52 protein-coding genes, 1 tRNA gene and 1 pseudogene are annotated in these 55,518 nt (G+C 59.1%); 24 read left to right on the top strand and 30 right to left on the bottom strand.

All coding sequences use genetic code 11. The annotated features are described in order from the left end of the window. Positions 1-147 precede the first annotated feature (147 nt). The 6 genes and pseudogenes from NTD81_RS10475 to rpsU all read right to left on the bottom strand — a co-directional run bounded on the left by NTD81_RS10475 (position 148) and on the right by rpsU (position 5,515). A complete protein-coding gene (locus NTD81_RS10475; protein WP_262182218.1) occupies positions 148-459 on the bottom strand; it encodes a hypothetical protein in 312 nt (103 codons plus the stop codon). 4 nt (positions 460-463) lie between these two features. Then, positions 464-834, bottom strand: a pseudogene (locus tag NTD81_RS10470) (hypothetical protein); the annotation flags it as partial. Positions 835-939: 105 nt separating this feature from the next. Next, positions 940-1,016 (bottom strand) — tRNA-Ile (locus tag NTD81_RS10465). Positions 1,017-1,227: 211 nt separating this feature from the next. Next, a complete protein-coding gene (gene rpoD / locus NTD81_RS10460; RefSeq protein WP_262182217.1) occupies positions 1,228-3,075 on the bottom strand; it encodes an RNA polymerase sigma factor RpoD in 1,848 nt (615 codons plus the stop codon). 67 nt (positions 3,076-3,142) lie between these two features. After that, entirely contained in the window at positions 3,143-5,137 is a 1,995-nt protein-coding gene (gene dnaG, locus NTD81_RS10455; RefSeq protein ID WP_262182216.1) for a DNA primase, read from the bottom strand. 162 nt (positions 5,138-5,299) lie between these two features. Continuing rightward, positions 5,300-5,515 carry a 30S ribosomal protein S21 gene (rpsU, locus tag NTD81_RS10450; RefSeq protein WP_003290642.1) on the bottom strand — a complete coding sequence of 72 codons (216 nt, stop codon included), beginning with the start codon at positions 5,513-5,515 and terminating at the stop codon, positions 5,300-5,302. 205 nt (positions 5,516-5,720) lie between these two features. Between rpsU and tsaD the strand changes: the two genes are divergently transcribed. After that, positions 5,721-6,746, top strand: coding sequence for a tRNA (adenosine(37)-N6)-threonylcarbamoyltransferase complex transferase subunit TsaD (gene tsaD / locus NTD81_RS10445; protein ID WP_262182215.1), 1,026 nt, complete (start codon positions 5,721-5,723; stop codon positions 6,744-6,746). A gap of 19 nt (positions 6,747-6,765) precedes the next feature. On the opposite strand, the gene plsY is transcribed toward tsaD, so the two are convergent. Continuing rightward, a complete protein-coding gene (plsY, locus tag NTD81_RS10440; RefSeq protein ID WP_262182214.1) occupies positions 6,766-7,335 on the bottom strand; it encodes a glycerol-3-phosphate 1-O-acyltransferase PlsY in 570 nt (189 codons plus the stop codon). Between the two features lie 90 nt (positions 7,336-7,425). Here plsY and folB point away from each other — a divergent pair, with 90 nt between their 5' ends. Together folB and folK are read left to right on the top strand one after the other, a co-directional pair. After that, positions 7,426-7,782, top strand: coding sequence for a dihydroneopterin aldolase (gene folB / locus NTD81_RS10435; RefSeq protein WP_262182211.1), 357 nt, complete (start codon positions 7,426-7,428; stop codon positions 7,780-7,782). Then, entirely contained in the window at positions 7,773-8,312 is a 540-nt protein-coding gene (gene folK, locus NTD81_RS10430; RefSeq protein ID WP_262182210.1) for a 2-amino-4-hydroxy-6-hydroxymethyldihydropteridine diphosphokinase, read from the top strand. The genes folB and folK overlap by 10 nt, the downstream gene beginning before the upstream one ends. On the opposite strand, the gene NTD81_RS10425 is transcribed toward folK, so the two are convergent. The 14 genes from NTD81_RS10425 to NTD81_RS10360 form a co-directional block, all read right to left on the bottom strand. Beyond that, positions 8,309-8,791 (bottom strand): OmpA family protein, encoded by a 483-nt coding sequence (locus NTD81_RS10425; protein WP_262182285.1) that lies wholly within the window; start codon positions 8,789-8,791, stop codon positions 8,309-8,311. The two genes, folK and NTD81_RS10425, sit on opposite strands and share 4 nt — an antisense overlap. Positions 8,792-8,867: 76 nt before the next feature. After that, on the bottom strand, positions 8,868-10,127 hold the full coding sequence (locus tag NTD81_RS10420; protein ID WP_262182209.1) for a diguanylate cyclase domain-containing protein: 1,260 nt from the start codon (positions 10,125-10,127) through the stop codon (positions 8,868-8,870). After that, positions 10,124-10,612, bottom strand: coding sequence for a YfiR family protein (locus NTD81_RS10415; RefSeq protein ID WP_410017142.1), 489 nt, complete (start codon positions 10,610-10,612; stop codon positions 10,124-10,126). The genes NTD81_RS10420 and NTD81_RS10415 overlap by 4 nt, the downstream gene beginning before the upstream one ends. A 268-nt stretch (positions 10,613-10,880) precedes the next feature. Continuing rightward, positions 10,881-12,113: a multifunctional CCA addition/repair protein gene (locus NTD81_RS10410; protein WP_262182207.1), complete on the bottom strand. Its 1,233-nt coding sequence runs from the start codon at positions 12,111-12,113 to the stop codon at positions 10,881-10,883. Between the two features lie 52 nt (positions 12,114-12,165). Continuing rightward, positions 12,166-13,740, bottom strand: a complete 1,575-nt coding sequence (locus NTD81_RS10405; protein WP_262182206.1) for a SpoVR family protein — start codon at positions 13,738-13,740, stop codon at positions 12,166-12,168. Beyond that, positions 13,737-15,008 carry a YeaH/YhbH family protein gene (locus NTD81_RS10400; RefSeq protein WP_262182205.1) on the bottom strand — a complete coding sequence of 424 codons (1,272 nt, stop codon included), beginning with the start codon at positions 15,006-15,008 and terminating at the stop codon, positions 13,737-13,739. The genes NTD81_RS10405 and NTD81_RS10400 overlap by 4 nt, the downstream gene beginning before the upstream one ends. Positions 15,009-15,056: 48 nt before the next feature. Next, positions 15,057-16,979, bottom strand: a complete 1,923-nt coding sequence (locus NTD81_RS10395; RefSeq protein ID WP_262182203.1) for a PrkA family serine protein kinase — start codon at positions 16,977-16,979, stop codon at positions 15,057-15,059. Between the two features lie 271 nt (positions 16,980-17,250). Further along, complete coding sequence (gene glpE / locus NTD81_RS10390; RefSeq protein WP_262182202.1) at positions 17,251-17,580, bottom strand: thiosulfate sulfurtransferase GlpE; 330 nt, start codon at positions 17,578-17,580, stop codon at positions 17,251-17,253. Continuing rightward, entirely contained in the window at positions 17,577-18,398 is an 822-nt protein-coding gene (locus NTD81_RS10385) for a symmetrical bis(5'-nucleosyl)-tetraphosphatase (RefSeq protein WP_262182200.1), read from the bottom strand. The genes glpE and NTD81_RS10385 overlap by 4 nt, the downstream gene beginning before the upstream one ends. Further along, positions 18,398-18,778 (bottom strand): Co2+/Mg2+ efflux protein ApaG, encoded by a 381-nt coding sequence (gene apaG, locus NTD81_RS10380; protein ID WP_262182199.1) that lies wholly within the window; start codon positions 18,776-18,778, stop codon positions 18,398-18,400. The genes NTD81_RS10385 and apaG overlap by 1 nt, the downstream gene beginning before the upstream one ends. Positions 18,779-18,842: 64 nt before the next feature. Continuing rightward, the gene (rsmA, locus tag NTD81_RS10375) at positions 18,843-19,655 is read right to left on the bottom strand and encodes a 16S rRNA (adenine(1518)-N(6)/adenine(1519)-N(6))-dimethyltransferase RsmA (RefSeq protein ID WP_262182198.1); all 813 of its coding nucleotides are present in this window, start codon (positions 19,653-19,655) and stop codon (positions 18,843-18,845) included. 126 nt (positions 19,656-19,781) lie between these two features. Beyond that, positions 19,782-20,783 (bottom strand): 4-hydroxythreonine-4-phosphate dehydrogenase PdxA, encoded by a 1,002-nt coding sequence (pdxA, locus tag NTD81_RS10370; protein WP_262182197.1) that lies wholly within the window; start codon positions 20,781-20,783, stop codon positions 19,782-19,784. A 134-nt stretch (positions 20,784-20,917) separates the two neighbouring features. Continuing rightward, positions 20,918-22,210, bottom strand: a complete 1,293-nt coding sequence (locus NTD81_RS10365; RefSeq protein WP_262182196.1) for a peptidylprolyl isomerase — start codon at positions 22,208-22,210, stop codon at positions 20,918-20,920. Further along, a complete protein-coding gene (locus tag NTD81_RS10360; RefSeq protein ID WP_262182195.1) occupies positions 22,191-24,998 on the bottom strand; it encodes an LPS-assembly protein LptD in 2,808 nt (935 codons plus the stop codon). The genes NTD81_RS10365 and NTD81_RS10360 overlap by 20 nt, the downstream gene beginning before the upstream one ends. A gap of 126 nt (positions 24,999-25,124) precedes the next feature. Between NTD81_RS10360 and NTD81_RS10355 the strand changes: the two genes are divergently transcribed. The 3 genes from NTD81_RS10355 to NTD81_RS10345 are packed head-to-tail and all read left to right on the top strand — an operon-like array spanning position 25,125 to position 27,578. Further along, positions 25,125-26,147: an aminoglycoside phosphotransferase family protein gene (locus NTD81_RS10355; protein WP_262182194.1), complete on the top strand. Its 1,023-nt coding sequence runs from the start codon at positions 25,125-25,127 to the stop codon at positions 26,145-26,147. Then, positions 26,144-26,815 (top strand): N-acetylmuramate alpha-1-phosphate uridylyltransferase MurU, encoded by a 672-nt coding sequence (murU, locus tag NTD81_RS10350; protein ID WP_262182193.1) that lies wholly within the window; start codon positions 26,144-26,146, stop codon positions 26,813-26,815. Before NTD81_RS10355 ends, murU begins: the two co-directional genes overlap by 4 nt. Before the next feature lies 1 nt (position 26,816). Beyond that, the gene (locus tag NTD81_RS10345; protein WP_262182284.1) at positions 26,817-27,578 is read left to right on the top strand and encodes a DnaJ domain-containing protein; all 762 of its coding nucleotides are present in this window, start codon (positions 26,817-26,819) and stop codon (positions 27,576-27,578) included. A gap of 21 nt (positions 27,579-27,599) precedes the next feature. Here NTD81_RS10345 and NTD81_RS10340 read toward each other — a convergent pair whose 3' ends face one another. Continuing rightward, entirely contained in the window at positions 27,600-28,661 is a 1,062-nt protein-coding gene (locus NTD81_RS10340) for an alpha/beta hydrolase family protein (RefSeq protein WP_262182192.1), read from the bottom strand. A 136-nt stretch (positions 28,662-28,797) separates the two neighbouring features. Between NTD81_RS10340 and NTD81_RS10335 the strand changes: the two genes are divergently transcribed. From NTD81_RS10335 to trpC, 12 genes are all read left to right on the top strand, one after another. Continuing rightward, positions 28,798-31,173, top strand: a complete 2,376-nt coding sequence (locus NTD81_RS10335) for a PAS domain S-box protein (RefSeq protein WP_410017141.1) — start codon at positions 28,798-28,800, stop codon at positions 31,171-31,173. Beyond that, positions 31,151-31,795 carry a response regulator gene (locus NTD81_RS10330; RefSeq protein ID WP_410017140.1) on the top strand — a complete coding sequence of 215 codons (645 nt, stop codon included), beginning with the start codon at positions 31,151-31,153 and terminating at the stop codon, positions 31,793-31,795. Before NTD81_RS10335 ends, NTD81_RS10330 begins: the two co-directional genes overlap by 23 nt. Before the next feature lie 246 nt (positions 31,796-32,041). Further along, complete coding sequence (locus NTD81_RS10325) at positions 32,042-33,151, top strand: ABC transporter ATP-binding protein (RefSeq protein ID WP_262182189.1); 1,110 nt, start codon at positions 32,042-32,044, stop codon at positions 33,149-33,151. 42 nt (positions 33,152-33,193) lie between these two features. After that, positions 33,194-34,225 carry an ABC transporter substrate-binding protein gene (locus NTD81_RS10320; protein WP_262182188.1) on the top strand — a complete coding sequence of 344 codons (1,032 nt, stop codon included), beginning with the start codon at positions 33,194-33,196 and terminating at the stop codon, positions 34,223-34,225. A 130-nt stretch (positions 34,226-34,355) separates the two neighbouring features. Continuing rightward, on the top strand, positions 34,356-35,603 hold the full coding sequence (locus tag NTD81_RS10315; protein WP_262182186.1) for an ABC transporter permease: 1,248 nt from the start codon (positions 34,356-34,358) through the stop codon (positions 35,601-35,603). 68 nt (positions 35,604-35,671) lie between these two features. Continuing rightward, positions 35,672-36,499 carry an ABC transporter permease gene (locus NTD81_RS10310; protein ID WP_262182185.1) on the top strand — a complete coding sequence of 276 codons (828 nt, stop codon included), beginning with the start codon at positions 35,672-35,674 and terminating at the stop codon, positions 36,497-36,499. A 112-nt stretch (positions 36,500-36,611) separates the two neighbouring features. Continuing rightward, a complete protein-coding gene (rpe, locus tag NTD81_RS10305; protein WP_262182184.1) occupies positions 36,612-37,286 on the top strand; it encodes a ribulose-phosphate 3-epimerase in 675 nt (224 codons plus the stop codon). Continuing rightward, positions 37,283-37,975, top strand: a complete 693-nt coding sequence (locus NTD81_RS10300; RefSeq protein WP_262182183.1) for a phosphoglycolate phosphatase — start codon at positions 37,283-37,285, stop codon at positions 37,973-37,975. The genes rpe and NTD81_RS10300 overlap by 4 nt, the downstream gene beginning before the upstream one ends. A gap of 254 nt (positions 37,976-38,229) precedes the next feature. After that, on the top strand, positions 38,230-39,711 hold the full coding sequence (trpE, locus tag NTD81_RS10295) for an anthranilate synthase component I (protein WP_262182182.1): 1,482 nt from the start codon (positions 38,230-38,232) through the stop codon (positions 39,709-39,711). 471 nt (positions 39,712-40,182) lie between these two features. After that, positions 40,183-40,776 carry an aminodeoxychorismate/anthranilate synthase component II gene (locus NTD81_RS10290; protein WP_262182181.1) on the top strand — a complete coding sequence of 198 codons (594 nt, stop codon included), beginning with the start codon at positions 40,183-40,185 and terminating at the stop codon, positions 40,774-40,776. After that, entirely contained in the window at positions 40,776-41,825 is a 1,050-nt protein-coding gene (gene trpD / locus NTD81_RS10285; protein WP_262182179.1) for an anthranilate phosphoribosyltransferase, read from the top strand. Before NTD81_RS10290 ends, trpD begins: the two co-directional genes overlap by 1 nt. Further along, a complete protein-coding gene (gene trpC / locus NTD81_RS10280; RefSeq protein WP_262182178.1) occupies positions 41,822-42,658 on the top strand; it encodes an indole-3-glycerol phosphate synthase TrpC in 837 nt (278 codons plus the stop codon). Before trpD ends, trpC begins: the two co-directional genes overlap by 4 nt. 60 nt (positions 42,659-42,718) lie before the next feature. On the opposite strand, the gene crp is transcribed toward trpC, so the two are convergent. Continuing rightward, positions 42,719-43,363 (bottom strand): cAMP-activated global transcriptional regulator CRP, encoded by a 645-nt coding sequence (gene crp, locus NTD81_RS10275; protein ID WP_262182177.1) that lies wholly within the window; start codon positions 43,361-43,363, stop codon positions 42,719-42,721. Positions 43,364-43,561: 198 nt separating this feature from the next. On the opposite strand from crp, the gene NTD81_RS10270 reads away from it, so the two are divergent. Further along, complete coding sequence (locus tag NTD81_RS10270) at positions 43,562-43,987, top strand: OsmC family protein (protein ID WP_262182175.1); 426 nt, start codon at positions 43,562-43,564, stop codon at positions 43,985-43,987. 96 nt (positions 43,988-44,083) lie between these two features. Here the strand turns inward: NTD81_RS10270 and coq7 are convergent, their stop codons facing one another. The 5 genes from coq7 to hemJ form a co-directional block, all read right to left on the bottom strand. Further along, positions 44,084-44,731 (bottom strand): 2-polyprenyl-3-methyl-6-methoxy-1,4-benzoquinone monooxygenase, encoded by a 648-nt coding sequence (gene coq7 / locus NTD81_RS10265; protein ID WP_262182174.1) that lies wholly within the window; start codon positions 44,729-44,731, stop codon positions 44,084-44,086. 92 nt (positions 44,732-44,823) lie between these two features. Beyond that, positions 44,824-45,627 (bottom strand): SDR family NAD(P)-dependent oxidoreductase, encoded by an 804-nt coding sequence (locus tag NTD81_RS10260; RefSeq protein ID WP_262182173.1) that lies wholly within the window; start codon positions 45,625-45,627, stop codon positions 44,824-44,826. A gap of 136 nt (positions 45,628-45,763) precedes the next feature. Next, positions 45,764-46,699: a DUF805 domain-containing protein gene (locus NTD81_RS10255; protein WP_262182171.1), complete on the bottom strand. Its 936-nt coding sequence runs from the start codon at positions 46,697-46,699 to the stop codon at positions 45,764-45,766. 146 nt (positions 46,700-46,845) lie between these two features. Continuing rightward, positions 46,846-47,808: an NAD(P)H-dependent flavin oxidoreductase gene (locus tag NTD81_RS10250; protein WP_262182170.1), complete on the bottom strand. Its 963-nt coding sequence runs from the start codon at positions 47,806-47,808 to the stop codon at positions 46,846-46,848. A 39-nt stretch (positions 47,809-47,847) separates the two neighbouring features. Continuing rightward, positions 47,848-48,276: a protoporphyrinogen oxidase HemJ gene (gene hemJ / locus NTD81_RS10245; protein WP_262182168.1), complete on the bottom strand. Its 429-nt coding sequence runs from the start codon at positions 48,274-48,276 to the stop codon at positions 47,848-47,850. A 237-nt stretch (positions 48,277-48,513) separates the two neighbouring features. On the opposite strand from hemJ, the gene argC reads away from it, so the two are divergent. From argC to erpA, 4 genes are all read left to right on the top strand, one after another. Then, complete coding sequence (argC, locus tag NTD81_RS10240) at positions 48,514-49,548, top strand: N-acetyl-gamma-glutamyl-phosphate reductase (protein ID WP_262182167.1); 1,035 nt, start codon at positions 48,514-48,516, stop codon at positions 49,546-49,548. Further along, positions 49,548-50,282, top strand: coding sequence for a DUF6776 family protein (locus NTD81_RS10235; RefSeq protein ID WP_262182166.1), 735 nt, complete (start codon positions 49,548-49,550; stop codon positions 50,280-50,282). Before argC ends, NTD81_RS10235 begins: the two co-directional genes overlap by 1 nt. A gap of 9 nt (positions 50,283-50,291) precedes the next feature. Further along, complete coding sequence (locus tag NTD81_RS10230) at positions 50,292-50,702, top strand: polymer-forming cytoskeletal protein (RefSeq protein WP_262182165.1); 411 nt, start codon at positions 50,292-50,294, stop codon at positions 50,700-50,702. A gap of 75 nt (positions 50,703-50,777) precedes the next feature. Then, positions 50,778-51,128 (top strand): iron-sulfur cluster insertion protein ErpA, encoded by a 351-nt coding sequence (erpA, locus tag NTD81_RS10225; protein WP_262182163.1) that lies wholly within the window; start codon positions 50,778-50,780, stop codon positions 51,126-51,128. A 73-nt stretch (positions 51,129-51,201) separates the two neighbouring features. Here erpA and NTD81_RS10220 read toward each other — a convergent pair whose 3' ends face one another. Both NTD81_RS10220 and NTD81_RS10215 read right to left on the bottom strand, forming a co-directional pair. Further along, positions 51,202-52,293 (bottom strand): anhydro-N-acetylmuramic acid kinase, encoded by a 1,092-nt coding sequence (locus NTD81_RS10220; protein WP_262182161.1) that lies wholly within the window; start codon positions 52,291-52,293, stop codon positions 51,202-51,204. Between the two features lie 3 nt (positions 52,294-52,296). Then, on the bottom strand, positions 52,297-53,703 hold the full coding sequence (locus NTD81_RS10215) for a peptidoglycan DD-metalloendopeptidase family protein (RefSeq protein WP_262182159.1): 1,407 nt from the start codon (positions 53,701-53,703) through the stop codon (positions 52,297-52,299). Between the two features lie 218 nt (positions 53,704-53,921). On the opposite strand from NTD81_RS10215, the gene tyrS reads away from it, so the two are divergent. Beyond that, positions 53,922-55,121: a tyrosine--tRNA ligase gene (tyrS, locus tag NTD81_RS10210; RefSeq protein WP_262182158.1), complete on the top strand. Its 1,200-nt coding sequence runs from the start codon at positions 53,922-53,924 to the stop codon at positions 55,119-55,121. Positions 55,122-55,518 lie beyond the last annotated feature (397 nt).

Genomic DNA, 55,518 nt, shown 5'->3' with positions numbered 1-55,518 from the left:
CTGCAATGCAAGAATAAAAGCACAAGGCCCGGATTCACCAGGCCTTGTGCTTAGTAGGAAAGCTGCTTGAGGCTATTGAGCGTAGCTCTGCGCGAAGGCAGCGATTTTCTGGGTGCCCTGATAGTCGACCAGCTGCAGGCCGCGTTCCTAGATGCTGTCCTTAGCTATCTGCATCGCTTTGCGGTGACGGGGCGAATCGTTCTCTGCCACCGGTATGAGCACGTTTTTCAGCTGAATAACCCCTTCCCGCTCTGCACTCACGAACTTCATAAGCCACTGATCACAGTGGTCAAGGATTCCGCTTGGTTCGGCCTGGTCAAAATCTAAAGGCTTGATGGCGGCAACGACTTCATTACGGTGAACCAGAGGTAGGTGCAGCTTGGTCAGATCATCGGTTAGGGTGTCATCGCGGAAGCTGCGGATAGAAGCTTCCGTAAACAGGGTGCGAATTTCACGCACCATGACTTCCGCGGGCTGCGGGCTGAGACAGTCGCTTGTCTCGGTAGGCTGCGATGATTTCGCTGGAGAGGGCTGCAAGGGAGTATTTACCTAGATCGGTAGTGAGCTTTTTGCCTTGCTTGCTTCGCCATTCTGAGTAGAAGACTTTGTGGTAGGGGTGACCTCCGACAGATAACGCTTCAGCGCCGCTTCTAGGGTCATCCGCTTTGATCCGCTGCGCTGGATGTAGACACCTCTGACCATCTTGTCTTCGGTTCGACGTGGCCAATCCTCAGTATCGCGTTTGGTGCGAAACGTTTTGGAAGCTGTCGGCCATCCAACTTTTTAGATGACCGCTTTCCACGTTCCTGATGGGGTTTTGACGAGAGTTGCCATGCTGTTCTCCGAAGACATCGGCATGGACTGTGCCGAAACTGTACCTCGGAGGCATTCCCAAACCCCCTCTCGAAACTGCAGCATTGCTGCAGCCCTTGGTTTATATGGTGGGCCCACACGGACTCGAACCGTGGACCAAAGGATTATGAGTCCTCTGCTCTAACCAACTGAGCTATAGGCCCTAAATGCCGGGCGAGTATAACCAGTGCCACGTTTAGCGCCAAGCTAAAGCGTTGATCGGGTTGGAGTTCTGGCTGTTTGCTGAGTGGTTTATGGGCTCACTGAAGCCGATTTTGACTGCCTGGCTGTGGCGGGAGGGTGAGGGGAGTGCGGGAGGGGGGGTAAGTCGATTGCCTTAAAGCAAAACCCCCGGCAGGGCCGGGGGGTTTGGTATTACTCGTCGAGGAAGGAACGTAGGTGCTCGCTGCGCGTTGGGTGGCGCAGCTTACGCAGGGCTTTGGCCTCGATCTGACGGATCCGCTCGCGGGTTACGTCAAATTGCTTACCGACTTCCTCAAGGGTGTGGTCGGTGTTCATATCGATGCCGAAGCGCATGCGCAGTACTTTGGCTTCACGGGCAGTGAGGCCGGACAGCACTTCGCGAGTGGCTTCCTTGAGGCTTTCCACGGTCGCCACGTCGATTGGCGATTGCATGGTGGAGTCCTCGATAAAGTCGCCCAGATGGGAGTCTTCATCGTCGCCGATTGGGGTTTCCATGGAGATCGGCTCTTTGGCGATCTTCAATACCTTACGGATTTTGTCCTCAGGCATTTCCATGCGCTCACCCAGTTCTTCCGGGGTTGGCTCACGGCCCATTTCCTGCAGCATTTGGCGGGAAATGCGGTTGAGCTTGTTGATCGTTTCGATCATGTGCACCGGAATACGGATGGTGCGCGCCTGGTCGGCGATGGAGCGGGTAATCGCCTGACGAATCCACCAGGTGGCGTAGGTCGAGAACTTGTAACCGCGACGGTATTCGAACTTGTCCACGGCCTTCATCAGGCCGATGTTGCCTTCTTGGATCAGGTCGAGGAACTGCAGGCCACGGTTGGTGTACTTCTTGGCGATGGAGATCACCAGACGCAGGTTGGCCTCAACCATTTCTTTCTTGGCGCGACGAGCTTTGGCTTCACCAATCGACATGCGACGGTTGATGTCTTTGATTTCCGCCAGGCTCAGTTCGGTTTCAGCTTCGAGGTCGATCAGCTTTTGCTGGCAACGCTTAACGTCGTCAACCAGGTTGCCCAGGGCTTCGGCGTATTTAGCTTTGCCTTTGGCCAGGCCAGCGGCCCAATTCATGTCGATTTCGTTGCCTGGGAACAGGCGCAGGAAGTCGGCACGTGGCATACGAGCATCGCGCACGCACAGTTGCATGATCGCGCGCTCTTGCCCACGCAGGCGCTCCAGAGCGCTACGCACGTGGGTCACCAGCGCGTCGTACTGTTTAGGTACCAGCTTGATCGGCATAAACAGCTCAGCCAGTTCAAGCAGAGCCGCAGTGGCTTGCTTGCTGCTGCGACCGTGTTTCTTCAGCGCTTTTTTCGCCGCATCGAGGGCTTCGTTGACCGCGGTGAAGCGGCGCAGGGCCTCTTCTGGATCCGGGCCGCCGTCACCTTCTTCTTCCTCTTCATCGCTGGCGGCTTCTTCTTCCTCGTCTTCGGCGTCATCAGCGGCGTCGTCGGCGGTGGCAGGAACCGGTGCAGCGGCTTCGGCAGGAACGGTGCCGTCGTCTGGGTCGATGTAACCGCTGAGCACTTCTACCAGGCGACCGCCTTCGGTAGTGACGCGGTTGTATTCACCGAGAATGCTGTCGACAGTGCCGGGGAAGTGGGCGATAGCACCCATTACTTCACGGATGCCTTCTTCGATGCGTTTGGCGATTTCAATTTCGCCTTCGCGGGTCAGCAATTCCACAGTACCCATTTCACGCATGTACATGCGCACTGGGTCGGTGGTGCGACCGATATCAGTTTCAACGGCAGCGAGGGCGGCCGCAGCTTCTTCAGCTGCAGCTTCGTCGGTGTCGGCATCCGCCAACATGAGGGCGTCCGCATCCGGAGCAACCTCGTGTACGGGGATGCCCATGTCGTTGATCATGCGAATGATATCTTCCACCTGTTCCGGGTCGGAAATATCCTCCGGCAAGTGGTCATTGACCTCCGCGTAAGTCAGATACTTCTGCTCACGACCTAGAATGATCAACTCTTTGATACGAGACTGCTGTTGCGCTTTTCCGGACATAACACCCTATCCACTGAAGGTCTTGGCGGGCAAAAAACAAGCCGCGGATTATACCCTAGATATACTCCTAAGCGCCAGTTGGGCTCGGGATTTCCGGCGCGGTCGTTCGGCTTAGTAGGCTTCGCAGTTGATCTTTCTCTTCTGCGCTTAGCTCACTTTGACGGGCTTTGAGCAGCAAATGTTCCAGGCTGCGTTCGCGTTGGCGGGCGACAAGACTATTTATAGTGTCGAAAAACTGTTGTTCAAGGTTATCCGCCGAAATCAGCCATTCTTTTTCCGCCAACGCTTTTAATAGGCGGCCTTGTTCGGTGCCGTGCCAGCGGGCGATCAATTGCAGGGAGCGCAGCTTGGGATTCTTTTGCAGAGCGCCAAGCAGGGCGACCAGTAGCTGGGCGTAGGTGTCGTCTTCACCGGCGAAATGGCTGACATCCTCGACCTTCTGCGCCAATTGTGGGTGATGCAGTAGGGTGCGCAGGGCGCTTAAGTGGGGCGACTCAACGCTAACGGCGGTGCGCGGTTGGCGGGGGCTGAAGTCGCCTTGGCCTTTCTTGCGCCAGTTTTTGCCGTCTTTCTTCCAGGCGCCTTTTTCGGCTTTACCACCGCTGGGCTGAAAATACGCCTCGGGCGCCGGATTGAGGTGTTCGTAGTCGTGGGGTACGGGTTCTGCGTCGTAATAGGCGCTGTCCGGGATGTCGCTGTAGTCCGGGTAATCGCTGCCCGGTGCCTGGTTGCTTGGGCTGGCCGGGGTGCTGCGTGGCGGATTGGGCGGCGGGCTTAAGCTCTCGCTATTCAGGCCGGTGATCTCGCTTAGGCGCTGGCGCATCAGGGTGCGTAGGTTGTTGCCGGGGATCTTGTCGATCAGCGGTGCGGCCAGGGTCATCAGGTGCGCTTTGCCTTCCAGTGAGCGCGGGTCGGCCTCTTCGCTCAGTTGCTGGAAGAAATAATCAGCCAGCGGTTGCGCGCGCTGGTTGATGCGGGCGCGGAAGGCTTCGGTGCCTTCGCTGCGTACAAGGGTGTCCGGGTCTTCGCCGTCGGGCAGGAACAAAAAGCGCGCGCGGCGGCCGTCTTGCAGGTTCGGCAGGGTCGCCTCAAGGGCGCGCCAGGCGGCGTTGCGCCCAGCGGTGTCGCCGTCGAAGCAGAACAGCACGCTCGGCACCAGGCGGAACAGGCGTTTAAGGTGTTCTTCACTGGTGGCGGTGCCGAGGGTGGCGACGGCGTTGCGCAAGCCTTGTTGGGCCAGGGCGATAACGTCCATATAGCCCTCCACCACCATGATTTCATCCAGGTTGCGGTTGTGCTTACGCGCCTCGAACAGCCCGTAGAGTTCCTGGCCCTTATGAAACACCGGGGTTTCCGGCGAGTTGAGGTATTTGGGCTTTTCGTCGCCCAGCACTCGTCCGCCAAAGGCGATGACTCGCCCGCGACTGTCGCGGATGGGGAACATGATGCGGTCGCGGAAGCGGTCGTAGCGCTTGCCGCTCTCGGCGTTTTCCACCAGCAGGCCGGCATCGATCATGGCTTTTTGCTGCAGGCTGTCGCTGCCCAGGTGCTTGTGCAGGTTGTCCCAGCCTGGTGGGGCGAAGCCCATGCTGAAGTCGCGGGCGATTTCCCCGGACAGGCCGCGACCCTTGAGGTAGTCCACGGCGGCTTTGCGCTGGGGGTGGCTCTTTAGGGCTTGCTTGTAGTACTCGGCGGCGGCGTTGAGCAGCGGATACAGCGGTGAGTCGGTGGGCTGGCGCGGTTTGTTGTTGCGCCCGCCTTCTTCGCGCGGCACTTCCATGCCGGCGCGCTTGGCTAAGTCCTCGACCGCCTGGGGGAAGTCCAGTTGGTCGTGGTCCATCACGAAGCCCAGGGCGTTACCGCCGGCGCCGCAACCAAAGCAGTAATAGAACTGTTTGTCGGGGCTGACGCTAAACGATGGGGTCTTTTCTTTATGGAAGGGGCAGCAGGCGGTGTAGTTCTTGCCAGCTTTTTTCAGCTGGATGCGCGAGGCCACCACGTCGACGATGTCGGTGCGGTTGAGCAAGTCATCGATAAAAGACTGTGGGATCAGGCCGGCCATAGCGCCTCAGGATACTGTTATGCGCGCAGGCAGAACAGGGATCAGCAAAAACTAAAAGACTCCGATCATCACCCGAGGGTGACGCGGAGTCTAAAAGCGAAACCCGGCCGGAGCCGGGTTCAAGCGTTGCATGTAGCTAATCGAGCAGGCTAAGGCCCGTGATTAGTACAGGCGCACGCTGCGGCGCTGCTCGCGCTGCACTTTCTTAGCGTGACGCTTAACTGCAGCAGCAGCTTTACGCTTACGCTCAGCAGTTGGCTTCTCGTAGAATTCACGGCTGCGAACTTCAGCCAGAACACCGGCTTTTTCGCAGGAGCGCTTGAAACGACGCAGAGCTACGTCGAAGGGTTCGTTCTCTTTAACTTTGACGGCTGGCATCCAGGGCGTACCTTTTTCTTGACCGGGGGTAACGTTACTCCTGGCAAATGGCGCTGGAGAACGTAGGTTTTTAAGGGTTGCGGATGTTACCGCCTCGCGGCGAGGAATGCAAAGCCTGTGATCGAAAAGCGCTGGCCGGGCACTGCCAGCGGCCATTATCATGCGCGCCTTTGCTGATGCACACACTATTACGAAGGCACTGCCCATGCTGGTTCTGGGATTAGAAACCTCTTGCGACGAGACCGGTGTCGCGCTTTATGACAGCGAGCGCGGCCTGTTGGCTGACGCGCTGTTTAGCCAGATTGATCTGCACCGCGTGTATGGCGGTGTGGTGCCGGAGCTGGCCTCGCGGGATCACGTTAAACGCATGTTGCCGCTGATTCGCCAGGTTTTGGCCGAAGCTCACTGCACCCCGGCCGACATCGATGCCCTGGCCTATACCGCCGGTCCCGGTCTGGTCGGTGCGTTGTTGGTTGGCGCTTCTTGCGCCCAGGCTCTGGCCCTGGCCTGGGATATTCCAGCCCTTGGCGTACACCACATGGAAGGCCACCTACTGGCGCCGATGCTGGAAGAGCAGCCGCCGGCGTTTCCGTTTGTCGCCTTGCTCGTGTCCGGCGGCCATACCCAGTTGGTGCGGGTCGATGGGATTGGACAATACCAGTTGCTGGGCGAGTCGTTGGACGACGCCGCTGGTGAGGCCTTCGACAAGACCGCCAAACTCATGGGCTTGCAGTATCCAGGCGGCCCGGAGATTGCGCGACTGGCGCAGCAGGGGACGCCAGGGCGATTTAAATTCCCGCGGCCGATGACTGATCGTCCGGGGTTGGAGTTCAGTTTCAGCGGCTTGAAAACTTTCACCCTCAATACCTGGCAGGCCTGTCAGGCGGCAGGCGATAACAGCGAGCAAACCCGCTGCGATATCGCCCTGGCGTTCCAGCAGGCGGTGGTCGACACGCTGACCATCAAGTGTCGCCGTGCCCTGAAACAAACCGGGCTGAACAGTCTGGTGATTGCCGGTGGGGTCAGTGCCAATCAGGCGTTGCGCCAGTCTCTGGAACACATGCTCGGTGAGTTTAAGGGCCAGGTGTTTTATGCCCGTCCGGCGTTTTGTACCGATAATGGCGCGATGATCGCTTATGCCGGTTGTCAGCGTTTACTAGCCGGTCAGCATGATGATCTGGCGATTAAGGTGCAGGCGCGCTGGCCGATGGAGCAGTTGCCGGCGCTATAGCGCGGCTCAGGCCGGGGATTCAGAAATGTCGCTCACGACCGGCAAACAGATCGCGTAAATTGCCGCGATGACGCCAGACGATCAGCCCCGTCAGTACGCACACCGGCAGCAAGGCCGCCGGTTGTTGCCAGGCCAGCAGCGGTAAGGTCAGTGGCGTGGCGATTAGGGCGGCGAGGGAGCTGGTGCGGGTCAGGACAAAGGTCAGCAGCCAGCTGCTCAGGGCCAGGAGTGCCGCCGGTGGATACAAGCCCAGCAGCATGCCGGCCGCCGTCGCCACGCCCTTGCCGCCGCGGAAGTTAAAGTACAGCGGGTAGAGGTGTCCGATTACCGCCGCGAGGCCAACCCAGGCTTGTTGTTGCAGGGTTAAGCCAAGCAGTTTGGCGATGAAAATCGGCACTACGCCTTTGAGCAAGTCGCCCAACAGGGTGAGAATGGCCAGACGTTTGCCGGCGACCCTGAGCATATTGGTCGCACCGGGATTGCCGGAACCCGTGGCGCGTGGATCGGGGCCGCCGACCCAACGGCTGAGGACGATGGCAAAGGACAGTGAGCCGAGCAGGTAGGCGAGCAGTACCAGCAGCCAAAACATGGTTCCATCCCGGGCAAGGGAGCCCGTTACGGGCAGATGGCCCAGATTCTAACTAGGTACGACAGCCTTGTCGTGCCACGGAGAGCATGCTTGGACACAGTTTTTATCGAAGGTCTGGAAGTCGATACGGTGATTGGTGCCTACGACTGGGAGCGGACCATTCGCCAATGTTTGCGCCTGGACCTGGCCTTCGGCTGGGATAACCGCCCGGCAGCGGCCACGGATGACCTGGCCAAAGCGCTGGATTACGCCGCCGTGTCGCAACGCATTCAGGCTTTTGCCAGTGATGCGCAGTTTATTTTGGTGGAAACCTTCGCCGAGCGCTTGGTCGAGCTGTTGATGGCTGAGTTCAATATCCCTTGGGTACGCCTTAAGTTGACCAAGCCCGGCGCGGTTGCGGCTGCGAGCGGCGGGGTTGGCGTGGAGATTGAGCGCGGATGTCGCTAACACCTGTAGTGCTGGGCCTGGGCAGCAATATCGAGCGCGAGCAGCACCTGTGCGCGGGGCTTGATGCGCTGGCTGAATTGCTCAGCGATATGCGCTGCTCGGCGGTCTTTGAAAGCTTGCCGGTCGGTATCAAGAGCGGGCCGTTTTTCAACCTGGTGGTGGCCGGATTTACCCAATTGCCCTTGGGCGAGCTGGACCGCCGCTTGAAGTTTATCGAGGCGGATAACGGCCGTTATGCCCCGCAGCGTAAGGGCTTGCCCCTGGATATCGATGTGTTGCTGTATGGCGATCTGGTCGGCAACTTCGATGGGCTGATTCTGCCGCGGGCGGAAATTCTCAAGAACGCCTTTGTCCTCTGGCCGCTGTCGCTGCTGTTGCCGCAGCAGGTGCATCCTGGCGTCCAGCAGTCTTTTGCAAAACTCTGGAGCGAGACGCAAATCGATCAGCAACTATGGCCAGTGAGCTTCAGTTGGGCGGGTCAGCAACTAACCAGCGCCCAGCTGTTAGCGGCTTATCCGGTTACGGGCTAGTGCTCGGTACTGATGATAATCGCCACCCGGCGGTTTTCACTGCGGCCCTCGGGGGTGTTGTTGCTGAAGATAGGTTTGCTTGAGCCGGCGCCACGGGTGGCAATCAGGTCGCGCTGCATGCCGGCGCTAACCATCACGTCGGCCACGCTATTGGCCCGCTGTAGCGACAGTTGTTCGTTATAGGACTCGCTGCCGCTGCTGTCTGTGTGGCCTTCGAGCAGGACCCCAACTATCCCGACATTGAGCAGTGCTTGGGTGATCTGGGTGATCTGGCTGGTGATCTCACTGTTGAGTTGTGGCGAGTCAAAGGCGAACAGCACCTTGGTCGACATGTTCAGCTCCCAGCCTTCATCGGTTAAATGAAAGCCATTGTTTTGCAACAGCTGCACCTGCTCTGCCGTCAGGGCTTTGGGGGGCGTGCTTTGACAGCCGCTCAGGAGCAGGATAGCCAGCAGGCTGGCCAGTAAGGTGTGGATCATGCTGCGCAAAATAAATCTCCCTATTTAGTGCTGCGTGTTTAGTCGTGCTGCGTGCGGGGACTGCTGCTGTGCTGGGTTACTCCGCGTCGGCGCAGCGGGTTTTGGCCATGGTCGGGCCGCAGTGGTTACGTTTCGCCTGGTACATCGCGACATCCGCCTCGTGGACAAGGGCGTCGGGGCTGTCGGCATGTTCGGGGTAGAGGGCAATGCCGATGCTCAGTGAGGTGATGATGTCGCTGCCATCCGGCAGAGTGATGGGGAGTTGCATGTTGTCGATGATTTTGTCGGCAATGCTCAATGCATCGCTCTCGCTGTAAATAGGCTTGAGCAACACGGCAAATTCGTCGCCGCCCAAGCGCGCGACGATGTCGTCCTCGCGCAGTTGTGCTTGCAGACGTTGGGCGATGGCGACCAGCACGGCATCGCCGGCGGCATGGCCTAAGCGGTCGTTAATGTCCTTGAACTTGTTGCTGTCCATATACAGTACGGCCAAGTGGCTGTTGCCGTCGCGGGCCTCACGCATGGCGCGCAATAGACGCGACTCAAAAAACGCCCGGTTAGGCAGGCCGGTGAGGCCGTCATGGCTGGCCTGGTGGGCGAGCGAAGCGTTCTCGTGCTGCAACTGATGCTGCCAGGCTTCGAGCTGATCGAGCAGGGCGTTGAAGTCGTAGGCCAGCTCGTGAAACTCGGCAATCTGCGGCGCCGGCACGCGTTGATTAAAGGTGCGATCCATCGAGATGTTGTGGGCCACTTGCGACAGGTCGCCGAGTGGCTGGGTAATCGCCCGTTGCATGCGCCGCGAGCCATAGATCACCCCAAGGCTGGTGAGGCCAAGGCTGGCCAGCAGCGCCAACAAGCCGCTCAGTAAGTAGCGCAGTAGAGTCCGCCCTTGTCCGCAGAGCTGCAGAGTGCCTAGCAGCTGACCGTTGTCGCTGATCGTGGCGATAAAGTCATTGGGCATTAAGGCATTGGCGATGAACTTTTCGACCTGCCCCATCAGATGCCGTTGATTGTTCTGCCGGCTGGCCAGCAGGGTGCCTTGGGCGTCGTACACGGCGACGCGGGCGATGTCTTCAGTGTGCAGCAAATGCTCAATGGCCTCGTGGATCGCTTCGCGGTCCTTGAACACCACGGCAGCCTCAAGGGCGTAAGCAGTGGAGCGGGCGGTCAGTTGCAGGTTCTGACTGGCGTAAGTGCTCAGCGCCAGCAGACTGATCAGCGCCAGCGGCAGGCTGGTCAGACCCATGGCCAAGAGCGCTAAGCGTAAGTGGGTACGCTGCAGCATGCCACGCAGGCTGGGTCGGCGTGAGGTGTGCGCGCTTTTGCGGCGATTCATGGCTGTGATCCTGCGCGCTGTCCCAGTTGCAGCACGTTAGGATGGATGCGCACGCCGCTGCGGGCGACGGCGTCTAGGTTGACTTTAAAGCCGACGTGCTCGTCGCGGATATTCAGGCAAAACAAGCTGCCTTCGTTACAGCCTTGGCTGGACTCACTGATGCTCAGAACCGGTTTGCCAATCAGTTGGCTGAATAGTAGCCGGCGTTGTTGTGGCTCCATCACGCCGATGTAAATAGCCTGGCATTCGCTTTCCAGCTTAGGGTTGTCTACCAGCAGGCGTTTGACGTGGATCTGGTAAGCCGAGGACATCTTCGGCTGTTGCCAGAGCAGGTCGGCGTACTCGGTCGGCGCGACGATGCACAGGTTGAGCGGTCGCGGCGTTTGTGGCCAGCGTGCATAGTTGAGGATGCCGTGCACCACGTTGGCGACATTGCTTTCCCGCTGTAAGGCACGGTTGTGTTCGGTGTCGGCAACCTGCGCCATGGCGCTACTGCACAAACCAGCGGCCAACAGAAGACTCACAAGGCGCTGTGCCAAGAAGCGTATGGGGGGCAAGGTAAGGTCTCCGTCGAGGCCGGTCATCATGGTCGATTCACATGCGCTGGCAGTCAGAGAGCCAGGTTCTTCTCTAATAAAAGCAGATTTAAAAAATTTCGGGAGCCCAGACGGGGGAATAGGATTTCTGGCGCCATAAATATGTTTGCTGCCAGTGCTTTAAGGGCTACAGCCTATCAGCACTGGATCAGATCAACTATGTGTCACGTTGTTCCTCACGGTAGTTCTCTAATGCCTGCAAGCGCAGTTTCTGCAAGCCCTGGCCGAGCTCGGCGCCGGTCAGTCCGCGCTCTAACAGAGGTTGTATGGTGACCCCCAGGGTGGCTTGCAGAGCGCCGCGCAGGTATTCGGCTTGGGGGTAGGCGCGCTGTTCAAAGCCCAAGCGGCCACGGGCATCCATTTCACAGCTGCTAATAAATTCGGCAAAGCGTTGTGGCCGGCGCCAGGCGTCAAAGGCTTGCAACAGCTTGAGCAGCGTTTGCGCTTTTAGCTCCAGGGCGCGGTGGCCATGGGTGTGGTATTCGCCAACCAAGAGCGCCAACTCTTGACAGTCTTTCGGTGCTTTAGTGCGCTGGTTGATTGCTTTGATTAGCGCCAGGCCCTTGTGCTCGTGGGCGATATGCTGCGGCCAGTGGTCTTGCGGGGTGAGGCCTTTGCCCACGTCATGCAGCAGGCAAGCCCAACGCACGGTCAAGGGTTGCTGATGCTCGGCGCATTGGCGCAGCACGCTGAGGACATGGGCGCCTGTGTCGATTTCCGGGTGGTGGGCTGCCGGCTGTGGCACGCCGAATAACTGATCGACTTCGGGTAGCAGCTGCTTGAGGGCTCCGCAGTCGCGCAGCACTTGGATAAACACATCCGGACGCGGCTCCAGCAGTGCCCGGGAGATTTCCTTCCAACTGCGCTCCGCAGTCAGGGCGTTTAGCTCGCCGGATTCACTTAACTGACGCATCAGCGCTAAGGTCTCCGGCGCCACGCTAAAGCCCAGCGGGGCATAGCGCGCAGCGAAGCGGGCGACGCGCAGCACCCGCAGTGGGTCTTCGGCAAAGGCCGGGGAGACATGGCGCAGCACGCGTGCGTCGAGGTCGGCGCGACCGCCATAGGGGTCGAAGATCTGCCCTTGGGCGTCTTCAGCCATGGCGTTGATGGTCAGGTCACGGCGGATCAGGTCGTCTTCCAGGGTCACTTCGGGGCTGGCGTAGAAGGTAAAGCCGCCATAGCCCTGGCCGCTTTTTCGCTCGGTGCGGGCCAGGGCGTATTCCTCACCAGTTTGCGGGTGCAGGAAAACCGGGAAGTCCACGCCTACCGGGCGATAGCCTTGGGCTAACAGTTGCTCGGCACTGGCCCCGACCACCACCCAGTCAACTTCCGTGACGGGCCGGTTTAATAAGCGATCACGTACTGCACCGCCGACTTGGTAAATCTGCATGACTAATCCTCCGTTGTGCCAAGCATAACGGCTGCAGGCAGTGCAGGCGCGATTAAATCGGTGGCAGCATGGGGGCTAGGCGCAGTATGTCGCTGCTGAGGTAATGCTCGGCCTGGGGCGGCTCATGCAAGCTGGCGACCTTTTGTTCACCTTGATAGATCTGCAGGTGGATATTAAAGCCCCACAGTCGGTGCAGGTGTTTGAGTACTTCGGCGGTGGAGTCGCCTAAGGGTTTACGGTCGTGCTGCTGGTGGCGCAGGGTCAGTGAGCGATCGCCACGGCGGTCAATGCTCCAGATCTGCACGTTGGGTTCGCGGTTGCCCAAGTTGTACTGCGCGGCCAAGGTTTCACGGATTTGCTGGTAGCCCGGTTCATCATGGATGGCGGGTACATACAGCTGCTCTTGGCGGTCATCGTCGACCACGCTGAACAGCTTGAGGTCACGAATCACCTTGGGCGACAGGTACTGCAGGATAAAACTCTCGTCCTTGAAGCTCTTCATGGCGAATTTGAGGGTGCTCAGCCAGTCGCTGCCGGCGATATCCGGGAACCAGCGGCGGTCTTCCTCGGTGGGGTGCTCGCAGATACGGCGAATGTCGCTGTACATGGCAAAGCCCAGGGCATAGGGATTGATCCCGCTGTAGTAGGGGCTGTCGAACGGCGGCTGATAGATCACGCTGGTGTGCGACTGCAAGAACTCCAGCATAAAGCCTTCGCTGACCAGGCCTTGGTCGTACAGATCATTCATCAGGGTGTAGTGCCAGAAGGTGGCCCAGCCTTCGTTCATCACCTGGGTCTGGCGCTGTGGATAAAAGTACTGGGCGATCTTGCGCACGATGCGGATGATCTCCCGTTGCCAGGGCTCCAGCAGCGGCGCGTGCTTCTCAAGGAAATACAGAATGTTTTCCTGCGGCTCGGCGGGGAAGCGTTTGTCGTCCTTACCTGCGCCTTTTTGCGCGCTCTTGGGGATGGTGCGCCAGAGGTCGTTGATCTGTTTCTGCAGGTGCTCTTCACGCTCGTGCATACGCCGCCGCTCTTCTTCGGCGGAGATCGGGTAGGGCCGTTTGTAGCGGTCGACACCGTAGTTCATCAGGGCGTGGCAGGAGTCGAGCAGATTCTCCACCGCATCGATGCCATGGCGCTCTTCGCACTGGGTGATGTACTGCTTGGCGAACACCAGGTAGTCGATGATCGAGCTGGCATCAGTCCAGGTGCGGAACAGGTAGTTGCCCTTAAAAAAACTGTTGTGCCCATAGCAGGCATGGGCGATCACCAGTGCCTGCATGCACAGGGTGTTTTCTTCCATGAGGTAGGCGATGCACGGATCGGAATTGATCACGATCTCGTAAGCCAGGCCCATTTGCCCGCGTTGGTAGCCTTTTTCCGTGCTTAAGAAGTGCTTGCCGTAGGACCAGTGGTGATAGCCCAGGGGCATGCCGACCGAGGCGTAGGCGTCCATCATCTGCTCGGCGCTGATCACCTCAATCTGGTTGGGGTAGGTGTCCAGGCCATAGCCTTGGGCAATTCGGGCAATCTCTTGGTCGTATTGGCGGATCAGCTCGAAGGTCCACTCGGAGCTGGTGGAAATCGGTTGGCGGCGCTGGGTCGCTTGGTCATCACTGTTCATGAGGTAAGCCTGCGCTGGAACAGATCACGGAAGACCGGGTAGATATCCCCGGCGGACACTAACTGCTGCTGGGCGAAGGTATCGGCGAAGGCCTCGCCAACCTGCTGGTACTCATACCACAGGGCCTGATGCTCACGGGGGGTGATCTCGACGTAAGTGAAGTACTGCACGAAGGGCATGATCTGCTTGAGCAGAATGTCGCGGCACAGCGGCGAGTCGTCGTTCCAGTTATCGCCATCGCTGGCCTGGGCGGCGTAGATGTTCCACTCGTTGACCGGGTAGCGCGCGGCCATGATTTCCTGCATCAGCTTCAGGGCGCTGGAGACAATGGTGCCGCCGGTTTCGCGCGAGTAAAAAAACTCCTCTTCGTCCACTTCGCGGGCGCTGGTGTGGTGCCTGATAAACACCACTTCGATCTTCTCGTAACTGCGCTTCAAGAACATATACAGCAGGATAAAGAAGCGCTTGGCGATGTCCTTGGTGGCCTGGGTCATGGAGCCGGAGACGTCCATCAGGCAGAACATCACGGCCTTGCTGCTGGGGTTGGGTTGCTTGATCAGCAGGTTGTACTTGAGGTCGAAGGTGTCGAGAAACGGCACCCGTTTGATCCGCGCCCGCAGTTTTACCAACTCTTCTTCCAAGGCCAGGATGTCGCCTAGGTTATCCGGCTGTTCTAAACGTAACTGCTCAAGCTGCTGCTCGAGGCTTTTCAGCTTGTGCCGGCTGCTGCCCGACAGGGCAATGCGCCGTGCATGGGCGCTGCGCAGTGTGCGCACGATATTGATGCGTGACGGGTTGCCCTCACTGCTGACGCCGGCGCGCACGGTTTTAAAGGTGTCGGTACCGGTGAGGTGGCGTTTGATCAGGTTGGGCAGCTCCAGATCCTCGAACATAAAGTCGAGGAATTCCTCCTGGGTGATCTGGAAGACGAACTCATCAATGCCGTCTCCGGCGTTGCTCGCCTGCCCGGCGCCCTGGCCGCCACCACCGCCTTGCGGCCGGGCAATATGCTCGCCGGCGGTGAATTCGCGGTTACCCGGATGCACCGTGGTTTGCTTGCCGCCGCGACCGTGGTGGAGGATCGGCTCATCAATGTCGCGCCCGGCGATGCTGATCTGCTCGCCGTGCTCCATATCGGTGATGGAGCGCCGGCCCACAGCCTCTTCCACCGCTTTTTTGATGTGCTCACGGTAACGCCGTAAAAAGCGTTGGCGGTTAACCGTGCTCTTGTTCTTGCCGTTTAGACGTCGGTCGATCACATGGCTCATAACGGCTCCCCGTGCGCTGCCAATTTTGGCTACACACTGCTGACGGCCTTATTGCGATTTACGCACGCGCAGATACCATTCCGAGAGCAAGCGCACCTGCTTGTCGGTGTAGCCGCGTTCCACCATGCGGGTGACGAAGTCGTTGTGCTTCTGTTGATCTTCCTTGCTCGCCTTGGCGTTGAAGCTGATCACCGGCAGCAAGTCCTCGGTGTTGGAGAACATTTTCTTCTCGATCACCACCCGCAGTTTTTCGTAACTGAGCCAAGTGGGGTTCTTGCCGTTGTTATTGGCGCGGGCGCGCAGCACGAAGTTGACGATCTCATTGCGGAAGTCTTTCGGGTTGCTGATCCCGGCCGGCTTCTCGATCTTTTCCAGCTCTTCGTTAAGGGCGACGCGGTTGAGGATTTCCCCGGTTTCCGGATCGCGGTATTCCTGATCCTGAATCCAGAAGTCGGCGTACAGCACATAGCGGTCGAAGATGTTCTGCCCGTATTCGCTGTACGACTCGAGGTAGGCGGTTTGGATTTCCTTGCCGATAAACTCGACGTAACGCGGCGCCAGGTATTCCTTCAGGAAGCGCAGGTAGCGCTCACGCACCTCGGCGGGGAACTGCTCCTGTTCGATTTGCTGCTCCAGCACATAGAGCAAATGCACCGGGTTGGCGGCAATTTCGTTGGCGTCGAAGTTGAATACCTTGGACAGAATCTTGAAAGCGAAGCGGGTCGACAGGCCGTTCATGCCTTCATCCACCCCGGCGCTGTCGCGGTACTCCTGGATCGACTTGGCTTTGGGGTCGGTGTCTTTGAGGTTTTCACCGTCATAAACACGCATTTTCGAGTAGAGGTTGGAGTTCTCCGGCTCTTTCAGACGGCTCAGCACCGAGAACTGGGCCAGCATTTTCAGGGTGTCCGGTGCGCAGTGGGCATTGGCCAAGGAGCTGCTGGTGAGGAGTTTTTCGTAGATTTTGATCTCATCGGACATGCGCAGGCAGTAGGGCACCTTGACGATGTAAATCCGATCGATAAACGCCTCGTTGTTTTTGTTGTTACGGAAGCTGTGCCATTCCGACTCGTTGGAGTGGGCCAGGAGGATGCCGCTGTACGGGATCGCGCCCAAGCCTTCAGTGCTGTTGTAGTTGCCCTCTTGGGTGGCCGTGAGCAGGGGATGGAGGACCTTGATCGGGGCCTTGAACATCTCAACGAATTCCATCAAACCCTGGTTGGCGCGGCACAGGGCGCCAGAATAGCTGTAGGCGTCGGCATCGTTTTGCGGGAAGTCTTCGAGCTTGCGGATATCGACCTTGCCGACCAGGGCAGAGATGTCTTGGTTGTTCTCATCACCGGGCTCGGTCTTGGCGACGGCGATTTGGTTGAGGATCGAAGGGTAGAGTTTGACCACGCGGAACTGGCTGATATCGCCGCCAAACTCTTGCAGGCGCTTGGTCGCCCACGGCGACATGATGCTGCCCAGGTAGCGGCGCGGGATGCCGTAGTCTTCTTCCAGAATGGCGCCGTCTTCGGCATCGCTAAACAGGCCCAAGGGCGACTCGAATACCGGCGAGCCCTTGATGGCATAGAACGGCACCTTCTCGATCAGGTGCTTAAGCTTCTCGGCCAGCGAGGATTTACCGCCGCCCACCGGACCGAGCAAATAGAGGATTTGTTTCTTTTCTTCCAGACCCTGAGCCGCATGGCGGAAGTAGGCGACGATCTGGTCGATGCATTCTTCCATGCCATGGAAGTCGGCAAAGGCCGGATAGCGGCGGATTACTTTGTTGGAGAAGATCCGCGACAGGCGCGGGTCGCTGCTGGTGTCGAGCAATTCAGGCTCGCCGATGGCGAGCAATAATCGTTCGGCGGCGGAGGCGTAGGCACTGCGATCTTGCTTACACAGTTCGAGGTACTCTTGCAGGGATAGCTCTTCCTGCCGAGTGGCTTCGAAACGTTGTTGGAAGTGGCTGAATATGCTCATGACTTCACCTCGCTCGATGCTCAGAGCGCAAGCGGGTCGGCCGGATGCTTGGTAGCCCCGCTGCGAATGCAGACGGGATGATCTCCCCAGTACCCCAAAAAAAGACACACCGACGATCCGCTGCCTGATGGCCGCTCTACTTTGTGTTGGATGGCTACGGTTAAGGATAGTTCGGATTCGGCGAGGTCAAGTATGAAGGAAATATTCTGTAGCTGAACGGCGCCCGACAATAGGGCTAAGGCCGCGTTGGGCGCGGCCTGGAGGGGGTGAATTATTCTTCAGCAGCGTTGGCGGTATGCTCAGGGAACGTCGCGCGCCACAGTTCAAAACCGCCATCGAGGCTGTACACCTGGCTAAAACCCTGGCCGACCAAGTAGGCCGCGGCGCTTTGGCTGGAGTTGCCGTGGTAGCAGGTGACGATCAGTGGCGCATCCAAATCGGCCTGGGTGATAAAGCCGTGCAGCGAGTGATTGTCTAAATGTTGCGAACCGCTGATGTGGCCGGCGGCGAAGCTTTGCGGGTCGCGGATATCAACCACTACGGCGCCTTGCTCGCGTAGGCTCTGCGCTTGCTCAGGGGGGATGCGGGTAAATTCGCTCATGCTTGCTCCTTACAGTCGCAGCTGTGTTTCTCGCCGCTATCAATATTCATCAAGGTCATGCTGGCGCCCCACACGCAGCCGGTATCCAGGGCCGTGACGCGGGGTTCGGTGCATTTGCCTTCAAGGGCGGCCCAGTGGCCGAAAATAATCCCGTTGTCGCGGGTTTTCCGCTGTTTATGGCTAAACCACGGGGCGTAACCCGGTGGTGCGCTGTCGGCGCCTTCCTTGGTTTTAAGATCCAGGGTGCCATCGGCTTTGCAAAAACGCATGCGGGTGAAATAGTTGGTGATCACCCGCAGGCGCGTCACGCCTTTCAGATCGCCGTGCCATTTCGGCGGCTCATTGCCGTACATGCCATCGAGAAACAGCGGAAACAACGCCTCATCGCGCAGGGCGTGCTCCACTTCGGCCGCGCGCTTAAGCGCCTTGCTCATGTTCCACTGCGGGGGGATGCCAGCATGCACCAGAGCCAGATTGCGCTGCTCGTCATAGTGCAGCAGCTTTTGCTGGCGCAACCAGTCGAGCAGCACGTCGGCGTCCGGCGCGTCGATAATCTCGCGCAGGGTGTCGCCCTTTTTCAGGCGCTCAATCTTATTCGCCACAGCCAGCAGGTGCAGGTCGTGATTACCCAGCACACAGGTCAGGCTGCTGCGGATGCTGTAGAGAAAGCGTAGGGTCGCCAGCGACTCAGGGCCACGGTTGACCAAGTCGCCGACCAGCCACAGCTGATCTTTGGCCGGATCGAAGGCGACCCGTTGCAACAGGCATTGCAGTGGTTTTAAACAGCCTTGTAGATCGCCAACTGCATAAGTCGCCATCAGTGCAAGGCTCCAGGGACGACCAAGCGGAAGGGCGCGATGGTCGCGTCAAAGCGTTTGCCGTCTTCGGCGAGCATTTGATAGCTGCCCTGCATAAAGCCCACTTGGGTGGTCATCAACGTGCCGCTGCTATAGGTATGGCTGGCACCTGCTGCAATCAGCGGTTGTTGGCCGATCACTCCGGCGCCGCGCACTTCCTGGACCTGGCCGTCGCCGTTAGTGATCAACCAATGGCGCGACAACAGTTGCGCGGGCAACTGGCCGTTGTTGGTGATGGTCACGGTATAGGCGAAGGCATAGCGGTTCTGATCGGGTTGCGACTGCTCGGGGAGATAGCGGCTGACCACGCTGACATCAATCTGATAACGCTCATCGCTCATAGGGCTTTAACTCGCTGAGCGGCAGACGCCTGTGCTGCGTTTGCCGCTGCTACTCACTCAAGGGCTAAGGTTGGGTTGGTGCGCTGGGTTGCGCTGCCAGTTGATCGGCCAAGCGCACGAAGGCAGCCAGATCCAGTTGTTCAGGGCGCAGGCTGCCGTCCACTTCGGCGACCTCGATAGCCTGCGCCGGCAGCAATGCTTTAAGGGTGTTACGCAAGGTTTTCCGCCGCTGGTTAAAGGCTTCGCGGACCACGCGCTCAAGCAAGCGATGGTCTTTGGCCGGGTGTGGCAGCACTTCGTGGGGCACCAGGCGGACGATCGCGGAGTCGACTTTAGGCGGCGGATTGAAGGCGCCAGGGCCGACGTTGAACAGATGCTCAACGCGGCAGTGGTACTGCACCATGATCGACAAACGGCCCCAGTCACCACCGCCTGGTTCGGCCGCCAGACGCTCGACCACTTCTTTTTGCAGCATAAAGTGCATGTCGCGGATCAGGCCGGCGTTGTCCAGCAGATGGAAAATCAACGGCGTGGAAATGTTGTAGGGCAGGTTGCCGACCACGCGCAGGCTATGGGGCGCGGCTTGCAGTTGCTGGAAGTCGAACTTCAGGGCATCGCCTTGGTTGAGGCGAAAGCGCGGGTTGTGGCCAAACTGGTTTTGCAGAATCGGCACCAGATCGCGGTCCAGCTCGATCACGTCCAGCTGCGCACCGCTGTTGAGCAGCCCTTCGGTGAGGGCGCCCTGACCTGGGCCAATCTCCAGCATGTGCTCGCCTTCGCGGGCATGGATGGCACGCAGAATGCGGTGGATCACCCCGGCGTCGTGCAGAAAGTTTTGGCCAAAACGCTTACGCGCGCGGTGTTGGTACTCGGACATGCAGCAGCTCCAAGCTTCAAACCGGGGGCTTGAAGCGATTTAAAACGGGCCTAAACCCATCAAGAAAGCCCAGCAGTTTAACAGCATTGCAGCGCCAGGCCGCGACTGGCGCTGTGGCTCAAGCAATTAGCTGGCCGGCGTCTGACTGGCGGCCATGGCATAGGCGGTTTGCAGGGCGACGTTGAGGCTGCCGCTGTCGATCTGGCCGCTGCCGGCTAGGTCCAGCGCGGTGCCATGGTCGACCGAGGTGCGGATAATCGGCAGGCCCAGGGTGACATTGACCGCAGCGCCAAAGCCTTTGTATTTGAGCACTGGCAGACCTTGGTCGTGGTACATGCTCAGCACCGCGTCACAGTGTTCAAGATGCTTGTGGGTGAACAGGGTATCGGCGGGCAGGGGGCCGACCAGGTTGATGCCTTCGCTGCGCAGTTGCTCGAGGGTCGGCTCGATCACTTCGATTTCTTCGCGGCCCAGATGGCCACCTTCGCCTGCATGGGGGTTCAGGCCGCAGACCAGAATGCGCGGTGTGGCGATGCCGAACTTGGTGCGCAGGTCGTGGTGCAGAATCCGCGTTACCCGGCTTAAGCGCTCCGGGGTAATAGCGGCGGCTACGTCTTTGAGTGGCAGGTGAGTGGTCACCAGCGCCACGCGCAGGCCGTGGGTGGCGAGCATCATCACCACCTGTTCGGTGTGGGTCAGCTCGGCCAGAAACTCGGTGTGGCCGGAGAAGGCGATGCCGCCTTCGTTGATCACGCCTTTATGTACCGGCGCGGTGATCATACCGGCGAAGTGCCCGTCGAGGCAGCCTTGGCCGGCGCGGGTCAGGGTCTGCAGGACATAGTCAGCGTTGGCGGCATTCAGTTGGCCGGGCACCACTGGCACGGCTAAAGGTGTATCCCACACATACAGGCTGCCGGCGGCTGCCGGTTGCTGCGGCCAGTTGCCGGGGCCGACAGTCACCAAGTTGATGCTAAGGCCGAGCAGGGCGGCGCGTTCACTCAGCATCTGCACGTTGGCAATGGCGACTAAGGCTTGCGGTTGCGCTTCACGGGCCAACAGCAGGCATAAGTCAGGGCCGATGCCGGCAGGTTCGCCAGGGGTGAGGGCAAAAAGGCGGTTACTGCTCATCTGTCAGTTCTCAATACGGGCCTGGCTGGCAACTTAAGGCAGGCCAGCACGTAGGCGATTGGCGTAAAAAAGCCCGGCTTTGCGTAAGCATAAGCCGGGCTTGATCGGTGTGGGCTAATTCTGCCGAGCGCCGGTCAGAGTTTGATCTCGACGTAGGCTTCGTCGCGAATCTGCCGCAGCCAGGCTTGCAGCTCTTCGTCGTACTTGCGGTTACGCAGGACGGTCAGCGCTTGTTGCTCACGGAACTGCGCGCTGCTGTCGGTGGCGCGGCGGCCGAGGACTTCCAGCACGTGCCAGCCGTAAGGGCTCTTAAAGGGCTTGGACAGCTCACCGGCTGGGGTGCTGCTCATCACATCGCGGAACTCTGGCACCAGTACATTGGGGTCGATCCAATTCAGGCTGCCGCCGTTAAGCGCCGAACCTGGGTCTTCGGAGTACTTCTTGGCCAGGTCGGCAAAGTTTTCCCCGGCCAGGATGCGCTCATACAGACGTTCAACCAAGCGCTTAGCATCGGCTTCACTGCGGATTTCGCTGGGTTTGATCAGGATATGGCGAACGTTAACCTCGTCCCGCACCTGAGTCTCGCCGCCGCGTTTTTCTTCCAGCTTGAGCATGATAAAGCCGCCCGCAGTACGCACGGGCTCGGTGACTTGGCCGACCGACAGGGCGCTGAGCATGGCATCGAACGGTGGTGGTAACTGACCGGCTTTACGCCAGCCCATTTCACCGCCGTCCAGGGCGTTCTCACTGGCCGAGTTGGCCATGGCCAAACGACCGAAATCGCTGCCTTGCTGAGCCTGCTGGTAAATTTCTCGGGCGCGCTGCTCAGCCGTCTGGATATCCTGTGGCGAGGCAGCGTCGCTGACCGGAATCAGGATGTTAGCCAGGCGGTATTCTTCCGACAGCTGCATCTTGCCCATGTCCGAGGCGAGGAAGTTTTTCACTTCCTGCTCGCTGACCTGGATGCGCTCGGCCACACGGCGTTGACGCACGCGGCTGATGATCATCTCGCGGCGCACTTGTTCACGGGCATCGTTATAGGACAGGCCATCGCGGGCCAGAGCCTGCTGGAACTGTTCGACGCTCATGCCGTTACGCTCGGCGATGGTGCCGATGGCCTGATTGAGTTCTTCATCACCAATGCGCACCCCGGAGCGATCACCGATCTGCAGCTGGATGTTTTCCAGAATCAAGCGCTCCAGCACCTGCTGTTGCAGGGCCTCGGCTGGCGGTACCTCAGCACCACGCTGGGCAATGGTGCGCTGCACTTCTTGCAGGCGCGTTTGCAGTTGGCTTTGCATGACCACGTCGTTATCGACGATGGCCACCACGCGATCGAGCGGGCGCACTTCAGCCTGAACCGCGCCAGCCAGCATTAGTGCGCCCAATAGCAAGGGGCGCACGCAGTTAGAAAGCTTTGTCTTCACGTTCACGATAACCTTGAATGCCTTTGTCGAGGAACGACTCGGTTTTTTGGCCCATGATGCCGCCGAGGCCCTTGAGGACGATTTGCAGGAAGATGCCACGGTCGCCTTCACTGTTGCGATCGCGGTCCAGACTGACTTCGTCGTAATCCACCCAGTAACGGCTGATCAGGCGCAGTTTCCAGCAGCAGTTGTCGTATTCGAAGCCGCCGAAGGCTTCCAGAGTACGGTTACGGCCGTAGTCATACTGCCAGCGCGAGATCACGCTCCACTGCGGGACGATCGGCCAGATGACCGAGAAGTCATGTTGGTCGATCTTGTAGTAGTTCTTGATGTAGTTCGGGTTTTTGACATCTAAACCAGTGGCTGGATCTCTTATAAACTCGGTCCCATAGTCCGAACCATAACCCCAAGTACCGGTGGACTCGTCATAACGGACGCTGTCGTTACGGTAGCGGTAGCCGACGTTAACCACTTTGTTGACGTTGTCTTCCGGCTGGTAATGGAACATGGCACTGCCGGAGCGGGTGCTGTGGCTGTCCGGGTCCCAGTTCAGGTCGGAAGTGAAGTTCCAGTCGCGGTTAAAGCGATACTCGTATTCCAGCGCATAGGGCGAGACGTTTGCGGTCGAGGCCGCACGAGTGCGGTAGTCGATGCCTGGCATCTGCACTTTGCGGTCTTGGAAGTAGAACGACTGGCCAATGCTAAAGCGCTGGCGCTCAAAGCCGTTCTCTTCGATCCAGCGGTTAGTCACCCCTAGCGAGATGCGGTTTTCATCACCGATGCGGTCGCGGCCGCTAAAGCGGTTGTCACGCCACAGCGAGGCATAGCTGAAGTTGCTTTCGCTGGTGTCGAAGACAGGGATGTCAGTTTGATCCTCATTCGGTACGTAGAGGTACATCAAGCGCGGCTCCAGAGTCTGGCGGTAGTTTTTGCCAAACCAGTTGGTATCGCGATCGAAGTACAGGCCACTGTCGACGCTAAAAATAGGCACGCCACGGTTTTGCGTGCCTTTGTATTTTTGCTCTGCCAGCAGGCTGGCTTTGCCTTGGCTGTCCAAGTCGAGGTCGTAGTTGGTATAGAGGTATTTAATCTCAGGCTTGATAAAGCCCCAGCTCCAGTCCAGCGGCAGGCTTACGCCAGGCTCAACGTGGACACGTTGGCCATTAGCGCGGTCGAGGCCGCGTAGATTGGCATCAAACCAAGGCCGGCCAAGGCTACCGTCAGGGTTGGTTGGACCACCATCTTCATCTATATAACGGCCGGTACGCAGGTCGCGGTCAAAGCGCACGTACTCGGTTTTGTAGCTGAAGTTCAAGCCTTCTGGCTTAAACGGCAGTACACCATCGAGGGTCAGCTGTGGCAGGCGGTCGTACTGAGTAATGTCGGTGATGTTGGCACGTTCATAGGCGTGCACATTGAGCCTGGCGGTGTAGCTGTCGCCGCGATAGGTCAGGGTGCCGCGCTGATCGACGGCGCTGCGGGAGCTGAGGCCTAGGTCGCTGTTCAGGTCTTGGAAGTAGTACGGGTCACTGATGTCGGTGTAGTCGACCTCAGCCATCAGGCGCGAAGTCAGGCCTGTGACGTGCTGCCAGTTGTACATCCAGCGCTGATCTTTGTACTCCGACGCCAACTCACGCTCGTCGCTGCGGTCGTTGAGGTACGCCGCGCCGACTTGGCCTTCGCTGTCTTTGGTCAGGTAGCGGAACTCACCTTCCATCAACATGCCGCGCTTGGCCATAAAGGTTGGATACAACGTGGCGTCGTAGTTCGGCGCCAAGTTGAAGTAGTACGGCGTTTGCAGAGTAAAGCCGTTGTCGCTGGAGGTGCCGAAGCTAGGCGGCAGGAAGCCGGACTGGCGACGGTCATCAATCGGGAAGTAGATATAAGGTGTGTACAACACCGGAATATTCTTCACCCGCAGGGTCACGTTGGTTGCAGTACCAAAACCAGTGGCCGGGTTCAGGGTGATGTTGTTGCCCTTCAGCGTCCAAGCGTTGCTACCCGGTTCGCAGCTGGTGTAGGTGCCGTCTTTGAGGCGGATGATCGCGCTCTCTTCACGTTTGGCATACAGCGCGTTACCGCGCAGGTGGCCTTGGTGGATGACGTACTCGGCGTTATCGACCCTGGCCTCACCGTTATCCAGTTGCAGCTCGGCGCGGTCACCGACCACCAGCATGCCTTTGTCGCGCAGGCGCACATTGCCGACCAGCTCACCACGGTTCTCGGCTTGCAGCAGGTTGGCCTCGTTGGCCTCGACTTGCATGCTTGACTGACGCAGCACCACGTCACCGGCGAGGGTGGCGATTTGCTCATCCTGCTCGTAGCGTGAGGCCTTGGCCGAAACGAACATCGGCGCTTGGCTCATCGGCGTGGTGTCGTTCATGCCCGGACGGGTGGGTTCGATATAGGCACCCGAGCAGTACGGGCCGGCCTCAGCCAGCTGCGCTTCGGTGAGTTTCTCCCGCGGCACCCAGTCCAAGTGGCTGTAATCGGCGCTACGCGAGGCCAGGGCTTTACCTTTGGCCTCGGTGACCAAGGTCACGGCCGCCACTTTCGCTTTACCGCTGGAAGCACTGCCGCTGGCCAACGAATCACGTTGAACTGGGCGCTCAGGCAGGGCAGCATTGCTGGTTTTGGGCGCGCAGGCCCAACCACCAGTAGCAGAAGCTTGGCAATCGAACTGCTCGGCAGCCGTTGCATATTGCAGGGCTACGGGTTGAAGAGCGAGGATGCCGCCCGTTACCAGTAGGGGAAATTTTTTGCGAAACGCGGGGTATTTAACTGCCATCTTATTTTTTCCGGGCTTCCTGCGTGCCAATCGCCCTTGAGGCCGCACGCCTCTCGATGGGCTTGAAAAGATGCTGGATAATAAAGCATGACCCGCGCAACGGCTAGCGTCGTCGGAGACCTTGTAATGCCTGATGAAGATGTACGTCTTAAACAGCTGGAAAATTGGTTAGCGGAAATACTCCCGCAACTCTTTGTAAGCCACGGCTGGGGGGCTCTAGCCCCTGCTACATTGACCGCCGCCAGTAGCGATGCGAGCTTTCGTCGTTATTTCCGCTGGCAGTGCGGCGCGCGCAGTTTGATTGTTATGGATGCGCCGCCACCACAAGAAAACTGTGAGCCTTTCGTCAAAGTTGCTCAGTTATTGGCGCAGGCGCAAATCAATGTGCCGCAAATTTTGGCCGCTGATATCGAGCACGGCTTTCTTTTATTAAATGATTTAGGCCAACAAACTTATCTGGATGTGATCAATCCAGATAATGCTGAACAACTATTTAAAGATGCCGTACAGGCGTTGTTAGCCCTGCAACAACTGCCCATGGAGACACCGTTACCCAGTTACGACGAAGCCTTATTGCGCCGTGAAGTCGAGTTGTTCCCGCAGTGGTATGTGCAGCGCCACTTGGGTCGCGAGTTCGATGAGCAGCAGCAAGCACAGTGGCAGCGCATCAGCCAGTTGCTGATCGACAGCGCCCTGGCCCAGCCCAAGGTGCTGGTGCACCGTGACTTTATGCCGCGCAATTTGATGTTCTCGGCGCCCAATCCCGGCGTGCTGGATTTCCAAGACGCGGTCTATGGTCCGGTCAGCTATGACATCACCAGCCTGTATAAGGACGCCTTCCTCAGCTGGCCCGAGGTGCAGGTGCAGCAGTGGTTGCGGCAATACTGGCAACAGGCCCGCGCCGCCGGTATTCCGGTGCAAGAGGATCTGGACGCGTTTTTGCGCGCCAGTGATTTGATGGGCGTGCAGCGCCACCTCAAGGTCATCGGTATTTTTGCGCGGATCTGCCACCGTGATGGCAAACCGCGCTATCTGGCCGATGTGCCGCGCTTCTTTGCCTATATCGAAACGGTGATCGCCCGTCGCCCTGAGCTGGCCGAGTTGGGGCAATTACTGACCAGTCTGAATACTGTGCAGGTCCCCGCATGAAGGCGATGATTCTGGCGGCCGGCAAAGGCGAGCGCATGCGCCCGCTGACCCTGCACACGCCCAAGCCGTTAATTAAAGCCGGTGGCACGCCGCTGATCGAGCACCACCTGCGCGCTCTGGCTGCGGCTGGTTTTACCGAAGTGGTGATCAACCACGCTTGGCTCGGCCAGCAGATTGAGGATTATCTCGGCGATGGCACGCGCTTTGGCTTGCGTATTGTCTATTCGGCGGAAGGCGAGCCATTGGAAACCGGCGGCGGCATCCTTAAAGCATTGCCGTTGCTCGGTGATCAGCCTTTTGTGTTGATCAGCGCGGATGTGTTCACCGATTACCCCTATGCCAACTTGCGCCGGCCGCTGAGCGCTCTGGCTCACCTAGTGATGGTGGATAACCCCGGCCATCACCCGAGCGGGGACTTCGCTTTGGTCGCTGGCCAGATCAATGAGGCGCCGGCTGAGCAGCGCAAGCTGACCTATAGCGGTGTTGCGCTGCTCTCGCCGCAGCTATTCGCCGGTTGCACGCCGGGGGCCTTCAAACTGGTGGATTTGCTGCGTCGGGCGATTGCCCAAGGGCAGGTGAGCGGCGAGCACTTTACTGGCTGCTGGGTGGACGTCGGCACCCACGAGCGCCTGGCTGAGGTTGAGCGCTTGCTTGAGGCGCATGCCTAGTATGCTTTGGCCGGCGACTTTGCTCGGTGCGGCGGGCGGCTTTGCTCTGGCCAGCATCCCCGGTGCGTTATTAGGCGCGCTGCTGGGCCAGGTGGTCGATCGCCGCCTGCGTTTGCAATCCTGGGCTGCTTTGCGTGAGCGCCTGGGCGGGCAGGCTGAGATCAAGCCGGAGCAGTTGCAGTTTGTTCTGCTTGGGCGCTTAGCAAAAAGCACCGGACGGGTGTTGCCGGCGCATATCCAGCAAGCCCAGGCCGAGATGCAGCGTTTGGGCTTAGGTGTGCAAGCCCAGCGCTTGGCGATTGAGGCGTTTAACCGTGGCAAAAGCGGTCGTGATCATTTACGTGGTCCACTGCGTCGCCAGCGTGATAACGCCCAGCCGCTGTTGCGCGCTTGCTGGCGTATGGCCTGGATTGAGGGGCAGGTGAGCAAAGTAGAGCGCGAACTCATCACGCAGTGGGCCAACTGGCTCGAGGTGCCGCCGGTGTTGCAAGCGCAACTGGCCCAAGGCTATACGCCGCGCCAGGAGGCGCCGCTAAGCACGGCGCTGAGCACTTATCAGCGGGCATTAAAGCTGCTGGGGGTGGCGGAGGACGATCAGCCGGCGCAGATCAAACAAGCCTATCGGCGCTTGCTCAGCCGTCATCATCCGGACAAGTTAGCAGGTAGTGGAGCGGCGCCGGAGCAGGTGCGTGCCGCCACTGAGCGCACCCGCGAGTTGCATCAGGCCTATGAAGTGGTGCGTCAGCGCCATGGCTTTCGCTAGCGCTCAGCCACCCCTGGGGGTTTATTTTTTCGGCGTCTTAGCTTGTTCGCTCAGCCAGCCACGGATGCGCCGGTAGGTTTGCTCCTGGGCCACTGGCGGGTTGCCGGGCAGGGCTTTGAGGGCTATCTGGGTGTAGCTGGGGTGCTGCAGACGCTTACTGGCCTGCAAGCGTTTGCGCGCGGCTTGGCTGCTGAGTGGCTCGTTGTTATTAAACAGGTCGGCGGTGCTTAGCTGCAGGGCCGGCAGCAGCTCATCCAGCGGTGGGGTGAAGCCTGCGGGCAGTTGGGCATCGAGCGCAATCAACTGCTGCACTTTGGCCTCTTTATGTTCCTGCAGATAACGCGCCGCCCAATAGGCGCCGCTGCCGTGGCCGAGCAGGGTGATGCTCTGGGCGTTGTGCTCAGCGGCGAATTTAAGGCCGGCGTCAATGCGCGCCATGACCCGCTGGCTATAGGCGCTACGTTGCTCTTCCAATTGTTTCGCGCTGTCGACAGCGACTGTTTTATCTGGGCTGGTATCTGTCTGGGCATCCGCTGGCGCCGGCTCGGCGGGTGTCTCGTCCTTAGCTGACGCTTCGCTTGCAGGCTGCTCCGTCTCTGCCGGCTGCGGAGACGTTGGCGTCTGCGGCGCGGGGCGTTGCAACGGAATATCACTGGCCGGACTGGGCAAACTTAAGCTCAGACTATGCCAGCCGCCATCAGGCAACTTGTGCCGCAGCGGGCCGATACTCCGTGGATCGTCCGCGCTCTCTTCGCTACCGGGCAGCAGCACCACCACGCCGCTGGGCTCAGCCACATTGGCTGGCAGCCACAGGGCTAAAAAGCTTTCATCGGCGCCTTGCAGTTGTTGCTGTTGCTTGGCTTCCAGCTGTTGCTCTAAGGCTTCTGCCTCGGCCTGACTGCGCTCAGGTAGCGGCGCGCGAACCACTTCTGGCGCTGCTGCCGGAGCCGGCGCGGCATCGCTCTCGCTGGTGTTGGCAGGATTAGTCGCTGTCTTATCAGGCGCCTCTTCGCCATACGCGGCAGCGCTGCTCAATGCAGTTACTAACAGACACAGCAACAGGTGGCGGGGGCGATGGGACATGGCGATTTCCTATACACAAGCGGGGCGCTCTGCGCGCCGTGAGCAGTGGGTTGGCAGATTAACACTAGTGCGCGATGGCCATTACTGAGTAAGTTAGCGGCACATTTTGCCTGACAATCTTGGGAGTGCCAGCGTCGTGCGGTTTCTTTGGGTGTTGTGGTTGTGGCCGGCGCTGCTCTTGGCCGATGGCCTGAAACCGGAGCAGCAACAGTGGTTGCAGGAGCATCCGCAGTTGCGTGTGGGACTGATCATGCAAGCGCCGTGGGCGCAATTCGAGCCGCGCCACGGCGAGCTGTCCGGGGCCAATGTGGAGTTGATCAGCCAGCTGCTGCGCGGGCTAAAGGTGCAGCCGCTGTGGCTGCGCTTTAGCTCGCAAGTGGAACTGGAGCAAGCCTTGCAACGTGGCGAAGTGGATCTCGCCCCAGGTTTGCAGCAGACCCCAGCGAGTCTGCGCCGTTGGCACTTCTCCGACCCTTATCTACGGGTGCCGCACTTAGTGGTGGGCGAGCGGCGCAGTGGTGGCGCGCTGGATTTGGAGCAACTGAGTCGCGATGACGTGGTGGTGCTGCGCGGTCCCAGCCAGGCGCTGGATTATCTGCAGCGCAGCCACGCCAACCTGCGCTTGCAGATCGTCAGCAGCGAGCGCGAGGCCCTTGAGGTGTTGCAGCGTCAGAATGCCAGTTACGCCGTGGTGGATGAGGCGCAGCTCAGCCTGCTGCTGCGCGAGCCACAGTTCGCCAGCCTGAGTGTCGTCGGCGATGTGGGTTTGCCGCAGTTGTTGCGTATTGCCAGCCGGCCCGATCAGCCCATGCTCGGGACCATCCTCGAACAAGCGCTGCAAGCCATGCCCGCGAATGAGCTGGAGCGCATCCACAACAAATGGTTTGCCCTGGATCGCAGCGTCTCGGTCGACCCGTTGCCGTTCTGGCGCAGCATCAGTGCACTGCTGTTGGTGTTGCTGCTGGCGGCAGGCTTGCTGGTGAGCTACTTGCTCAGCCAGCGGCGTTTGCTTGAGCGTCAGTTGATTGAAGCGCGCGAGGTGATCAGCCGTCGTGAAGAGGCCGAGCAGGCGCTGCGCTTAAGTCAGTTTTCCATCGACCACAGCACCGTGGGCATCCTTTGGGTGAACTGGGACAGCCATGTGCGCTACGCCAATGCTGCGGCCCAGCAGATGCTCAAGTTCGCCGACGGCGCCTTGGTCGACCTGCCCTTGCAGCGCCTCGATCCGCAGATGGACATGGACCGCTGGTTGCAGCTCTGGCGTCAGGCGCGCAGCAGTGAACAGGGTGCGCGCGGCTATGAGGTGGAGTATCGACAGGCCGATGGCGCGACCTTGCCGGTGGCGGTGTCCTTAAGTTTTTTACGCTTTGGTCGCAGTGAGTATCTGGTGGTGTTCCTCACGGACATCAGTGAACGGCGCCGTGCGCAAGCCGCTCTGCAAGAAAGCGAGGCGCGCCTGCAAGGCATTGCCGGCAACGTGCCGGGCCTGGTGTTTCGCCTGGAGCGTTATCCCGCCGAGAAAGCGGTGGAGTTTGCCTATATCAGCGCCGCCAGCCAGGACTTGGTCGGCTATCCGCCCCATGAACTGCAACGTCCGGAGCGCGGCATTCGCAGTCTGGTGCACGGCGATGACTTGGCCGACTACTTACGCATCCAGAGCCAGGCCTTCAGCACCGACAGTGACTGGCAGTGGCAGGGGCGCATCGTCACCCGCGACGGGCTGGTGCGTTGGGCTGATATCAAAGCCACCACGCGCCTCCTGCCCAATGGCGTGGTGGTGTGGGATGGCATCGTCTGGGATATCAGCACCAATAAACAGGTGGAGCTGGAGTTGGCCGACTCCCGCGCCCACCTGCGCGAGCTGGCGGCGCACTTAGAGTCGGTGCGCGAAGAGGAAAAGGCGCGCATTGCCCGTGAAGTTCACGATGAACTGGGCCAGGTGCTCACCGTGCTCAAGCTGGAAACCGCCATGTGCGAGCTGGCGTTCGGCGGCCAGCTGGACGGCTTGGATGAGCGTCTGCAGAGCATGAAGCGCCTGATCGCTCAGCTGTTCCAGCTGGTGCGCGATGTGGCCACGGCGCTGCGCCCGCCGATTCTGGATGCCGGCATTGCCTCGGCTATCGAGTGGCAAGTCCGGCGCTTTGAGGCGCGCACGCAGATCCCTTGCTTGGTTCAGGTGCCGGAGCAGGTGGCGAGCATCAGTGATGCCAAGGCCATCGGCCTGTTTCGGGTTTTGCAGGAGGCTTTGACCAACGTGTTGCGCCATGCCCAGGCCCACAGCGTGCAGGTTTATTTGCGCCAGGAAGCGGGGGAGCTGTGCCTGAGCGTGATCGATGATGGTCAGGGCTTTGCCCCGGAACAACGTAAACCCGGACAGTCGTTTGGCTTGGTGGGCATGCAGGAACGGGTATTAATGCTCGGCGGCGAGTTGCAGATCGACAGCCTGCCGGGGGAGGGCACTACGCTGCTGGTGCGGGTGCCGGTCGCTGATGAGGAGCAAAACCTTGATTAGGGTTGTAGTGGCAGAAGATCACACCATCGTCCGTGAGGGCATTAAACAGTTGATCGGCATGGCCCGTGATTTGGAGGTGGTGGGCGAGGCCAGCCATGGCGAGCAGTTGCTTGAGCTGCTGCGCAAAGTCGAGTGCGATGTGGTGCTGTTGGATATCTCCATGCCGGGGGTGAGCGGCCTGGAGGCGATTCCACGGATTCGCGCTCTCGCACAGCCGCCGGCGATCCTCATGTTGTCCATGCACGATGAGGCGCAGATGGCGGCCCGGGCGCTGAAGGTCGGCGCCGCGGGCTACGCGACCAAGGACAGCGATCCGGCATTGCTGATCACGGCGATTCGCAAGGTCGCCGCTGGTGGCCGCTATATCGATCCGGCGCTGGCCGACCGCATGGTCTTTGAGGTCGGCCTGACCGATGCGCGGCCCTCCCATGCGCAACTGTCCGAGCGTGAGTTTTCGGTATTCGAGCGTTTGGTTCGCGGCGAGGGGGTGAATGAGATCGCGCAGCATTTGGCGGTGAGCAATAAAACCGTCAGTACCCATAAAGCCCGCTTGATGCAGAAACTCGGCATCCACTCGGTGGCTGACCTAGTGAGGTATGCGGTAGAACATAAACTGTTCTAAAACAGGGCGCTTAAAGCCCGTCTATGGCGGTTGTCCATGGCCTTGCAAGGCCTCTAGGGCGGGCCTTTGTGGTGCGCTGGTGCACTGCCTTGACTCATGGGGTGTCGGGTGTTTTTATGTAGGAATCGCCCTACAAAAAATACTCCGACTACCCTACCGAAGGTTGTCATCCTGCCTGATTCTTTCCAGTTAATACCCCCTCTAGTCTTGTGCCATTGAGCTCAAGACAACAAAAAAGGTGGGGTGATGACCGGGTCTCAGGCAAGCGATGTATTGGTGAGCTTCCGTGGCGTGCAAAAGAGCTACGACGGCGAAAACCTGATCGTCAAAGATCTCAATCTGGATATTCGCAAGGGTGAGTTTCTCACCTTGCTGGGGCCGTCCGGCTCGGGCAAAACCACCAGCCTGATGATGCTGGCGGGCTTCGAGACGCCAACCGCAGGGGAAATTCTGCTCGGTGGGCGCTCCCTCAACCGTCTGCCGCCGCACAAACGCGACATCGGCATGGTGTTCCAGAACTACGCGCTGTTCCCGCACATGACAGTGGCTGAGAACCTCGCGTTCCCGCTGAGCGTGCGTGGCATGTCGCGCACCGACAGCACCGAACGGGTGAAAAAAGCCCTGGCCATGGTGCAGCTGGATAACTTCCGCAACCGCTATCCCGGCCAGCTTTCCGGTGGTCAACAGCAGCGTGTGGCCCTGGCCCGGGCGCTGGTGTTTGAGCCGCAACTGGTGTTGATGGATGAGCCGCTGGGCGCGCTGGATAAACAACTGCGTGAACACATGCAGATGGAAATCAAACACCTGCATCAACGCCTGGGCGTCACCGTGGTGTACGTCACCCATGACCAGGGCGAAGCGCTGACCATGTCTGATCGGGTGGCGGTGTTCCATCAGGGCGAGATCCAGCAAATCGCTGATCCACGCACCTTGTACGAGCAGCCGAGCAACACCTTCGTCGCCAACTTTATTGGCGAAAACAACCGTATTAGTGGGCGTCTCGCCAGCCGCGATGGGGATCGTTGCACCATCACTTTGGCCCGTGGCGAGCAGATCGAGGCTCTGGCCGTGAATGTCGGCCAAGTGGGTGAGCCGGTGACTTTGTCGATCCGCCCTGAACGAGTGCGCCTCAATGGCCACAGCGAGGCTTGCCGCAACCGGTTCTCCGGTCGCGTAGCCGAGTTTATTTACTTGGGCGATCACGTGCGGATTCGCATGGAGGTATGCGGCAAGGACGACTTTTACGTGAAGCAGCCAGTAGCAGAACTGGATGCGGCGCTCAGCGTCGGCGATTTGGTGCCGTTGGGTTGGCAGGTGGAACATGGCCGCGCCCTCGACCCGCTTATGCCTGACTAAACGTCAACCATCTGATCCAGCAACACAGAGGAGATTAGAACAATGAAGAAATCCCTGAAACTCGCGGTTCTGGCCGTAGGCGTGGCGTGTGGGGCGCAGGCCTTGGCCGCTGACCTGACCGCGATCTCATTTGGCGGTGCCAGTAAGGAAGCGCAAGTTAAGGCGTTCAACGGCCCGTTCGAAAAGGCCACCGGGCACAAAGTCGTAGCCGGTGAATACAACGGCGAAATGGCCCGCGTAAAAGCCATGGTCGACACCAAAAGCGTGAGCTGGAGCCTGCTCGAAGTCGAGTCGCCAGAACTGGCTCGCGGCTGCGACGAGGGCTTGTTCGAGCCGCTCGATCCGGCTGAGTTCGGTAATCCGGAGGACTTCGTTCCCGGCACCATCCAGCCCTGCGGCATTGGCTTCTTCGTGTGGTCCACGGTGTTGGCTTACAACGCCGACAAACTGGCCAGCGCGCCACAAGGTTGGGCCGATTTCTGGGACGTGAAGAAATTCCCCGGCAAGCGTGGCCTGCGTAAAGGCGCCAAGTACACCCTGGAGTTCGCTCTGATGGCCGACGGCGTCCTGCCGAAGGACGTCTACCAAGTGCTGGCCACCCCAGAAGGGGTGGACCGCGCGTTCCGCAAACTGGATGAGCTCAAGCCGCACATTCAGTGGTGGGAAGCCGGTGCGCAACCGCCACAGTATCTGGTCTCCGGCGATGTCGTGATGAGCTCGGCGTACAACGGTCGCATCGCTGCGGTACAGGGCGAGAGCAACCTGGAAGTGGTGTGGAACGGCGGCATCTACGACTTCGACTCCTGGGCTATCCCAACTGGGGCCAAAGATCAGGACGCGGCCAAGGCCTTTATCAAGTTCGCGGTCACCCCAGAAGCGCAGAAAGTCTTCTCGGAAAACATCGCCTACGGTCCTACTCGCAAAGCTGCCGTGCCACTGCTGGCGCCTGAGCGTTTGAAAGTGATGCCGACCACCCCGGAAAACATCGAGAACCAAGTGGCCATCGACGTGACCTTCTGGGCTGATTACGGCGAGCAGCTGGAACAACGCTTCAACGCCTGGGCTGCACGCTAAGGCGAAGGCTGGCGGTGGCCTGCGTGCCGCCGCCAGCCTGGCTTAACCCCGCGTTGCCCGGTGTGTCGGCACAGGCAACGCGACCTGATTTCTTCGTCGCCCGAGGCGACGATTGCATGCGGAGTCATCCATGGCCAGCGTTATGCCCGCCACTGAATTTCCTGAGTCCAGCCTTAAGCAGCGTTTGGCCCGTGCCGAGCGGTTTAACCGGCTCAAATCCAAGGCGTTGATTCTGCCGCTGGTGGTGTTTCTTCTGTTGACCTTTATCCTGCCCATCGGCGCCTTGCTCTGGCGCAGTGTGGAAAACCCGGAAGTGGTCAGCTCGTTGCCGCAAACCGTAGCGGCGATCGACGCCTGGGACGGTCGCGGCCTGCCCCACGAGGCGGTGTACAAGGCCATGGCCGAAGACATCGTGCTGGCGCAAAAGCAGCGCGTGCTTGGCGATCTGTCTAAACGCCTGAATATGGAACTGGCCGGCTACCGCAGCCTGATCAGCAGCACGGCGCGCAAACTGCCGCTGGCTACTGAGCCTGAGTCGTATAAGAACGCCTTGGAGGCGTTGGATGAACGTTGGGGCGATCCGGCTTACTGGCAGGTGATCCGCCGCAACAGCAGCAATGTCACCCCCTATTACTTGCTCGCCGCCGTCGATCACCGCATCGATGATCTGGGCGAGGTGGCTAAAGCCACGCCGGATCAGTCGATCTATCTGGATATCTTCGTGCGCACCTTCTGGATGGGCCTGGTGATCACCGCCATCTGTCTGGCGCTGGCCTATCCGGTGGCTTACCTGCTGGCCAACTTGCCGGCACGCACCAGCAACCTGCTGATGATTTTGGTCCTACTGCCGTTCTGGACTTCCATTCTGGTGCGTGTGGCGGCCTGGATCGTGTTGCTGCAGTCCGGCGGCTTGATCAACAGCGGGCTGATCGCCATGGGCATCATCGATGAGCCGCTGCAGTTAGTGTTCAATCGCGTCGGCGTGTACATCTCGATGGTGCACATCATGCTGCCGTTTATGATTTTGCCGATCTACAGCGTGATGAAAGGCATCTCGCCGACCTATATGCGTGCGGCGGTATCCCTGGGTTGCCATCCGTTTGTCAGCTTCTGGCGCGTGTACTTCCCACAAACCCTGGCTGGGGTCGGTGCCGGTGGCTTGCTGGTGTTTATCTTGTCGATTGGCTACTACATCACCCCGGCGCTGCTGGGCAGCCCGAACGATCAGATGATCAGCTACTTCGTCGCCTTCTACACCAACGTCTCGATCAACTGGGGTATGGCCACTGCGTTGGGCGGGCTGCTGCTGGCCGCCACCTTGCTGCTGTATGTGGTGTACGGCTGGTTGGTCGGCGCCAGTAAGTTGAAGCTGGCCTAAGCCGCCAGCCCTTGGGCGGGTAGGGCCAGAGGCCTTACCCAGCCGGCAGAATTTTGTGGAGATTGAGCATGCTTAGCCCTTACATGTCACCTGTCGAACGCATCTGGCACTACAGCCTGCGCAGCTTGGTCGCGCTGGTGCTGCTGTTTTTGATCTTGCCGGTGCTGGTGATCATCCCGCTGTCGTTTAACTCGGGGACCTTTCTGGTTTATCCGCTGCAAGGCTTCTCGCTGCGTTGGTACGAAGCGTTCTTTAGCTCAGACGAGTGGATGCGCTCGCTGAAGAACAGCATGATCGTCGCCCCTGCGGCCACCGTGCTGGCCATGGTGTTCGGCACCCTGGCCTCGATTGGTCTGACCCGTGGCGAATTTCGCGGCAAGGCGCTGGTGATGAGCCTGCTGATCTCGCCGATGATCGTGCCGGTGGTGATCGTCGGGGTGGCCAGCTACCTGTTCTTCGCCCCGCTGGGCTTGGGTAACAGCTATATCTCGCTGATCATCGTCCACGCAGTGCTCGGTGTGCCCTTTGTGATCATCACTGTGTCGGCCACCTTGCAGGGCTTTAACCATAACCTGGTGCGCGCCGCGGCCAGCCTTGGTGCCTCACCCCTGACCGCGTTTCGCCGGGTCACCTTGCCCTTGATTGCCCCCGGGGTGATCAGTGGTGGCCTGTTTGCCTTCGCCACTTCTTTCGATGAGGTGGTCGTCACCCTGTTCCTCGCCGGCCCTGAGCAAGCCACGCTGCCGCGGCAGATGTTCAGCGGTATTCGCGAGAATCTGTCGCCAACCATCGCCGCTGCCGCGACCCTGCTGATTGCCTTCTCCGTGGTGTTGCTGCTGACCCTGGAATGGCTGCGTGGCCGCAGCGAGAAGATGCGCACTCAAGTTCCAGAGTAACTCTTCGCATCAGTACCGGCGCGGTCTATGGCCGCGTCGGTCATCTGTTGGCGGCAGCTTGCCATTGGCTCGGGTACAATGCGCGGCTTGATCAAAGCCACTGAGGTGCGCCATGCAACCCTTTGCCATTGCCCCGTCGATTCTGTCCGCCGACTTCGCCCGCCTGGGTGAAGACGTGGATAAGGTGCTCGCCGCTGGCGCCGACATCGTGCACTTCGATGTCATGGACAACCACTACGTCCCCAACCTGACCATCGGCCCGATGGTGTGCAGCGCCCTGCGTAAGTACGGCGTTACCGCACCGATCGACGCGCACCTGATGGTCAAGCCGGTGGATCGCATCATCGGCGACTTTATCGAAGCCGGCGCCACTTACATCACCTTCCACCCGGAAGCCTCCGAGCATATCGACCGCTCCCTGCAACTGATCCGCGATGGTGGCTGCAAGGCCGGCTTGGTCTTTAACCCGGCGACTCCGCTGGACGTGCTCAAGCACGTCATGGACAAGGTCGACATGATCCTGCTGATGAGCGTTAACCCAGGCTTTGGCGGGCAGAAGTTCATTCCCCACACCCTGGAGAAGCTGCGCGAAGCGCGGGCGCTGATCGATGCCAGTGGCCGTGAAATCCGTCTGGAAATAGACGGTGGGGTCAATGTGCAGAACATCCGTGCCATCGCTGAAGCTGGCGCTGATACCTTTGTCGCCGGCTCGGCGATCTTCAATCAGCCGGACTACAAAGCTGTGATCGATGCCATGCGCGCCGAGCTGGCCCAGGTGCGCGGATGAAGCTGATTCATCAGCTGTTCCAAGGTGCACTGCCGCAACTGGTGATGTTCGACCTGGACGGTACGCTGATCGACTCAGTGCCGGACATCACCACTGCGGTGGATAAAACCCTGGCTGACTTAGGCCGCGCCCCGGCCGGGGTCGAAAACGTCCGGCAGTGGATCGGCAACGGCTCGCCGGTGCTGGTGCGCCGCGCGTTGGCCGGCAGCCTGGAACATGCGCAGGTGGACAGCGCGCAGGCCGAGCAGGCGCTGCAATTGTTCCTCGATCACTATGCCGAGGATCACAGCCAGACCCAGGTTTATTCCGGGGTGCTGGAAACCCTTAACTGGCTGCGTGAAAAAAATATCGAGCTGGCGATAGTGACCAACAAGCCCGAGCGCTTTGTCGCGCCCTTGCTCGATCAGCTGGGCTTGGGTGGCTACTTTCGCTGGATCATGGGCGGCGACACCTTGCCCCAGCAAAAGCCCCATCCGGCGGCCTTGCTGCATGTGATGCAACTGGCCCGGGTCGCTCCTGAACAGGCGTTATTTGTCGGCGATTCGCGCAACGACGTGCTGGCCGCCAAGGCCGCTGGCGTGGCCTGCGTGGCGCTGACCTATGGCTACAACCATGGCCGGCCGATTGCCGAAGAAAACCCCAACTACGTGCTTAACCAACTGACTGAGTTGCTGCAGCCTGCAGGTTAAGCCGCGCCAGCGCTGTTTTGCCTGGGTTGAAGGTTGCTTCAGCCCAGGCAACGCGCTAGTGTGGCCGGACTTTCCCGCCTAACTAAAAGAGAGTTTCGTGGTGCTTGTTTTCTGCACGCGTTGGTCGCATAGCCCCAGCATGATCATCCTCAAGGCCCTGGCCCGTTGGCGCTGGCGCCACTGATCTTGCCCTGGCCGCAACAGGCGGCGCGCATGCACGACTCACTTTAAGCATCCGTTACGAGACTCATCTGATGACCCGCGAAGAATTTCAGCGTCTAGCCGCCGAAGGCTATAACCGTATTCCTGTGGCCTGCGAATCCCTGGTGGATTTCGACACGCCGCTGTCGATCTACCTCAAGCTGGCCGACGAGGCCAACACCTACCTGCTCGAATCCGTCCAAGGCGGCGAGAAGTGGGGGCGTTACTCGATCATCGGTCTGGCTTCACGCACCGTGTTGCGCGCCTATGACCACAGTGTGCAGATCAGCATCGATGGCGAAGTCGTTGAGCGCCACGAGTGCGCGGACCCACTAGCCTTTGTCGAGGCGTTTAAAGAGCGCTATCGGGTGCCGACCTTGCCTGGCTTGCCGCGTTTTAACGGTGGCCTAGTCGGCTACTTCGGCTACGACAGCGTACGTTACGTGGAGCAGAAACTGGCTGGCGGGGTGAATCCGGACAACCTCGGCACCCCGGATATTCTGCTGATGGTGTCCGACGCCGTGGTGGTGTTCGATAACCTCGCCGGCAAGATGCACGCCATCGTGCTGGTCGATCCGAGCGAAGCCGCTGCCCTGGAGCAAGGTCAGGCGCGCCTAGAGGAAATCCTGCACAAGCTGCGTCAACCGATCACCCCGCGGTTGGGCGTGGATTTAAGCGCGCCGGTGGGCCCTGAGCCTGAGTTTATCTCCAGCTTTAAGCGTGACGACTACGAGCACGCGGTCAACGCCATCAAGGAATACATCCTCGCTGGCGACTGCATGCAGGTGGTGATCTCGCAGCGCATGTCGATTCCGTTCCAGGCCGCGCCGATTGATTTGTACCGGGCGCTGCGCTGCATCAACCCGACGCCTTATATGTACTTCTTTAACTTTGGCGACTTCCATGTGGTCGGCAGTTCGCCGGAGGTGCTGGTGCGCTTGGAGGAGGGCTTGGTCACTGTACGGCCTATTGCCGGCACTCGTCCCCGCGGCGCTAACGAAGAGGCTGACTTGGCGCTGGAAGAAGACCTGCTCAGCGATGCCAAAGAAGTCGCCGAACACCTGATGCTGATCGACTTGGGCCGCAACGATGTGGGGCGTGTCGCCAGCACGGGTAGCGTCAAAGTCACCGAGAAAATGGTGATCGAGCGCTACTCCAACGTCATGCATATCGTCTCCAACGTCACCGGGCAGATTAAGCCGCAACTGACGGCCATGGACGCCCTGCGCGCCATTTTGCCGGCCGGCACGCTGTCCGGTGCGCCGAAGATTCGCGCCATGGAAATCATCGACGAGCTGGAGCCGGTTAAGCGCGGCGTCTATGGCGGCGCCGTAGGTTACCTGGCCTGGAACGGCAATATGGACACGGCGATTGCCATCCGCACGGCGGTGATCAAAGACGGTGAGCTGCACGTGCAAGCCGGTGCCGGCATCGTCGCCGACTCGGTGCCGGCGCTTGAGTGGGAAGAAACCCTGAACAAGCGCCGCGCCATGTTCCGCGCAGTGGCGTTGGCCGAGCAAGGTCGCGCCGAATAAGTGCTACAAGGCCCCTGGCCGGTGCGGCTGGGGGTTGTGCTTAGGTCGTATGGTCAGGGGAAAAAGCCATCGACTTGGTTTGATGATGGGCGTTACAATCCGACCACTTGTTGGCTGCGGCAAAGGCTGCAGCGACTCATTCTCAGGCTAGGTATCATGTCCTCAACCGTGACGCTCAGGGTAAATCTGTGGTGGCGCTTCCAATAGGAAGCGGCGCGTCGTTGCGGTTTCAAACCCAACCCTGCCGCCAGCATCGGCAAGCAGGTTGCAGGATTTCCAAAAGCTCACCGGTGTGGCGGCTCCAACCCCTAGGAGAAGGCCACATGCCCTGTTTATCCCTCCCGCTGTTGCACCCGCTGCCGACCTTGGCGCTGGCCGAGCGATGGCCTGTGGTCAACCTGTCGAGCGCGAGGCGCTGCTGTAACCTGTCTGCTGCCCTGATTAACCTTAAACATAAAGGTTGGGATTGAAATGCTGTTAATGATCGATAACTACGACTCCTTTACCTATAACGTCGTGCAGTACCTCGGTGAGTTGGGCGCTGACGTGCACGTTATCCGTAATGATGAGTTGAGCATCGCCGAGATCGAAGCCCTCAAGCCTGAGCGTATTGTCGTTTCGCCTGGCCCTTGCACGCCAAGTGAAGCCGGGGTGTCGATTGAGACCATTCTGCACTTTGCCGGCAAGCTGCCGATCTTGGGCGTGTGCCTGGGCCATCAGAGCATCGGCCAGGCCTTTGGCGGTGATGTGGTGCGCGCCCGGCAAGCCATGCATGGCAAAACCAGCCCGGTGTTCCATGAAGACTTAGGCGTGTTCGCCGGTCTCAATAAGCCTTTGACCGTGACCCGTTACCACTCGCTGGTGGTGAAGCGGGAAACCTTGCCTGAGTGCCTGGAAATCACCGCCTGGACGGCGCACGCCGACGGCAGCGTCGATGAAATCATGGGCCTGCGCCATAAGACCCTGAATATCGAAGGCGTGCAGTTCCACCCGGAATCGATCCTCACTGAGCAGGGCCATGAGCTGTTCGCCAACTTCCTCAAACAACAAGGAGGCGTGCGCTGATGGATATCAAGCAAGCCCTGAATCGGGTGGTCAACCAGCTGGATTTGAACACCGAAGAAATGCAGGCCGTGATGCGCCAGATCATGACCGGCCAGTGTACGGATGCGCAGATCGGTGCGTTCCTCATGGGCATGCGCATGAAGAGCGAGACCATCGACGAAATCGTCGGTGCCGTATCGGTGATGCGCGAGCTGGCCAGCCAGGTGCAATTGAGCAGCCTCGAGCATGTGGTGGATGTGGTCGGTACTGGCGGCGATGGCGCCAATATCTTTAACGTCTCCACTGCAGCCAGCTTCGTCGTGGCCGCCGCTGGCGGCAAAGTGGCCAAGCACGGCAATCGCGCGGTGTCCGGCAAGAGCGGCAGTGCCGATTTGCTGGAGGCTGCTGGCATCCATCTGAACTTAGAACCGGAGCAAGTTAAGCGCTGCATCGAGGGCGTTGGCGTCGGTTTTATGTTTGCCCAAGTGCATCACTCGGCGATGAAATACGCGGCCGGCCCAAGGCGTGATCTGGGCCTGCGCACTATCTTCAATATGCTTGGCCCGCTGACCAATCCAGCAGGGGTTAAGCATCAGGTAGTGGGGGTGTTCAGCAAGGAGCTGTGCCGGCCGTTGGCCGAGGTGCTCAAGCGCTTGGGCAGCAAGCATGTGCTGGTGGTGCATTCGCGCGACGGTCTGGATGAATTCAGCCTCGCCGCGGCGACCCATGTGGCCGAGCTGAAAAATGGCGAGATCAGCGAATACGAAGTGCTGCCGGAAGATGTTGGAATCACCAGTCAAAGCCTGATTGGCCTCTCGGTGGACGGCGCCGATGCTTCGCTGGCGCTGATCCGCGACGCCCTGACCCGGCGTAAGACTGACGCAGGACAAAAGGCGGCCGATATGATCGCCCTGAATGCTGGCGCGGCGTTGTATGCAGCCGATTTGGCGGTTAGCCTTAAACAAGGTGTTGAGCTTGCGCATGATGCGCTGCACACCGGCCTGGCTTGGGAGAAGCTGCAGGAGCTGGTGTCATTTACCGCCGTATTTAAACAGGAGAATGCTGGGTGAGTCTGCCAACTGTTCTGGAAAAAATCATTGCGCGCAAAGCCGAGGAAGTCATGGCGCGGCGCGCTATCGTTAGCCTGGCAGAGCTGGAGCAACAACTGCGCACAGTCGACGCGCCGCGTGGCTTTGCCCAAGCGCTGATCACTCAGGCCGAAGCTAGGAAGCCGGCGGTGATTGCTGAAATCAAAAAAGCCTCGCCGAGCAAAGGTGTGATCCGCGAGCACTTTGTGCCTGCTGAAATAGCCGAAAGCTATGCCGCTGGTGGGGCGACTTGTTTGTCAGTGTTGACTGATATCGACTTCTTCCAGGGCAACGATCGCTACCTGCAAGAAGCGCGCAGTGCCTGCAAACTGCCGGTGATCCGCAAAGATTTTATGATCGATCCCTATCAGATCGTTGAATCCCGTGCTTTGGGCGCCGACTGCGTATTGTTGATTGTCGCGGCGCTGGAAGATGGCCAGATGGCTGAGTTGGCGGCCACGGCCAAGGACTGCAATCTCGATGTGTTGGTCGAGGTGCACGACGGCGATGAGTTGGAGCGGGCGCTGAAGGTGGTTGAATCGCCATTGCTGGGAATCAACAACCGTAACCTGCATACCTTTGAGCTGAGCCTTGATACCACCTTGGATCTGCTAACCCGGGTGCCCCGTGATCGTCTGGTGGTCACTGAGAGTGGCATCCTCAACCGCGCGGATGTGGAGCTGATGATGATCAGCGAGGTGTACGCCTTCCTCGTCGGTGAAGCCTTTATGCGTGCGGAAAACCCAGGTTTAGAGCTGCAACGCCTGTTCTTTGCCGAGCGCAGCATTCAGGTCGCGGCACCCGATGTTGACTAAGCAGTACCCAGCAATGAACAACGCCGACCCTTGGGTCGGCGTTGTTCATTGCGGCTGCGGTTAACGGGTGCCGAAGACCACCATGGTCTTGCCTTTGACGTTGACCAAGCCTTGTTCTTCCAAAGCTTTGAGCACCCGGCCGACCATTTCCCGCGAGCAGCCGACGATGCGGCCGATTTCCTGGCGGGTAATTTTGATCTGCATACCGTCGGGGTGGGTCATGGCATCGGGCTGTTTGCACAGTTCAAGCAGGGTACGCGCAACGCGACCGGTGACATCGAGAAAGGCCAGATCGCCGACCTTGCGTGTGGTATTGCGCAGTCGTTCAGCCATTTGGCTGCCTAGGGCATAGAGGATTTCCGGATCTTGCTGGCTCAGCTCGCGGAACTTCACATAGCTCAGCTCGGCGACCTCACATTCGGTTTTGGCACGAACCCAGGCACTGCGCTGTTTTTCCACCCCATCTTTGGTGAAGAGCCCCATTTCACCGAAGAAATCACCGGGGTTGAGGTAGGCGATGATCATTTCACGGCCATCATCGTCTTCGATCAGGATGGTGACCGAGCCCTTGACGATGAAGAACAATGACTCACAACGATCGCCCGCATAAATGATGGTGCTCTTAGCGCTGTAACGCCGGCGATGACAGTGTGCGAGGAGCTTATCGATATTTTTAATTTTTGGTGTGAGGGTAATAGCTACCATGCCCGATTCCCGAATTTATTAGATTAATTGCCATGGGGTGGCGGATATTTATAGTTGTAGTTATGTGTACAAGCGTGCCAGCGTTTTTGGAGCTTACCGCGCTAACTATGCAACATCCAAGCCCCCTCTGGTGCAGCAAAACAGTTTGAGAGGGTGCTGTGCTAAACTTGGCACCTTTTTAACGGCGGAGCCTGGGTAATGAAAGCGCGTATTCAGTGGGCTGGTGAGGCCATTTTTATCGGCGAATCGGGTAGCGGCCATGCAGTGGTCATGGACGGTCCGCCCGAGAGTGGTGGACGCAACCTGGGCATCCGGCCCATGGAAATGCTGCTGATCGGCCTGGGCGGCTGCAGCAACTTCGATGTGGTCAGCATCCTGAAAAAATCCCGCCAGCCGGTCGAAAGTTGCGAAGCCTTCCTTGAGGCTGAGCGCGCTCCTGAAGAGCCGAAAGTATTCACCAAGATTCATCTGCATTTTGTCGTCAAGGGTCGTGGGCTCAAAGAGGCTCAGGTCAAACGGGCGGTCGAGCTTTCGGCGGAAAAATATTGCTCGGCTTCGATCATGCTCGGCCGTGCCGGTGTAGACATCAGCCACGATTACGAAATCATCGAGTTGGGCGAATAAGCCCCGCTTCAGTTAGTTCTACACGGCATCTGTTACATCACGTAATGCGACATAACAAAGGGCACCTTAGGTGCCCTTTGTTTATTTAGCCGAAGGCTAAATACGATAAGTGCTGCTGGTCATCACCTTGGCCAGCAGGCTCATACCCAGCTTGACCGGTTTGGGGAAGCGTACGCCGCCGGCATCCAGAGCGTTGCAGGCATGCTGTTGTTCATCGACGCGCATTTGCTCAAGAATGGCCCGCGACTTTTGGTCTTCAAGCGGGATCTGTTCCAGGTGCTCGTCCAAGTGTTTTACCACCTGATCTTCAGTGGCGGCGACGAAACCCAGACTGATTTTATCGCTGATCAGACCAGCGGCTGCGCCCACGCCAAACGACAGGCCATAAAACAGTGGGTTGAGCACGCTCGGGCGGCTACCCAATTCACGGATGCGCTGCTCGCACCACGCCAGGTGGTCGATTTCTTCGTCGGCGGCGTGCTCCATGGCTTTACGCACTTGGGGCAGTTTGGCCGTCAGCGCTTGGCCTTGATACAGGGCCTGGGCGCAGACTTCGCCGGTGTGGTTGATGCGCATCAAACCCGCGATGTGCTGGGTCTGTTGGCTGTCGAGCTCAGTTGGTGCTTCAACAGTCGCCGGTGACGGCCGGGTGGGCTGGCCGCTAAAGGGCAGTAAAGTGCGTAACGCGGCATCCGCCTGCAGTAACAGGCGGTCGACTGGGGAAAAATGACGTTCGCTGGCCATGGGGACCTCCGGCGCTAACTATGCCGGGCAGTTTACTCCAATCCAGGCCATGGGGTTTGATCGAGATCAGCCTTGGCACCGAGCTGCATTGCTCATGAGGGCGCCTTGATCAAACGGATAAAGCGCCGGTTAATCTGCCCACTGAGCCAGCGGATGACACTGCGCGGGGCCAGTCGAGGACTGATCGCCAGCAGTCTGTTTCGCCAGCCGGGGATGATGATCGCGCGATTTTTATCCAGGCCTTTAAGGGCTAGCAACGCCACCTGCTCAGCGCTCATCATCAACTTGCTGCCTTGCAGGCCTGGCACATCAAGCTGCGCATTACGGAAGAAGGCGCTGTTGGTTGGCCCGGGGCAGAGGACCGAGACCCGCACGCCATACTGTTTAAGTTCTTCACGCAGGCCCTCGGAAAAACTCAGAACAAAAGCCTTGCTCGCGTAGTAATTGCACATCCCCGGTCCTGGCTGAAAAGCCGCAATCGAGGCCACATTAAGGATCTGCCCACCGCCTTGGCCGACCATCAAGCCACCCACGGCATGACACAGGCGGGCCAGGGCCAGCACGTTGAGTTCAATCAGTTGTTGCTCGCGCATCCAGTCTTGGCTGACGTATTCGCCGGCGTTGCCGATACCGGCGTTATTGATCAGCAGATCGATGCAGCGCCCGCCTTCTTCCAGTTCATGCAGCAGGCCGCTGACGCGCAGCGGTTGGCTCAGGTCGCAGACGCGGAACAGCACCTCCACGCCGAAGCGTTGGCTTAACTCAAAGCCGATGCTTTCCAGCACATCACGTTGCCGGGCCACCAAAATCAGGTTGCGCCCCCGCCGGGCCAGCGCTTCGGCTAAGGCCAAGCCGATACCACTGGATGCTCCGGTGATTAGCGCATAACTCTTCATGGGTTCTCCGTGTGACGCCTAACCCCCATGCGTAAAGCGATGGCGGGGTGAAAGTGGGCTGCGCAGATGTTGGTCGAACGGGTAGAGCGCAGAGCCATGCAAGTGGTCTGCGCCTACGGGTTTATGAGGCTTGAGCTTAATCCGTCAACAGGCCTAAAGCGCCTGGTAGCATAATCGCGGCCACGATACCTAGGCTCGCGAGCACCAGCCAGAGCCAAAATAGAATTTTTACTATCGGGCTATTTTCCGGTGGTGGTGGACCGAACTGGTTGGGCCCTGAGTTGCCCGGCAAAATCAGCAGAATTAAGCTGAAGAACGAGCCCAGTACGGGCACGAAGTTCAGCAGCCACAACCACCCCGACCAGCCTAAGTCGTGCAGGCGTTTGATGCTGATAATTAGCGACATAGCGCCGAACACCAATACCGCCGCGACGCTGAGCAAGCCGCCGATAAGAGGACTGGATTTGATCGCCATCACCAAAGCCAAAGCTGCCGGCAGCAGGCACGTCAGCAGCGTCGCTGACCATACCCAATAGCGCATCCGGCCAATCCGCCCATCACTGGTGAAGACTTTCAGTGTGTCGAACTCCGCGCTGGGGGCGCTGATCTTCGCTTGTGGCGTGGCATAAGGCGTGGCCGCTGCGGCAGCACTCGGCGCCAGGGCCGTTTGCCGGGCTAGGTACTTATCAATAATGATGCCGCAGGCCGAGCATTCCTTGGTTTGCGTTTGTTGATGCCCGCACTTGGGACAGGTCATGCGCGGGGCTTGGCCTGCCGCGTGGGCACTGGTCTGCGCAGCAGGGTGATCGTCGGTGAGTTGTAAGCTCAAACTGGTGCTGAGCTCCGCGACTTTGCGCGCATTCGCCCCGGCTTGGTGCAGGGCCTTTAAGTAGTGCTCGGCTTGCGCCTCGCTCAGGCCGCGTTTGATCTCTACGGGCTTACCACTAAACAGCGCCGCAATCCGTGCGGGGTCTGCTTTGAATAAGCGCGCCAAATTAGCCTGCACCACCTCAAGCTGGGCGCCCGGCACTAGTTCGCCGCTAAACAGAACTTTGAAACGAGCCTCAGACATTCCGCCTTCCTTGTCGCTGGAAAATTAGTGAGGGCTAGGCTAGCTAGCCATATGCCAGCAAACAAGCCGACTCATCTGTAAATGTCGACTGCTTATTATCTGCCGGCAGCTAGGCTGGGCGCGCTCGCAGGCGGCCCAGCTCTGGATTAGCGTGGCCAGCGCTGGTGTAAGCGTTGGCTGTGGCTCAGGGCGACGCGGTATTCGTGGTCCAGGCGGGCGATCAGGTCGGCCACGCTGAGCTCTTCATGGATACTGCCGACGCCTTGGCCGGCCGACCATACCGTCTTCCAGGCCTTGGCCTCATCGTCCATGGGTTTGAGCTTCTCGCCGTAGTTCAGCTCGCCTTTGTGAGTGAGCTGTTTAAGGTCATAACCCGCTTGCTCCAAGCTCTGGCGCATAAAGCTCGCCGGCACGCCGGACACCGCAGGGGTGTGGATGATATCGGCGGCCTGGGCCTCCAGCAGCATCTGCTTGTATGCCGCCGGCGCGGCGCTTTGCTGGGTGGCGATCAGGCGGGTGCCCATATAGGCCAGGTCGGCGCCGAGCAACTGGGCGGCGAGAATCTCATGGCCATGGTTGAGACTGCCGGCCAGCAGCAGCGTTTTGTCGAAGAACTGGCGGATCTCCGCAATCAACGCGAACGGACTCCAGGTGCCGGCATGCCCACCAGCGCCGGCAGCTACCGCGATCAAACCATCGACGCTTGCCTCAGCCGCCTTCTCGGCATGGCGGCGGGTGGTGACGTCATGAAATACCAAGCCGCCGTAGCTGTGTACCGCATCCACCACTTCTTTCACTGCGCCCAAGCTGGTGATCACGATGGGCACCTGCTGCTCCACGCAAATCGCGAGGTCCGCCTGTAGCCGAGGATTAGTGGCATGCACGATGAGGTTCACCGCATAGGGCGCAGCGGTGGCATTGAGCCCTTGTTTAATCTGCAATAGCCAATCGGCAAAGCCGCCGCTGTCGCGCTGATTGAGCGCAGGGAAGCTGCCGACAATGCCGCCATTGCAGCAGGCCAAAACCAATTGCGGGTTAGACACTAAAAACATCGGCGCCGCGACCAGCGGCAAACGTAGGCTTTGTTCCAGCACAGCAGGCAGAGCCATGGCGAATTCCTTTCGTGGGGATGTTTAACGTTGGGAGGCTTAAAAAGGCCGGACCACCACCAAGATTACGATGGCCAGCAGGGCGAACACTGGCGCCTCATTAAACCAGCGGTAAAACACATGGCCGCGTGGGTTCTCATCGCGGGCAAAGGCTTTGATCTGGGCGCCACAGAAAAACTGATAAACCACCAGCAGCGCGACGATGCTCAGCTTGGCGTGGAGCCAGCCCTGGCTTAGGTAGTAGCTGGGATTCAGGCTGATCAGGGCGGCACCCAATAACACCGTGAGCACCAGCGAGGGCCACATAATGCCGCGATAGAGCTTGCGCTCCATCAGGCAAAAGCGTTCGCGGCTGATCGGGTCACTGCTCATGGCGTGGTAAACAAACAGGCGCGGCAAATAGAACAAGCCGGCGAACCAACAAACCATGGCAATGATGTGCAGGGCTTTAAGCCACAGGTAGAGCATCGAGCAACCTCGGTGAAATTCATTAACCTGTGATAGTAGAGGCAGGTGGCGTTGGCGTCACGGGGCTAAATGCCAGGTTCAGGGGCCAATCGCCTGCAGCGTTGCGACTGAGGCTTGGGCTTTGCGCTGCGCCCGGCATTAGTCTGCTCCCTAAGCCATTCGCAGGTGTTGGCCGCAAGGCGCTGCACCCGTATGATTCCAAGCTTTCCACGGCATTGTTTAGACAAGGGGTAGGTAATGATCAAGGTTGGCATCGTCGGCGGCACAGGCTACACCGGTGTCGAGTTGCTGCGTCTGCTCGCACAGCACCCGCAAGCACAGGTAGAGGTCATTACCTCGCGTTCCGAAGCTGGGCTGCGCGTCGATGAAATGTACCCCAACCTGCGCGGTCATTATCCGCACCTGGCCTTCAGTGTGCCGGATGTGGCCACCTTGGGTGCCTGTGATGTGGTGTTCTTCGCCACGCCCCATGGCGTTGCCCACGCCCTAGCCGGTGAGTTGTTGGCCGCCGGGACTAAGGTCATCGACCTGTCGGCAGACTTCCGCCTGCAAGATGCCCAAGAGTGGAGCCAGTGGTACGGCCAGCCCCACGGTGCCCCGGATCTGCTGCCGGAAGCGGTGTATGGCCTGCCGGAAGTTAACCGGGAAGCGATCAAGCAAGCGCGTCTGATCGCCGTGCCTGGTTGCTATCCGACAGCTGCGCAGCTGGGTTTAATCCCGCTGCTGGAAGCAGGCCTGGCCGATACCACGAGCCTGATTGCCGACTGCAAGTCCGCGGTGAGCGGTGCTGGTCGCGGCGCGAGTGTTGGTTCGCTGTTCAGCGAGGCCGGCGAAAGCATGAAGGCTTACGGCGTCAAAGGTCATCGTCACCTGCCGGAAATTCGCCAGGGCTTGCGCCGGGCCTCAGGTAAAGAGGTGGGTTTGACCTTCGTGCCGCACCTGACTCCGATGATCCGTGGTATCCACGCCACTCTGTACGCCACCGTGGTGGATCGCTCGGTCGATCTGCAGGCGTTGTACGAACAGCGTTATGCCAACGAGCCGTTTGTCGATGTGATGCCTGCCGGCAGCCATCCTGAAACGCGCAGCGTTCGTGGCGCCAACGTGTGCCGGATTGCCGTGCATCGCCCGCAAGATGGCGATCTGGTGGTGGTGCTCTCGGTGATCGATAACTTGGTCAAAGGTGCATCGGGTCAGGCTGTGCAGAATATGAACATCCTGTTCGGTGTGGATGAGCGCCTGGGTCTGTCCCACGCGGCCCTGTTGCCTTAATGGCGAGTTGGGAGGTTCGCCCTAGTGATCCCCGGCGCGAGCGCCGCCGGCGTTTCGCCATCTTTGCCTTGCTGTTGGGCCTGCCGTTGGCCTTCTACGCCGGTATGCGTTATCAGCAACAGCTGGCGCCAGTGGCTGAACCTCCCGCGCCGCCCGTTACGGCCGCCGCCCCCGCGCCGGCCAATGACGAGCTCGAAGAACTACGCCAGCGCTTGGCGGTGCTGAGCAACAGCGCCAATGTCAGCCAGCAAGCCAACGAAAAGAGTCGCCTGACTATCAAGCTGTTGGAAGAGCAAATCTACCAACAGCAGCAGGACTTGGCCTTCTATCAAGGCGTGCTGGCTCCCGAACAGCGCCATCAGGGTTTGCAGATCAAAGCCTTTGAGCTGCAAGGCACAGAAAATCCACAGCGATTCCGCTACAAAATCCTCCTCAGCCGCATTGGTAAGGATGCTGCGCCCCTTGCCGGGCAGTTGGAGGTATCGATCCAGGGGACGCAGGATGGCAAGCCGCTCACTCTACCTTTGGCGAGCCTTGCAGAGCATCTGCCCAACGCCCTGAGCGAGCAGCCGATTCCTTTCGCCTTCAAACATTTCCAGGCGATTCCTGCTGCCGATCAATTCGCCGAGCTACAGTTGCCTAGTGGCTTCGAGCCCAAGCAGATCAAGGTGCGGGCACAGGTGAAGGGTGATAAACCACTGCTGCACTCGTTTAACTGGAACAAACCGGAGTAGTCGGGGCTTATGTGGAACAAAAATCGAGCGCGCACTGACCTGCAACGCTTCGCTGGCAAGACCAGCCTGCTCGCCGTTGGCGCCGAATTGCAGGGTGACTTGCGCTTCCAGGGCGCGGTGCAGATCGATGGCGTGCTCAAGGGCAATCTACTAACCAGCGAAGGCATGGTGCGTATCAGCGAGCAGGGCCGGGTTGAAGGTGAGATCCGCGCACCCCATATCATTGTTGATGGCGAAGTGCAGGGCGATGTGCACGCCAGCAGCCATCTAGAGCTTGGGCCACGGGCGCGGATTCGTGGCAATTTGTATTACGCCGTGATGGAAATGGCCATGGGCGCCCAGGTCGAGGGACGTCTGTGCCGCTTACAGGAAGAGTCACGGCCTTTAGAGTTACCGCAGAGCCTCGCAGTGCCGGAATAGTTGACCGCTTTTCTAGGAGAAGAGGATAATGCCGTTCAGAACGCAGTAGGGCGCTTAGCGCCGGGAGTTATCAGCATGAGCGTTGAAACCTTCACCCCTAGCGCTATGCAATTTACGCAGGGTGCTGCTAACAAGGTGAAAAGCCTGGTTAGTGAAGAAGGCAACCCGCGCCTTAAGTTGCGGGTGTTTGTAACCGGAGGCGGCTGTTCCGGCTTCCAATATGGCTTCACCTTTGATGAAGACGTCGCCGAAGATGACACCATCGTCGAGCGAGAAGGCGTCAGCTTGGTGGTCGATCCGATGAGCTTCCAGTATCTGGTCGGCGCTGAGGTGGACTATCAGGAAGGTTTGGAAGGTTCGCGTTTTGTCATCAAGAACCCCAATGCCACCACCACTTGCGGTTGCGGATCGTCCTTCTCGATTTAAGCGCCCAGCTGTAGTTTTCCAGTAACGCCGCGCCCTGTGCGCGGCGTTGTCGTTTCTGCACCATGCCCAGTGTTTAAGCAGGGTAGATGCCGCCCAATATGCGCAAGCCACGGGCGCCAGTGACGCTGGGGCGATTGGTCGGGATGCCCTCTAAACAGCAGTGCGCTAGCCAGGCAAAGGCCATGGCCTCCATCCAGTCCGCCGGCACACCATGGGCGTCTGTGCTGCCCACTTGGCAGCCAGGCAGCAGCTGTGCCAGGCGCTGCATCAGGCGCAAATTCCGCGCGCCGCCGCCGCACACCAGCAACAGCTCTGTATGCTGCTGCGCGGTTTGCAGCGAGTCGACGATGCTCAGGGCTGTCAGCTCCAGCAACGTGGCCTGTACATCCACCGCGGCCAAGACAGGCAGGCTGGCTAAGTGCTGATCCAACCAAGGCAGGTTGAACAGTTCGCGGCCGGTGCTCTTCGGTCCCTGAGTGTGGAAGAACGGATCGCTCAGTAGCTGCTTCAGCAGTGCCGGTTGTACATGACCGCTGGCGGCCCACTGGCCATCTTGGTCATAGGGCAGGTTGCGCTGGCGCCCGATCCAGGCATCCAGCAACACGTTGCCCGGCCCGCAATCGAAACCCTGTACGGGGCGATTGGGCTCAAGCAGGCTGAGATTGCTAAAACCACCGATATTAAGAATGGCGCGGTTGCTCTGCCCGTCGGCAAACAGCGATTCGTGGAAAGCCGGCACCAGCGGTGCACCTTGGCCGCCCGCCGCCACGTCGCGGCGACGGAAGTCAGCCACTACGCTGATACCCGTCAGCTCGGCGAGTAGAGCTGGATTGCCAATCTGAATGGTAAAGCCGCGCTGTGGCTCGTGACGCACGGTCTGGCCGTGGCTGCCGATAGCGCGGATATCCTGTGCGCTAAGCCCCTGTTCGGCTAGGAGAGCATGAATGCCTTGGGCGGCTAATTGGGCCCAGGTTTGCTCGGCCATGGCCGCGCGGGCCAGCTCATCTGGCCCGCTGGCACAGAGGGCCAGCAGGTCGTTACCGAGAGTGGGGGGCATCGCCAGATAGTGACTGGCGATGAGGCGGGTCTTGTGTGTTTGCTCAATCAGTGCGATGTCCAGCCCATCCAGGCTGGTGCCGGACATCACGCCTAAGTACAGAGGCATAAATCAGCGCTGATTGTTGAGGGCCAGCATGGTGGATTTTTCCTTATCCATCTGTGCTAGCAAGGGTTTGCTCAACTGGTTGAAACGCGCTTTTTCGCTGGCTGGGATCGGGTCCGCCATGGTCATCTTCTGGCTCAGCGGGTCCACATGCACACCATTTACCTGGAACTCATAATGCAGGTGCGGGCCGGTAGACAGGCCAGTGGTGCCGATATAACCGATGATCTGCCCTTGGCGTACGTTCACACCGTTACGGATGCCTTTGGCGAAGCCATTCATATGCGCATACAGGGTGCGATAACGCTGACCGTGCTGGATGATCACCGCGTTGCCATAGCCGCCGTGACGGCCTGCCAGCATGACCCGGCCATCGCCGGCTGCTTTGATCGGGGTACCGCGCGGCGCTGCGTAGTCCACACCTTTATGGGCGCGGATTTTGTTCAGGATCGGGTGGCGGCGACCGTTGGAGAAGCGTGAGCTGATGCGAGCAAAGTCCACCGGCGTGCGGATAAAGGCTTTGCGCATGCTTTCGCCCTTACCGTTGTAGTAGCTGGTGGTGCCATGCTTGTTGGTGTAACGCACCGCTGTGTAGGTTTTGCCGCGGTTGGTAAAGCGGGCGGAGAGGATATTGCCAGTCCCGACCTGCTTGCCGTTGACCACCTTCTTCTCGTAGATCAGCTCGAATTCGTCGCCGTCACGGATGTCCAGGGCGAAGTCGATGTCGTAGCCGAAGATATTGGCCAGATCCATCGTCAGGTTATGAGAAAGCCCGGCACGTTTCGCCGACAGGAACAGCGAGTTATTGATCACTGCGCGGGAGTAACTGGTGGTTACTTCGGGTTTAACCAGCTCGCGTTTAAAGCTGAAGCCCTTATCCGTGCGCACTAGAGCGATGCTTTCCAGATCGCTGAGTTTGCTGTGGACGCTGTCCAGCTTACCGTCGGTGGTGAGATTGAACTCAAGTGGTTGGCCAACCTTTAGTCGCGACAGCTGTTTGGCTTCTTTACTGCTGTTGATCGCTTCATGCAGGTCGTTGGCGTTTAGACCGACCTTGGCAAACAAAGTGGAGAGGGTGTCGCCGTTTTCAACACGAACGATATGCTGCAGCGGTTTGCTCTCGACAGGCGCTGGTGCTTCCACGCTAGCTTGTTCGGTGTCAGGGGTTTCGCCGGTTTGGGCGAGGGGCGATGGCGCTTTGTTCAGGCTTAATGCCGTGGCTGATTCGGTTTCATTCTCAGCTTGGCTGTATTCGGCGGAGCTGTCTAACTCAAGGTTCAGGTGGGTACGTTTGGCTTCCACTTCGCGACTGGGAAACACCAGTAGCGCAAGGCTGAGTAGCGCGGCTACGCCGCTGGCAGCCAAGATATGGCTTTTCGGATAAAGAGGCGGCGCTTTAGTTGAAGAGGTCATAGGCTGCTTTTTTATGATTAATATGAAAGGTAAAAAAATAGATAAACAATATGATGAAGATGCAGTAACTGTATAAAATATAACCAAATCGCTAGCTAGGCAACCCTACTGCGACCGAACTGGCCGACGGATGTTCCTGAGTCGTTGCAGTTTGTGTTCGCTAGGTGATCTTGTATGGTTGGTTCCCTTTCGTTTTCAGAGTGGTTGTGAGTCCTGTCATGAAGTCGGTTGAAGAGCAGTTAGCGCTGATCAAGCGCGGCGCAGAAGAGTTGTTGGTTGAGGCTGAGCTGGTTGAAAAACTCAAGCGTGGCCAGCCCCTGCGCATCAAGGCAGGTTTCGATCCGACTGCACCGGATCTGCATCTTGGACATACCGTGCTTATTAATAAGCTGCGTCAGTTCCAGGATCTGGGCCACCAGGTGATATTCCTGATTGGTGACTTCACCGGCATGATTGGTGATCCCAGCGGTAAAAGCGCCACTCGCCCGCCGCTAACACGCGAGCAGGTGCTGGAGAACGCCGAAACCTATAAAACCCAAGTGTTCAAAATCCTTGATCCGGCCAAAACCGAGGTGGCGTTCAACTCCACTTGGATGGATCAGATGGGGCCGGCCGACTTTATTCGTCTGACTTCCCAGTACACCGTAGCGCGCATGCTTGAGCGTGATGACTTCGATAAGCGCTACAGCTCTCAGCAGCCGATTGCTATTCACGAATTCCTCTATCCCCTCGTGCAGGGTTACGACTCTGTTGCTCTGCGAGCGGACGTTGAGCTCGGTGGCACGGATCAGAAGTTCAACTTGCTGATGGGGCGTGAACTGCAGCGTGCTTACGGGCAGCCATCTCAGTGCGTGCTGACCATGCCATTGCTCGAAGGCTTGGATGGCGTGAAGAAGATGTCCAAGTCCCTGGGTAACTACATTGGTATCCAGGAAGCGCCAGGCGTGATGTACAACAAGCTGGTGTCAATGCCTGATTCTCTGATGTGGCGCTATTTCGAGCTGCTCAGCTTCCGCTCCATGGATGAAATCAACCAGTTCAAGCTTGATGTCGAGCAGGGCGCCAATCCGCGTGACATTAAGATCAAGCTGGCCGAAGAGATTGTTGAGCGTTTCCATGGTGCTGAAGCCGCGCAAAATGCTCATCGTTCTGCCGGTAACCGCATGAAAGATGGCGAGCTGCCGGAAGACCTGCCTGAGATCGAAGTGCTCAGTGCGGCCGATATGCCAATAGCTGCTCTGCTGAACAAGGCAGGCTTGGTTAAGAATGCGGCCGTGGCGCGTGACCTGCTGGGCTCTGGTGGTGTTCGGGTCGATGGAGAGGTGGTTGATCGCACCTTTATATATAAGCTTGGTGCAGTGCACGTCTGTCAGGCTGGCAAGAAGGCTTTTGCCCGCATTGCGCTTAAAGCTGAGTAATCCGTAATTAAGTGTTGACCTGCTTGGGTGGCTCTCTATAATGCGCCCCTCTTGAGGCGTATCTGCTCCTGTAAATTTCTTATTAATCAATAAGTTAGTTTGAAATTAAGGGTTGCAAGTCAGTGAGAACTGCGTACAATGCGCCGCTCTGGCAGGGTGTTGAAAGATACGCTGCTGGTGCTTAGGTCGGGTCGATCTGAGACGGCAAAGAGGCGGTTGACAGTGGTTTGAAACGCTGTAGAATTCGCCTCCCGCTGACGAGAAGCTGAAAGCCGATCGAAAGCGCAAGTGGTTGAGTTTGAAAAGAAATTTTCAAAGCCTGCTTGACAAGATGTGGGGCTGCTGTAGAATGCGCGCCTCGGTTGAGACGAAAGACTTAACCAACCGTTCTTTAACA

It is taken from the genome of Pseudomonas sp. 5P_3.1_Bac2, assembly GCF_025465995.1.
In the GTDB taxonomy this organism is placed as follows: domain Bacteria; phylum Pseudomonadota; class Gammaproteobacteria; order Pseudomonadales; family Pseudomonadaceae; genus Aquipseudomonas.
The sequence above is the reverse complement of the archived record's forward strand: the minus strand, read 5'-3'. Positions and strand labels throughout refer to the sequence as shown.

Excerpts from the sequence above, each read along its gene's own strand:
- rpoD (WP_262182217.1), bottom strand. The coding sequence starts at position 3,075 with ATGTCCGGAAAAGCGCAACAGCAGTCTCGTATCAAAGAGTTGATCATT.
- dnaG (WP_262182216.1), bottom strand. The coding sequence starts at position 5,137 with ATGGCCGGCCTGATCCCACAGTCTTTTATCGATGACTTGCTCAACCGC.
- rpsU (WP_003290642.1), bottom strand. The coding sequence starts at position 5,515 with ATGCCAGCCGTCAAAGTTAAAGAGAACGAACCCTTCGACGTAGCTCTG.
- tsaD (WP_262182215.1), top strand. The coding sequence starts at position 5,721 with ATGCTGGTTCTGGGATTAGAAACCTCTTGCGACGAGACCGGTGTCGCG.
- plsY (WP_262182214.1), bottom strand. The coding sequence starts at position 7,335 with ATGTTTTGGCTGCTGGTACTGCTCGCCTACCTGCTCGGCTCACTGTCC.
- folK (WP_262182210.1), top strand. The coding sequence starts at position 7,773 with ATGTCGCTAACACCTGTAGTGCTGGGCCTGGGCAGCAATATCGAGCGC.
- NTD81_RS10425 (WP_262182285.1), bottom strand. The coding sequence starts at position 8,791 with ATGATCCACACCTTACTGGCCAGCCTGCTGGCTATCCTGCTCCTGAGC.
- NTD81_RS10420 (WP_262182209.1), bottom strand. The coding sequence starts at position 10,127 with ATGAATCGCCGCAAAAGCGCGCACACCTCACGCCGACCCAGCCTGCGT.
- NTD81_RS10415 (WP_410017142.1), bottom strand. The coding sequence starts at position 10,612 with ATGGCGCAGGTTGCCGACACCGAACACAACCGTGCCTTACAGCGGGAA.
- NTD81_RS10410 (WP_262182207.1), bottom strand. The coding sequence starts at position 12,113 with ATGCAGATTTACCAAGTCGGCGGTGCAGTACGTGATCGCTTATTAAAC.
- NTD81_RS10405 (WP_262182206.1), bottom strand. The coding sequence starts at position 13,740 with ATGAACAGTGATGACCAAGCGACCCAGCGCCGCCAACCGATTTCCACC.
- NTD81_RS10400 (WP_262182205.1), bottom strand. The coding sequence starts at position 15,008 with ATGAGCCATGTGATCGACCGACGTCTAAACGGCAAGAACAAGAGCACG.
- NTD81_RS10395 (WP_262182203.1), bottom strand. The coding sequence starts at position 16,979 with ATGAGCATATTCAGCCACTTCCAACAACGTTTCGAAGCCACTCGGCAG.
- glpE (WP_262182202.1), bottom strand. The coding sequence starts at position 17,580 with ATGAGCGAATTTACCCGCATCCCCCCTGAGCAAGCGCAGAGCCTACGC.
- NTD81_RS10385 (WP_262182200.1), bottom strand. The coding sequence starts at position 18,398 with ATGGCGACTTATGCAGTTGGCGATCTACAAGGCTGTTTAAAACCACTG.
- apaG (WP_262182199.1), bottom strand. The coding sequence starts at position 18,778 with ATGAGCGATGAGCGTTATCAGATTGATGTCAGCGTGGTCAGCCGCTAT.
- rsmA (WP_262182198.1), bottom strand. The coding sequence starts at position 19,655 with ATGTCCGAGTACCAACACCGCGCGCGTAAGCGTTTTGGCCAAAACTTT.
- pdxA (WP_262182197.1), bottom strand. The coding sequence starts at position 20,783 with ATGAGCAGTAACCGCCTTTTTGCCCTCACCCCTGGCGAACCTGCCGGC.
- NTD81_RS10360 (WP_262182195.1), bottom strand. The coding sequence starts at position 24,998 with ATGGCAGTTAAATACCCCGCGTTTCGCAAAAAATTTCCCCTACTGGTA.
- NTD81_RS10355 (WP_262182194.1), top strand. The coding sequence starts at position 25,125 with ATGCCTGATGAAGATGTACGTCTTAAACAGCTGGAAAATTGGTTAGCG.
- murU (WP_262182193.1), top strand. The coding sequence starts at position 26,144 with ATGAAGGCGATGATTCTGGCGGCCGGCAAAGGCGAGCGCATGCGCCCG.
- NTD81_RS10345 (WP_262182284.1), top strand. The coding sequence starts at position 26,817 with ATGCTTTGGCCGGCGACTTTGCTCGGTGCGGCGGGCGGCTTTGCTCTG.
- NTD81_RS10340 (WP_262182192.1), bottom strand. The coding sequence starts at position 28,661 with ATGTCCCATCGCCCCCGCCACCTGTTGCTGTGTCTGTTAGTAACTGCA.
- NTD81_RS10330 (WP_410017140.1), top strand. The coding sequence starts at position 31,151 with ATGAGGAGCAAAACCTTGATTAGGGTTGTAGTGGCAGAAGATCACACC.
- NTD81_RS10325 (WP_262182189.1), top strand. The coding sequence starts at position 32,042 with ATGACCGGGTCTCAGGCAAGCGATGTATTGGTGAGCTTCCGTGGCGTG.
- NTD81_RS10320 (WP_262182188.1), top strand. The coding sequence starts at position 33,194 with ATGAAGAAATCCCTGAAACTCGCGGTTCTGGCCGTAGGCGTGGCGTGT.
- NTD81_RS10315 (WP_262182186.1), top strand. The coding sequence starts at position 34,356 with ATGGCCAGCGTTATGCCCGCCACTGAATTTCCTGAGTCCAGCCTTAAG.
- NTD81_RS10310 (WP_262182185.1), top strand. The coding sequence starts at position 35,672 with ATGCTTAGCCCTTACATGTCACCTGTCGAACGCATCTGGCACTACAGC.
- rpe (WP_262182184.1), top strand. The coding sequence starts at position 36,612 with ATGCAACCCTTTGCCATTGCCCCGTCGATTCTGTCCGCCGACTTCGCC.
- NTD81_RS10300 (WP_262182183.1), top strand. The coding sequence starts at position 37,283 with ATGAAGCTGATTCATCAGCTGTTCCAAGGTGCACTGCCGCAACTGGTG.
- trpE (WP_262182182.1), top strand. The coding sequence starts at position 38,230 with ATGACCCGCGAAGAATTTCAGCGTCTAGCCGCCGAAGGCTATAACCGT.
- NTD81_RS10290 (WP_262182181.1), top strand. The coding sequence starts at position 40,183 with ATGCTGTTAATGATCGATAACTACGACTCCTTTACCTATAACGTCGTG.
- trpD (WP_262182179.1), top strand. The coding sequence starts at position 40,776 with ATGGATATCAAGCAAGCCCTGAATCGGGTGGTCAACCAGCTGGATTTG.
- crp (WP_262182177.1), bottom strand. The coding sequence starts at position 43,363 with ATGGTAGCTATTACCCTCACACCAAAAATTAAAAATATCGATAAGCTC.
- NTD81_RS10270 (WP_262182175.1), top strand. The coding sequence starts at position 43,562 with ATGAAAGCGCGTATTCAGTGGGCTGGTGAGGCCATTTTTATCGGCGAA.
- coq7 (WP_262182174.1), bottom strand. The coding sequence starts at position 44,731 with ATGGCCAGCGAACGTCATTTTTCCCCAGTCGACCGCCTGTTACTGCAG.
- NTD81_RS10260 (WP_262182173.1), bottom strand. The coding sequence starts at position 45,627 with ATGAAGAGTTATGCGCTAATCACCGGAGCATCCAGTGGTATCGGCTTG.
- NTD81_RS10255 (WP_262182171.1), bottom strand. The coding sequence starts at position 46,699 with ATGTCTGAGGCTCGTTTCAAAGTTCTGTTTAGCGGCGAACTAGTGCCG.
- NTD81_RS10250 (WP_262182170.1), bottom strand. The coding sequence starts at position 47,808 with ATGGCTCTGCCTGCTGTGCTGGAACAAAGCCTACGTTTGCCGCTGGTC.
- hemJ (WP_262182168.1), bottom strand. The coding sequence starts at position 48,276 with ATGCTCTACCTGTGGCTTAAAGCCCTGCACATCATTGCCATGGTTTGT.
- argC (WP_262182167.1), top strand. The coding sequence starts at position 48,514 with ATGATCAAGGTTGGCATCGTCGGCGGCACAGGCTACACCGGTGTCGAG.
- NTD81_RS10235 (WP_262182166.1), top strand. The coding sequence starts at position 49,548 with ATGGCGAGTTGGGAGGTTCGCCCTAGTGATCCCCGGCGCGAGCGCCGC.
- NTD81_RS10230 (WP_262182165.1), top strand. The coding sequence starts at position 50,292 with ATGTGGAACAAAAATCGAGCGCGCACTGACCTGCAACGCTTCGCTGGC.
- erpA (WP_262182163.1), top strand. The coding sequence starts at position 50,778 with ATGAGCGTTGAAACCTTCACCCCTAGCGCTATGCAATTTACGCAGGGT.
- NTD81_RS10220 (WP_262182161.1), bottom strand. The coding sequence starts at position 52,293 with ATGCCTCTGTACTTAGGCGTGATGTCCGGCACCAGCCTGGATGGGCTG.
- NTD81_RS10215 (WP_262182159.1), bottom strand. The coding sequence starts at position 53,703 with ATGACCTCTTCAACTAAAGCGCCGCCTCTTTATCCGAAAAGCCATATC.
- tyrS (WP_262182158.1), top strand. The coding sequence starts at position 53,922 with ATGAAGTCGGTTGAAGAGCAGTTAGCGCTGATCAAGCGCGGCGCAGAA.